Raw genomic sequence first — 55,576 nt, forward strand, 5'->3', positions numbered from 1 at the left:
CCACCGCGGCGAGCGCGCCGCCCCTGTCACTGCTGCCGCCCACGGCCGCGGCGCCGCAGGCCGTGCCGCCCCGGCCGGTCCCCGCGCCGGCCCCGGCAGCCAGGGCGGTCGCGCCGGCCGCGGCCGCCGCCGGACGGACGGTGTGGGTGCTGAGCGAGGTGTGGGCACGGGCCGCGCCGCGGCGCGGTGCGGCGGTCGTCGCCACGCTGGAGGGCCGCGAGGCGGCGCAGGCCCTGCCGGGCGACACCCCCGGGTGGACCCGTGGGGGGCGCGGCGGCCGCCCCCTGGGCTACGTCGCCAGCGTCTTCCTGGCCGACCACCCGCCGGACCGCCCGGCCGCCGCGCCGGTCGACACGGGTGGTGCCGTCGTCGTCGGCGGTCGTGGCGGTGGCGGCGACGGTGGCGACGGTGGCGGTGGCGGCGCGGCGTGCCAGGTGCCCGACGGCATCCCGCCGGCGCCCGGCAGCCTGGTCCCGCCGGGCACCGCGGTGCGGGCCTTGACCGACGCCTACATCCGTGCGGCGCCGTCGTGCGGTGGCCGCATCCTCGACGTGCTGGAAACGGGGGACACCGTCACGGTGACCGGCGGCGGGGCCGACGGCTGGTACCGCATCCGCGGCCAGGGCTGGGAGCACGGCTACATCGGCGCCCGGCTGCTCGCCCGGGCGCGCCGGCCCTGACGCACCGCCCCCCCGACCGACCGCCCCCCGACCGGGGGGCGGCGCGCCAGGGCGGGGACGGTCAGCCCGCCATTTCCGGGCGGCGCGCCGGGCGGCCCTGGCCGGCGCGGGGCTGGCGGCGGTGCTGCGCCTGGGGCTGCGGCCGCCCCTGGGCCGGCTTGGCGGCGGTCCCCGGAGCGCCCTTGACGCCCTGGCCCGGCCGGCCGCCACCACCCTGGGGCTTCTTGCGCGGCGGGGCGTTGCCGGCCTGGGCGGCGGCGCGGTGCACCTGGGCGACCGCCTCGTCGTGGAAGCCGTGGCCGTCGTGGACCGGCACCGCGGACCGGATCGTCTTCTCGATGGCGCGGAGGTAGGCCACCTCGTCGGCGTCGCACATCGACAGCGCGATGCCGGTCGCGCCGGCCCGGGCGGTGCGGCCGATGCGGTGGACGTAGCTCTCCGGCTCGTTGGGCAGGTCGAAGTTGATGACGTGGGTGATGCCGTCCACGTCGATGCCGCGCGCCGCGATGTCGGTGGCGACCAGCGCCCGCACCCGGCCCTCGCGGAACTCCAGCAGGGCGCGCTGGCGGGCGGTCTGCGACTTGTTGCCGTGGATCGCCTCGGCCCCCAGGCCGGCCTTGCGCAGATGCTCGGCGACGCGGTCGGCGCCGTGCTTGGTGCGGGCGAAGACGATGGCCCGCTCCACCGCCGGATCGTTCAGCAGCTCGACCAGCAGCGGCCGCTTGTCGGCGCGGTCGACGAACAGCACCCGCTGCTCCACCCGCTCCGCGGTGGTGGCCGGGGGCGTCACCTCGATGCGCGCGTGGTCGGCCTTGAGCAGGCCGCGGGCCAGCCCGGCGACCTCGTCCGGCATGGTGGCGGAGAACAGCAGGGTGTGGCGGTCGGCCGGCACCTGGGCGACGATCTTCCGGATCGCCGGGGCGAAGCCCATGTCGAGCATGCGGTCGGCCTCGTCCAGCACCAGCACCTCGACCGTGTCGAGGCGGACGTGGCCCTGGGCGATGAGGTCGAGCAGACGGCCCGGCGTGGCCACCAGCACGTCGACGCCGCGGGCCACCGCGGCGATCTGCGGGGTCTGGCCGACCCCGCCGAAGATGACGGTGCGGCGCAGCGGCAGGTGGCGCCCGTAGGTGCCGAAGCCGTCGGAGACCTGCACCGCCAGCTCGCGCGTCGGCACCAGCACCAGCGCCCGGGTGGTGCCGCGGGCGGTGCGCTTGCGCGCCGCCATCAGGCGGTCGAGGATCGGCAGGGCGAAGGCCGCGGTCTTGCCGGTGCCGGTCTGGGCCAGGCCCAGCACGTCCCGGCCCTGCAGCAGAAGGGGGATGGCCTGCGCCTGGATCGGCGTGGCGATGGTGTATCCTTCCTCGGCGACGGCGTTCAGCAGCGGCTCGCTCAGGCCGAGGGTCGCGAATTCGGTCATGCTCTCGTTTCCTTGGCGCCCGCGGGGCGGGCGGAGGGTGACCGAAGCGCGGCGGGCGCACGGCGGCGCCGACGAGGATCGGTCTCGCGCCGGACGGCGCAACAGGTCTGCGGGTTGCGGGGACGGGTTCTGGGTCCGCCGTGTGCACCGCAGCGGGTCGCGCACACATAAGCGACCCCGCACCGATTCGCAAGCGACTACGAACAGGACCGGCCGGAACGGCGCCGCCCGGGATGGCGCCGGCTCGACGCCGGGCGCCGGCGCGGCGTAGGATGCCGCCACCCCCTGGGAGGCCGCCGCCATGACCTTCGACTATCTGCTGACCTGCCTGATCGTCGCGCTCGCCCCCGGGACCGGGGTGCTGTTCACCCTGGCCGCCGGCCTGGCGGGCGGGGCGCGCGCCGGCACCGTCGCGGCGCTGGGCTGCACGCTGGGCATCGTCCCCCACCTCGCGGCGGCGGCGCTCGGGCTGGCCGCCCTGCTGCACGCCAGCGCGCTGGCCTTCCACGCCCTGAAGATCGTCGGGGTCGCCTATCTGCTCCACCTCGCCTGGGCGACGCTGAGGGACCGCGGGGCGCTGCGGGTCGAGCCGGGGATGGCACCGCGCTCCGCCGGGCGGACCATCGCCGCCGCCGTGCTGGTCAACGCCCTCAACCCCAAGCTGTCGGTGTTCTTCCTGGCCTTCCTGCCGCAGTTCGTCGCCCCCGGCGACCCGCAGCCGCTGGTGCGGATGGTCGAGCTGGGCCTCGTGTTCATGGCGATGACCTTCGCCGTGTTCGTCGTCTACGCCGTGGCGGCGGCGGCGGCGCGGCGCCACGTGCTGGCGCGGCCGCGGGTGCTGGCCTGGCTGCGCCGCGGCTGTGCCGGCGCCTTCGCCATGCTGGGCGTGAAGCTGGCGCTGGCCGAGCGCTGACGCCGCAGCCCCGTCCCCCTCGCCCCGGAGTCCCCGTCATGAGCCACACCGCCCCGAATCATCCGGCCCCGACTCACCCGGCCATCGTTCCCGGCGCCGTCGCCGTCGTCACCGGCGGGGCCGCCGGCATCGGCCTGGCCGCGGCCACCCGCTTCGCCGCCCGCGGCCTGCGGGTCTGCGTCGCCGACCGCGACGCGGAGCGCCTGGAGGCGGCGGCGCAGGGCCTCGCCGCCGTCGCCCCGGGGGGCGCCGGGGCCATCATGAGCGCGCCGGTCGACGTCGCCGATCCCGCCGCGCTGGCGGCGCTGGAGGCCGCCGTGCGCGCGCGGTTCGGCGGCACCGACGTGCTGATGGCCAACGCCGGCGTGCAGCCCGGCAGCGACGTGTTCGGCCCGGCCGAGGCGTGGGCGCGGGTGATCGCCGTCAACCTGTGGGGGGTGATCCACACCGTCCAGGCGTTCGTGCCGGGGATGCTCGCCGGCGGCCGGCCGGGCGCGGTGATCGCCACCGGCTCCAAGCAGGGGATCACCACGCCGCCCGGCGACCCCGCCTACAACGTCGCCAAGGCCGGGGTGAAGGCGTTCACCGAGGCGCTGCAGCACACCCTGCGCACCACCCCCGGCTGCCGCGTCGCCGCCCATCTGCTGATCCCCGGCTTCGTCTTCACCGCGCTCGCCGCCCGCGGCCGCACCGAGAAGCCCGCCGGCGCCTGGACGCCGGAGCAGACGGCCGCCTTCATGATGGACCGGCTGGACGCCGGCGATTTCTACATCCTGTGCCCCGACAACGATGTGCCGCGGTCGCTGGACGAGAAGCGCATCCTGTGGGCGGCCGGCGACATCGTGGAGAACCGCCCGCCCCTGTCGCGCTGGCATCCCGACCACGCCGACGCGTTTGCCGCGTTCGTCGCCGGCACCGGCCCGGCCGGCCGCGGCTGAGGGGGCGGCCCGCCATGTGGCAGCCCAGCGAGCGCTATCCCGATCCGGCGGTGCAGGAGCTCGACCCCCGCTTCGCCCGCCACCGCATCGTCAACGCCGCCGTGGAGCGGCTGGCGACCGGCACCCGCCACGGCGAGGGGCCGGTCTGGTTCGGCGACCAGCGCTGCCTGCTGTGGAGCGACGTCCCCAACAACCGCATCCTGCGCTGGGACGACGAGACCGGCGCGGTGACGGTCTTCCGCAAGCCCGCCAACTTCGCCAACGGCAACACCCGGGACCGCCGGGGCCGGCTGGTCACCTGCGAGCACGCCGGCCGCCGGGTCACCCGCACCGAGTACGACGGCACCGTGACGGTGCTGGCCGACCGCTTCGCCGGCAAGCGGCTGAACTCCCCCAACGACGTGGTGGTGGCGCGCGACGGCGCGGTGTGGTTCACCGACCCGACCTTCGGCATCGACAGCGACTACGAGGGCGTCGCCGCCGAGCCGGAGCTGCCCACCCATCTCTACCGCCTCGATCCCGCCAGCGGGGACCTCGCGGTGATGGCCGACGACATCGCCAACCCCAACGGCCTCGCCTTCTCCCCCGCCGAGGACCGGCTGTACGTCGCGGAGTCGGGGTCGCGGCCCAGGCGCATCCGCGTCTACGACGTGGCCGGCGGACCCCGCCTGGTGAACGGCCGCGTCTTCGTGGACGGCGGCGCGGCGGGGGCGCCCGACGGCTTCCGCTGCGACCGCGACGGCAACCTGTGGGCCGGCTGGGGCACCGGGCCGGAGCACGACGGCGTCCGGATCTTCGCCCCCGACGGCGCGGCCATCGGCCGCATCGCCCTGCCGGAACGCTGCGCCAACCTGTGCTTCGGCGGCGCCGCGCACAACCGGCTGTTCATGGCGGCGGGCCAGTCCCTCTACGCCCTCTACGTCAACGCCAAGCCGGCCACCCTCGCCTAGCGCCGGACCCGGCCGTGGCCCCCTGCGGCCGGTCGTCTGCCGCGGCGTCCCTGTAGTCCTGGAACACAGGCACCGGCCGCCCCCGGGCGCACCAGTAAAATTGTTGAAAAAGCGCGGCGACCCGGCGATAACCATGGAACTTCGACAGACGACGCCGCGCCGCCGTCTTTGTGACGATTAAATTACACTTCCCTGCAGCGCCTCGACCCGGGGCAGCGGGACGCACGGGGTGACCAGACGATGGAATTCCAGACACGCACCACGACCGACGGGATCGACGTGGCGTTGCGCGGCCGGTTCGAGTTCACCGACCACGAGCGTCTGCGCGACATCGTGGCGCTGCTCGAGGGGCCGGGGCCGGGGGCGCTGGTGCTCGACCTTGCGGAGCTGACCTTCATCGATTCGGCGGGTCTGGGCATGCTGCTGATCCTCCAGGAGGAGGCGGAGCGGCAGAACAAGGCGCTCAGCGTGCGCCAGCCGCGCGGCGAGGTGCGCCGCGCCATCGAGCTGGCCAAGCTGGACGAGATCGTCAGCGTTGCCTACTGAGGCGGCCAAGGCGCCGCCACCCGGCCCCGCAGCCGCCGGCCCGGCCCCCGACCTGGACCCGGCGCCGGCCCTGCTGCCCCACGGCTGCGCCGCCGCCGACATCGCCGCGGCGCTGGCCGGGGGGGCCGCGCTGGTGGCGGAACGCGACGCCGACGGCGCTCCGCCGGCGACCACGCCCGCGGCCCCGCCGCTTGACGCCGGGCTGAGCCTGTCGCTGACCACGGGGACCGCCTTCGGCGTGCGGGTCGCGGTGCTGGTGTGCGACGCCCTGACCCGGCGCGGCGTGCTGGCGATCGACCGCCGCGCCCCGGTGGAGCTGTGCCTGCACGAGGCCGTGGCCAACGCGGTGGTGCACGGCAACCTGGGCATCCCCAGCGACGCCCGCGGCCACGCCGAGGGGCTGCGCCACTACAGCGCGCTGCTGACCGCCCGCCTCGGCGACGCCGCCCTGCGCCGGCGCCGCACCGACGTGCGGGTGCGCTGGGACGCCGCCTGGCTGGAGATCGCCGTGACCGACCAGGGCCACGGCTTCGACAGCGCCGGCGTGCTCGCCGCGGCCGAGGAGGGGCGGGCCCCGGCGCGGGCCCCGGCGCGGGCCCCGGCGCAGGACGGCGACGCCGGGGGGGAGCGGGACGAGGCGGGGCGGGAGGAGGCCACCGCGGCCAGCGGGCGGGGCTTCGTCTTCATGCGATCCCTGGCCGACCGGGTGACGGTGAGCGACGGCGGCCGCCGCACCACCCTGCGCTTCGCGCGCTAGGCCGGGGGCGCCGCGTGGACCCGTGCCTGGCCGACGGCCGCGTCCTCATCGTCGACGCCGACGCCGAGCGGCGCGAGGCGCTGGCGGCGGTGCTGCGCGGCGCCGGGGTCGGCGCCGTGGAGTTCGCCGGCGACGGCGACGACGGGCTGCGCAAGGTCTTCCGCTTCCGCCCCGGCCTGGTGCTGGTGGACGCCGACGCGCCGGACGGCGAGGGGCTGGCGCTGTGCCGCCGGCTGCGCCAGGAGTTCGGGCCGGCCGAGCTGCCGGTGCTGTTCCAGACCGCCCACCCCGGCGACGACCTGCCGGTGCGGTGCTTCGAGGCCGGCGGCAACGACGTGCTGGCCAGGCCGGTGCGGCCCGGGGAGTGCGTGGCGCGGGTGCGCCACCAGCTGGAGAAGCGCCGTCTGTTCGAGGAGCTGGCCGCCTACCGCGCCCGGGTGCAGGGGGAGCTGGCCCACGCCCAGGCCATGCAGCTCTCGCTGCTGCCCGAGCCGGTGCTGGTGGAGGCCATCGGCCTGCGCTACGGGCTGGGCATCGCCGCCCATTTCGAGACCTCGTCGGAGCTGGGCGGCGACCTGTGGATGGTGCGCTCCCTGGACCAGCGCCGCGTCGCCTTCCTGATCGCCGACTTCACCGGCCACGGCATCACCGCGGCCATCAACACCTTCCGCCTGCACACCCTGATGGAGCGCATCCCGATGCCGGTGACCGACCCGGCGCGCTGGATGGTGCGCCTCAACGCCGCGTTGAAGGAGGTGCTGCCGGTCGGCCAGTTCGCCACCGCCTTCTTCGCCATCCTGGACGTGGCGGCGGGCACCCTGACCTATGTCGGGGCCGGCTCCCCCAACCCGGCGCTGGGGCTGCCCGACGGCTCGGTGCGGCTGCTCGACTCGGCGGGGCTGCTGCTGGGCGCCTCGCGCAAGGCCCATTACACCACGCGCACCGTGGCCATGCCGCCGGGCTCGTTCCTGTTCCTCTACAGCGACGCCCTGATCGAGAGCCGCGACGCCGCCGGCCGCTCGCTCGGCCAGGCCGCGGTGCCCGACCTGGTGCGCGCGGCCGCCGCAGCGCGCGAGCGCCCGCTGGACCACCTGCTGGCCCGCGTCTTCGCCGCCGTCGCCCGCCCCTTGCGCGACGACCTCACCGCGGTGTGGATCGCCCGCAACGCCCTTCCGGGCTGAGGCGCGGCGGCGGGCGGCCTCAGGGCAGCGTCAGCCGCCGCACCGCGCACGTCCGCCTTTCACCGTCCAACAAGGCCCGGGGCATGTCTGCCCGGGAAGACGACGCCGTTCATCACCAACGCCGCCCGGCTGTCCCAGGGGATTCAAGGAGGCCCGGGCATTTCTGCCCGGGAAGACATTGCCGAGATGGAGGCGGCCGACGTCGAGCTGCGGTTTCAATGAGGCCCGGGCATTTCTGCCCGGGAAGACCCGTTACGACCGCAACATCGAAAGCGAGCTGCGTTTCCCGTTTCAATGAGGCCCGGGCATTTCTGCCCGGGAAGACTTGGAGTTCGTCGAGACGGGCCGCCAGTCTCTCGTTTGTTTCAATGAGGCCCGGGCATTTCTGCCCGGGAAGACATGCGCGCCTCAGGGCTGGAAGCGTGGAAGACATTGCCACGTTTCAATGAGGCCCGGGCATTTCTGCCCGGGAAGACGATTATCATCATGAGCAAAGAAGTCATCGAAGTCACCGTTTCAATGAGGCCCGGGCATTTCTGCCCGGGAAGACGATGGTCACCCGCCGAGACGACCTGCCGCCATACACCGTTTCAATGAGGCCCGGGCATTTCTGCCCGGGAAGACGCCGACGAAATGCCGGAAACACGCCACGGGGTCGCGGTTTCAATGAGGCCCGGGCATTTCTGCCCGGGAAGACGAACCTAACGATCATCTAGCAAGGCTGTTCAAGCTAGAGGTTTCAATGAGGCCCGGGCATTTCTGCCCGGGAAGACTATGGAGCGAGAAGTCAAGAAGCTCGAGGAACAGGATGTTTCAATGAGGCCCGGGCATTTCTGCCCGGGAAGACCCCCAGGGTTAAGTGAGGAAAAAATGTACAGGTTTTCGGTTTCAATGAGGCCCGGGCATTTCTGCCCGGGAAGACGGGTACCTTACAGCGCTTTGGCGGGGAACGCAAATCCCGGCCGGATTCGAGGGGTCCGCGCCACCACCCCCGGCGCCGGCCCCCGCCGATCCCGTTTCGTTCTGAACGATGTCAAAGAACCCTTGTGAATCAAGGTGTCACGCCGGTGCGAGGGGTGCCGGGGTTTTCGCGTCCACCGGACCCCTCGCAACGGCAGGAACGAACCGGGACCAAGCGCAGCACCGGCGCGGCGCGCCGTCACTCACACGATGATCGCCTCGCGACGGATCGCCTCCAGGGGGCGCCCAAGGCTTTCGATGCGCAGGTCGACGCCGTCGGCCGGCCCGACGTCGACGATCAGCACGTGGTCCTCGGAGGGTTTGATCAGGCCGTCCAGACGGGCGCCCAGCGCGGCGCGGCGGCGCGGCGTGAGGCGGCACTGGAAGACCGAGAGCTGAAGCCAGCGCCCATACCCCGCCATGGCGCGGAAGACGCGCCGGCCGCGCTTGGGGTCGGCGATGTCGTAGGTGACGAGGTAGAGGCGCTCGGTGTCGGCCATGGCGGCGCCTCCCTCAACGCGGGCAATAGTGGGGATAGGGGTCGACCTCCCCCAGGAGATGGCGGGCCAGCAGGCGAGCCTGGACGTGCAGCATGCGGCGCATCGCGATCTGGTAACCGAACACCGGATGGCTCGCCTCCTGGTCGAGACGCCGCTCGAAGGCCCGTATGAGGGTGCGGCGGCCGGTCGGCGTCAGGTTGCAGCCCGGCCCCACCGTCACGAAGTCGCCCGGCCCCAGCTCGCCGTTGTTGAGCACCATGAGAACCGTGGAATCCGCCAGCACCGGCCGCAGCGGCTCCATGACGTCGAGGGCCAGCGCCGGCCGCCCCGGCCGGTCGGCGTGGTAGAGGCCGGCCCAGGGGTCCAGACCGGCGATCTCCAGCGCCGCCGCGCAGGTGCGGGTCAGCAGCGCGTAGGCCAGGGACAGGCAGGCGTTGACCGGGTCGGCGGGGGGCCGGCGGCTGCGGCGGTCGAAGGCGAAGGCGGGCAGCCCGCCCACCGACGCCGTGAAGAGGGCGGGCAGGGCGCGGAAATACACCGCCGCCCCCTCGCCCTCCAGTCCCAGCAGTTCGGGCAGGCCGGCCGCGGTGGCGGTGCGCGCCGCCAGCCGCTTCAGGGCGTCGGCCGCGGCGTCGCGCTCCGCCGCCGGCCCGCGCCAGTTGCGGCGCAGGACGGTGCGCTGGTTGCGCAGCTTCGCGTTCACCAGGTCGCACGCGAAGCGCAGGCGGCGCAGGGGGTCGCCGCGCCCGGTGTACTGCGCCTCCCGGACATGGGCGCTGCGGGGTCCCCGTCCCCCGGTCGTCGCCAGGAACCAGAATCCGCTGCTCATCCAGGCGATCGGCACCTCGGCGCGCACCAGGGCGTGCAGCGCCGGCGTCGACAGCGACACCGGCCCGGCGAGCACCAGCTCCGACACCTCGCCCAGCGCCACCGTGCGCTCCGCCTCGCCTTCGACGGTGATGGTCAGGGTGTCCCCCTTCTTGCCGACCCGGGCGCCGGGTTGTTGGACATAGAGCGGCAGGGCGGCGTCGGCCGCGGGTGGCGGCGTCCGCGGCGCGGCCCCGCTGCGCAGCAGGTTGACCTCGTCGGGCAGGCACACCGGCAGCAGCGAACACCGCGTGCATTTGCGGCTGTTGTCGAGGGGCGGCGGGATGCGCCGCGCCGCCGCGGCCAGCCGCAACCCCGCGGCGGCCTCCCGGGTGCGGGCGCGCAACGCCTCGTCGAACACCACGGGCACCCGCTCCCGGCTTGCGGCGAACCACAGGAACCCGTCCCCGACACGGTATCCGTTGTCCTCCAGCACCAACGCCTGAACACACAGTTGGACCCGTTCCGGCTCGTGGGCGCCACCGTCGACGTGCGGTCGACGCCCCTTCTTGTAGTCCACCGGCGACACCACGCCGTCGTCGCCCTCCACCACATCCAGCTTGGCGACCAGGCCCAGGGTGTGGGACGCCAGTTCCAGGGCGCGGACGGTGAAGGGATCGGCGAGCGCGGCATCCTCCGGCGCCGGCAGCGCACCGGCGGGCGCCTCGATTCGCGCGTGCGCCCGCCGCCCCTCCTCCGTGTCGGCGTTGTCCGCCCACACCCCCTCGACCCATTCCAGATAGGCCAGCCGCGGACAGTAGACCCATTCGTTGACCATGCGCGCCGGCACCAGAAGATCGGGGTCGGCCTCCGGCGGGGCCGGCAGCGGCAAGGAATACTGGTCGGACATGGCGGACTCCTCGGGGGCGGTGGTCCTTCGGGGCATTGGGGGATCGGGTGCGGGTCGGACGGATCGGCCGTGTCGGGCACGGACTGCCCCAGGCCGGAATGGCCGGCGTAGCCCGGGGCCAGTTCGCCGCCGGGATGGTGAGGCAAAACAGGGTTTCAATAAGGCCCGGGCAGTTCTGCCCGGGAAGACGCGCGCGAGAAAATGCGTGTGCTTGAAGAGAGCATGAAGGAGTTTCAATAAGGCCCGGGCAGTTCTGCCCGGGAAGAGTGCGCACGGCCGACCTCATCGTCGTGGCTGACCTCTTTGTTTCAATAAGGCCCGGGCAGTTCTGCCCGGGAAGACCCTCGGTGGCGGTGGCCACGGGGCCGGCGACCTGGACGCGTTTCAATAAGGCCCGGGCAGTTCTGCCCGGGAAGACTAGCACTGCGACGGAGACGCGCACGCGTCGTGTCGCTACGTTTCAATAAGGCCCGGGCAGTTCTGCCCGGGAAGACGCCCGCCGTCCTGTTCTTCAGGGGCGCGGGTAAGGAGTTTCAATAAGGCCCGGGCAGTTCTGCCCGGGAAGACGCGGCGGCCCCGCTCGTCCGGTCCAAGGTGAACGAAGTTTCAATAAGGCCCGGGCAGTTCTGCCCGGGAAGACCGTGCGAGCCGTATCTGACCGCGACCCGCGGCGCCCCGTTTCAATAAGGCCCGGGCAGTTCTGCCCGGGAAGACCCGGCTCGCGCCGGTAGTGGTGGCGACCAACCCTGTTGTTTCAATAAGGCCCGGGCAGTTCTGCCCGGGAAGACATCTGTTCAGAGACGAACCCTGGACCGATGAGGTGAAGGCTTCAATAAGGCCCGGGCAGTTCTGCCCGGGAAGACGTCGACGCCACCGACACACCCGCCGTCAGAATAGCGGTTTCAATAAGGCCCGGGCAGTTCTGCCCGGGAAGACGGGCGGGGGGTGCCTTTTCATCTGATGAGGACGCCATGTTTCAATAAGGCCCGGGCAGTTCTGCCCGGGAAGACGCGGTCCTCCCGGACTGAAGCTGAAGGGTCTATTTAGTTTCAATAAGGCCCGGGCAGTTCTGCCCGGGAAGACACGACTGCCTGGGCTGGCTCGACCTCGACGTCATCAAGGTTTCAATAAGGCCCGGGCAGTTCTGCCCGGGAAGACCCCGGTTCTCCAGGATGATGGTGATGGCGCGCGCCATGTTTCAATAAGGCCCGGGCAGTTCTGCCCGGGAAGACCGGGAGGAACTCGGACGGTGTCGACAGGTTGATCGGGGCGTTTCAATAAGGCCCGGGCAGTTCTGCCCGGGAAGACGAGGCCCATGCGACGGGTGAAGTCGGCAGGAATGTGGTTTCAATAAGGCCCGGGCAGTTCTGCCCGGGAAGACGAGCCCCAAACAGCTGCGGCTGGCCCTGGAGAAGCTGTTTCAATAAGGCCCGGGCAGTTCTGCCCGGGAAGACCTACTCCCCTGCCGTGACTCCCGGCGGAACCTATTCAGTTTCAATAAGGCCCGGGCAGTTCTGCCCGGGAAGACTGTTGTCCTTTGCCGGCTCGGCGAGAGCCTTGGATCGCATGTTTCAATAAGGCCCGGGCAGTTCTGCCCGGGAAGACAATCCGGACTTCAAAATCATCGCCGAACTCTTTGCCAAGGTTTCAATAAGGCCCGGGCAGTTCTGCCCGGGAAGACCGTTGGGGTGGACCCGAGGGTGGACAGAATCGCCCAGGTTTCAATAAGGCCCGGGCAGTTCTGCCCGGGAAGACCCGCGAATGCCAGAGCCAACCCGCACCAGCATGCCAGCGTTTCAATAAGGCCCGGGCAGTTCTGCCCGGGAAGACGTGCGGCTTCAACAGTCTGCCCGACGCCAAGCTCGCGTTTCAATAAGGCCCGGGCAGTTCTGCCCGGGAAGACCCAGCGTGTTGTAATACGCGCCCCAGCCCCCCTGCCCGTTTCAATAAGGCCCGGGCAGTTCTGCCCGGGAAGACCGCGACACGCTCGGCATGCGCAACAACAACCCCGGGTTTCAATAAGGCCCGGGCAGTTCTGCCCGGGAAGACGGGTACCTTACAACACCCTGGTCGGGAAGGCAAATTCCGGGTGGATTCGAGGGGTCCGCGGAGGACCCTGCGAAACCGGCTCCGGGCCGGTCCCGTTTCGTTCTTTTCATGTCCAAGAACCCATGAGAATCAATGGTCTCGGCCGATGCGAGGGGTGCCGGGGTTTTGGCGTCCACCGGACCCCTCGCGGCGGCAGGAACGAACCGTGGCCAGAGTAGCACCGGCGGTCGGCCCCGTCACCCGTTGCTCTGCCCCCGCGAAGCGGGAATGGGCGTCACGCCACGGTCGCCTCGCGGCGGATCACGCGGCGGATCGTCTCGAAGGGGCGGGCCGGGCGCGGAACCACGCCGCCGCCCCCTCGCCCTCCGGGCCCAGCGGCCGGGTCCCTCAGGGCAAGGGTGGAACGGGAAGCGGGGCGGACGGGGCGGCCGTCTCCGGCACGAACAGGCCCAGGCCGAAATGGCAGGCGTAGCCCAGGGCCAGCGGGCCGTCGTGCGGCCGCGGCAGGACGATGCGCAGGAAGGCGCCGGCCCCGTCGGGCCGCGGCACGCCGCCCGGGCGCAGCCGCTGGAAATCCACCGGCCGGCGGGCGCGTCCCCCCACCGCGACCGTGGCCACGGCGTCCACGGCGACGGCGGCGGCCTCCTCCGGCGCGACGATGCCGCGGCGCACCAGCAGGCGCCGCACCTCGGCCGGGTGGCCGCCCCGCTTGAGGTGCCCGGCGGCCAGAAAGGGGGTGGCGCTGGTCCAGACGGCGGCGGTGGCCAGGACCGGCACGGCGGCGGCGACGTCGGCCCGGGCGCCGAACCCCTCCAGGGCTAGCCGCCACTCCTGGCCCGCCGCGGCCGGCCCCCCGCCCGGCGGCCGGGGGTCGGGGCGCACCCACAGCCGGGTGACCGCGTCGAGGGCGGCGCGCGCCGCGCCATCGAAGCCGGCGGCGGCGCACACCAGGATGTGGTCGATGAAGCCGTCGCCGTCGGCGTCCTCGGGCAGCCAGAAGGCGTGCCCGTGGGCGGGGTCGCCGGTCAGCGGCCGGCCGTCGGCGTCCTTGCCGGAGAACACCTCGGGCACCGCGCGGCCCTGGAATTGGGCCATCACGGCCAGCCGCATCAGGGCGCCGATGCGCACCGCGTCCTCGACCCGCGGCCGCGGCCGCCCGGCCAGCACGAAGCGCGCCACGGTCGGCGGCTGCGCGCCGGGCACCGGCCCGCCCCCGCCCGTCAGCTCTTCCGCCCCTCCCCGTCCACGGTCTGGATCACCTCGAAGCCCTCGAACTGGGGGCCGCCGAGGTAGAGGGGCTTGCGCTCGCCGGCGCCGCGGTGGGCGTTGCGGAACGCCTCCGACTTGGTCCAGCCGACGAACGCCTCCTGGGAGGCCCACACGGTGTGGGAGGCGTAGAGGCGGTGGTCGTCGTACCGCGGCCCGCGCAGCATGTGGAACTCGACGAAGCCGGGCACGGTGTGGAGATGCACCTCGCGCTCCAGCCACACCGCCTCGAACTCCGCCTCGGCGTCGAGGCGCACCTTGAAGCGGTTCATCGCGATGAACATGGGGGTCGTCCTCCCTTGGGGTTGCGGCGCCATGCTACCCCAGCGGCGGGCACCGCGTCACGGGCGGGGACCCGGCGCGCCGGTGGACGCCGCCCCTCCGGCTCTGCCATCCTGCCGGCCATGGCACCCCCCCGCGACACCCTCTCCGCCGCCGAGGCGCGGCGCATCGCCCTGGCCGCCCAGGGCCTGGCCGGCCCGCGCCGCCACACCGCCGAGCGGCCGCCCGACGCCCGCCACCTCAAGGCGCTGGCGGCGCGGCTCGGCGTGGTCCAGATCGATTCGGTCAACGTGCTGGCGCGCGCCCACCGCATGCCCTTCTTCAGCCGCCTCGGCCCCTACGCCGACGCCCACCTGGAGCGGCTGGCCTATGGCGGGCGGCGCCGCGCCTGGTTCGAGTACTGGGGCCACGAGGCCTCGCTGCTGCCGGTCGACCTGCACCCCCTGATGCGCTGGCGCATGGCCCGGGCCGAACGCGGCGAGGGCGTCTACCGGCCGATCGCCCGTTTCGCCCGCGAGCGCCGCGCCTTCGTCGACGCCGTGCTGGCGGAGGTGGCGGCGCGCGGCCCCCTCGGCACCTCCGAGCTGTCGGGGGGCGGCCGCGGCAAGGGTTCCTGGTGGGGCTGGAGCGACGGCAAGCGGGCGCTGGAATGGCTGTTCTGGACCGGCCGCCTGACCACGGCGACGCGGCGCCGCTTCGAGCGGGTCTACGACCTGACCGAGCGGGTGCTGCCCGCCGCCGTCCTCGACACCCCGACCCCCGGCGAGGAGGAGGCCCAGCGCGCCCTGCTGCGGATCGCCGCGGCGGCGCTGGGCGTGGCCACCGAGGCCGACCTGCGCGACTACTACCGGCTCGACGCCGGCGACGCCCGCGCCCGGCTGGCGGAGCTGGTGGAGGACGGGGCGCTGACCCCGGTGACGGTCGAGGGCTGGGACCGCCCGGCCTATCTCGACCCGGCGGCGCGGCGGCCGCGGCGCGCCGCCGGCGCCGCCATCCTCTCGCCCTTCGACCCGCTGGTGTGGGAGCGCGCCCGCACCGAGCGCCTGTTCGGCTTCCGCTACCGCATCGAGATCTACACCCCGGCGGCACGCCGCGAATACGGCTACTACGTCCTGCCCTTCCTGCTGGGCGACCGGCTGGCGGCCCGCCTCGACCTCAAGGCCGACCGCGCCGGCGGCCGCCTGCTGGTGCCCGCCGCCCACGCCGAACCCGGCGAGGCCCACGGCGCCGTCGCCGAGGCCCTGGCCGGCGAGCTGGCGCTGCTGGCCGGCTGGCTCGGCCTGGAGCGCGTCGTCGTGGAGGGGCGCGGCGATCTCGCCCCGGCCCTGGCCGCCGCCCTGGCCGCCACCCTGGACGCCGCCCTTCCCGGCGGTGGCACCGCCCCGTCCCCGCCCCTCCCCACCACCACGGACCCCGGCCCCATGCCCGAACCGATCCACCCCGGCGCCACCCTGGACGCCCTCACCGCCGCCGATCCCGGCGCGCTGGGCCGCCTCGCCGCCGTCCATCCCGTGTTCGCCGACCCCGCCGCCCTGCCCGGCGCCGCCACCCTGGGCGAGGTGGCCGCGGCCCTCGACCTGCCGGTGGCGGTGCTGCTGGCCGCCGCCGGCAACGCGATCCACGTCACCGTCACCGAGGGCCGGAGCTGCGGCTGCTCGTGCGGAAGCAAGGACCGCCCGTCCCATTGAGCGGCCGGCACCCGCCCGCGTCCCCCGTTCCCACCGCCGAAGGCCCCGCCATGCTCCGCGCCGCCCTGATCGCCGTCCTCCTCGCCCTCGCCCTGCCGCTCGCCGGCTGCCAGAGCCAGGCGGAACCACCGGCCGCCACCGCCCCGGCCCCGGCCGCCGGCACCGCTCCCGCCAGCTCCCCCATCGCGTCGTCGGTGGGGCCGGAGCGGCCGCAGACGCAGGAGGCCTGCACCGCCGCCGGCGGGCGCTGGGAGAAGGGCGGGCTGGCCGGGGTGGTGCAGTGCTTCCTGGAGCATCCCGACGCCGGCACGGCGTGCAGCGGCGCCACCGACTGCCAGGGCCTGTGCCTGGCCCCGGCCGACGGGCCGCCGCGCTGCCAGGGCACCTACCCGCTGTTCGGCTGCGTGCGCTTCCTCGACGCCGCGGGCCAGCGCGTCGGCATCTGCATCGACTGAGGCCGGATCAGCCGACCCGGTCGAAGCCGATCTGGTTGGCGTCGTAGCGCGCCACCACCCGCACCACGTCGCCCGGCGCCACCGCCACCGGTTCGGGGAAGAAGGCCATGGCCTGCTTCCAGTGGTTGGTGCGGGACCGGCTGCCGGAGTGGTAGACCACCTCCTCGTCCATCTGCAGGTCGAACCAGAAGGCGACGCCGTGGCAGGTGCCGGCGGCGGTCACCGGGACCTCGATCACCCGGCGGCCCTCCTCGGGCATGTTGCGGGTGAAGTCGAACTCCAGCGCCGTCACCGCCTCCGACAGCGGGCTGTGGGCGTCGGCGGCCAGATCGATCTGGGCGTAGCCGGGGGAGCGGAAGACGTCCATCTCGCCCATGTCGAAGCCGTCGATGGCCGCCACCGGGTTGATGCGCGCCAGCTCCGGCGTCTCCACCAGCATGGCGAAGACGGTGGAGGCCCGCGGGATCACCGCCCCGCCGGGCTTCACCAGATGGGTGCGGGCGTGCTGCAGCACCGACAGCATGCGCGGCGCCAGCATGCCGATGTTGATCAGCTCCGACACGAAGACGTCGGCCTTCTCCGGCAAATCGCCGTCGGGCCCGACGGTGAGCCGGGTCGACAGCTTGGGCACCACGCTCACCCGGTCGTCGTAGCCGTTGCGCGCCACCGTCGCCGCGGCGACCCGGGCCAGCACCGGGTTGACCTCGCAGGTCACCACCCGGCGCGCCCCGGCGCGCGCCGCCATCATGGCGACGATGCCCGACCCCGTGCCGATCTCCAGCACCACCGTGTCCGGGCCGACCGCGCGCTCGACGGCGCGGCGGTAGGCGTCGTTGCGCTCGCCGTCGTTGATCATCGGCAGGTGCCAGCCGGGCACCGCGTTGGAGAAGATGAGGCGGCGGGTGAAGGCGACCAGCGGGTGGTCGGGGGCGACCGCGCGGGCCGCCTCGATCGCCTCGATCGCCTCGTCGGCGCGGTCCAGGCTGTGCAGGGTGTGGGCCAGGCCGATGTGGGCCTGGACGAAGGTCGGCGCCCGGTCCAGCGCGGCCTGGAAGGACTCCGCCGCCTCTTCCAGCCGGCCGCCGGTGACCAGGGTTTCGGCCAGCCCGTAATGGGCCTCCAGGTAATCGGGCTGGCGCTCCAGCGCGGCGCGGAAGCTGGCCTCGGCCTCGTCGAGGCGGCCGAGGTCGCGCAGCGCCCCGCCCAGGAAGGCGTGCATCTCCGGCGCCTCGGGCCGCAGCGCCAGGGCGCGGCGGTAGCACGCCTCGGCCTCGGCCGGGCGGCCCAGGACCTTCAGCACGTTGCCCAGGTTGCCGTGGGCCTCCACCAGGTCCTCGTGCAGCGCCAGGACGCGGCGGAAGGCGTCCTCCGCCTCGGCGTAGCGCTCGGTCTGGTAGAGCAGGCTGCCCAGGCTGTTGAAGCCGGAGGGATCGTCGGGAGCGGCGTCCACCGCCTGGCGCAGCAGGTCCAGCGCCGCGTCGGCGTGCCCCCCGGTGGCCGCGATCAGGCCCAGCACGTGCAGCGCCTGGCCGTTGCGCCCGTCGGCCGCCAGGATCGCCCGGCAGGCCGCCTCGGCCGCCGCCAAGTCGCCGCCGCGAAAAGCGCGGATCGCGTCGGAGATGGTGGGCACGGCGTCGGTCATCGCGGGGCTCCCCTGGGGCGCTGGGCGTGGAATCCCAGCACCATAGCCCGAAAGGGACAGGCGCTGTAGCCCCGATCGCGGGGCGGCCGCGGGGGTGGAGCCGGTTGAATTTGCCGCTCAGCGATGAGAATGGCGGCATAGGATCGGCGATAGCCGGACAGCGTGCCAAGTGAAGTGATGGGGCGGGTGAGCGATGACATCACGCAGCGAAAAGTGATGACCGCGCCCGTTAGGGCTCACAGAGGCCGGGATTGCCGATGACCTCGATGGCGACGATCTCGCTCAAGGGCAGGATGAGAACGTTGGGGCGCTGGCCTTGTAGGCTCGTGTAGCCCGGGTAGGCGTAGAGGTTGCGGCGGTCCATGAACACCTTGCGCAGGCAGGTGCTGGTGCCGAGCTGGCCCCGTTCGGAAAGGAAGCCGGCCAGGCTGGAGCCCGCTTTCGCCACCACGATGATCCGCGGGAAGTTGTGGTAGCCGTCGGCGAGCAGCGCCGGCACCTGGCGGGATGCCCGGTCCGACCCGAGCGTCGCGGCAAGGACCAACCCACCCGCGGCCAGCACCGTCAGCAGGAGGGGCATCTCCAGTCTTCGGAGCGCCACGGGCCGTCTTGCCGCCACTGCGAGGACGCCAGCGAGCGCGAGGACGACGGCCAGGACCAGCAGCAGGAGCCACTCGTCCCGGACCACCCAGTAGGCGAAGCCGAGGACGCTCCTGGCATCGAGGCCGTCCAACGCCGACAGGTTGAGGCCGAACCCGGCGAAGAAGCGGTCGGCGTAGGACCAGCCGGCAAGGAAGACCGCGGCGCCGACATAGGCGGTGAACAGGCCGGTCTCGACCAGCAGCTTCACCGCGTCGAAGCCGGACGGCCGGGGAGTCCAGTTCGGGCTTGAAGACCCGTAGTCGGGTGTTGCCGTGCCTGTAGCCCCAGGTGTGCCGGTCATTGCCCAGGCACCGTGTCGGGGATGCGGGGAAGATCGTCCAGTTTCCCCTTAACCGGCGGGTCGCAGGGGTTGCAGGCGCCGTGTCCCGCCTCGACGCGCACGAACATGTCGACCTGATCGACCAGCGCCCGGTCCAGGCTGGTGTCATCTCCACGGCATTTGGTCCGCACGGTGGTGCGGTTCGGAATGACGTTGGCGGCGCATCCGAAGCGGGCGATCTGCCCGGTGACCGGATTTGCCAGGCAGAAGCACTGGTCCGCCGCACCGGCGGCGGTCGGCGCAGCCAGCATCATAGCGAGGACGGTCATGGCCCATAGCGGCCCGATCCTCATCATATTGCATCGCTCGACGTTGCCCATGTACAAACTATACGGGAGAGACTCTGGGCGGCAAATGGGAAAAGGCGGTGTCGATGCGTCTCCTTACTCGCGTTCTCTGTGTGCTTTCGCTGATGGCAGCGGTTCCGGCAATTGCGGCTGAAGGAACCGCGCCAGGGGCGGCGGATGCAATTGCGCGCCGGAACGCAACCGTGGAGGCTGCCTACACGGCCGGGCACTACAGCGAAGCGCTGCGCTTGGCCAGGGACACGTTGACGGAGGCGGAGGCGTCACTCGGTCCTGACCACCCCGAAACGCTGACCACGGTCAACAACCTGGGTCTCTTGCAGCAAACACAGGGGCAATACGACGAGGCGGAACGGTTGTTCCGCCGCTCTCTGGGAGCCTTCGAGCGCGTTCTCGGGCCCAACCATCCCGACACGCTCGCAAGCGTCAACAACTTGGGCTTCCTCTACTACAGCCAGGGCCGCTATGACGAGGTGGAACCGTTGTACCGCCGGGCTCTGGATGCCTTCGAGCGCGTCTTCGGACCCGACCACCCCGATACCCTCACAAGCGTCAACAACTTGGCCGGGCTGTACACTAGCCTGGGCCGCTATCAAGAGGCGGAATCTCTGTTCCGCCGTGCCGTCGAGGCCCTTGAGCGCGTCCTCGGGCCCGACCACCCCGACACCCTTACAAGCGTCAACAACTTGGGCTTCCTTTACTACAGCCAGGGCCGCTATGACGAGGTGGAACCGTTGTACCGCCGGGCTCTGGACGCCTTCGAGCGCGTCTTCGGGTCCGACCACCCCTCCACCCTCACGAGCGTCAACAACCTAGCAGGGCTGTATAAGAGCCAGGGCAACTACGGCGAATCAGAACGTTTGTACCGCCGATCCCTGGAGGCCTTCGCGCGCGTCTTCGGGCCCGACCACCCCTCCACGCTTACGAGCGCCAACAACCTTGGCTTGCTGCACCTGCGTCAAGGCCGCTACGACGAGGCGGAGATTTTATTGCATCAGACCCTGGAGGGCGTCAGGCGTGTCTACGGACCCGATCATCCCGCCACAATCACAAGCGTGAACAATTTGGCCGGACTGTACGAAAATCAGGGTCACTATGCCAAGGCGGAACCGTTGTACCGTCAGTCCCTGGAGGCCTTCGAGCGCGTTTTCGGACCCGACCACCCCGACACGCTCACGAGCGTCAGCAATTTGGCCGGGGCTTATCACAGGCTGGGGCGTTACAATGAGGCGGAACTCATGTACCGGCGGGCCCTGGAGACCCGCGAGCGCGTCCTCGGTCCTAACCACCCCGACATACTAACCAGTGTCAGCAACTTGGCCGGGTTGTACGAGAGCCAGGGACACTATGATCAGGCGGAGTCCTTACACGCCCGTACTCTAGCATCCTACGAGCGTGCCCTCGGTCCGGACCACCCCGATACACTCACAAGCGTCAACAATTTGGCGGGGGCGTACTACAGGCTGGGGCGCTACAAAGAGGCGGAACGCATGTACCTAAGGGCCCTGGAGGCCAGCGAGCGCGTCTCCGGCCCTGACCACCCTGACACGCTCACCAGCGTCAACAACCTTGGCTTCTTGTACTTGAGGCAGGGCCGCTACGGCGAGGCCGAACAATTGTTCCGCCGAGCCCTGGAAACCAAAGAGCGCTCCCTCGGGCGCGACCATCCCGCCACGATCACAAGCGTCAACAACCTGGCCGGGCTGTACGAGAGCCAGGGGCGCTACGGCGAGGCGGAGTCACTTTTTAACCGAGCCTTGCATGATCGCGAGCGTCTCCTCAAGTCCAACCATCCTGACACGCTCGCAAGCGCCAACAACCTCGCTAGCCTTTACACGAAGCAGGAAAATTTCAAAGACGCTGAACCGCTGTTACACCGGGTCCTCAAGGAACGCGAGGGTTTCTTGGGAGTAAATCACCCAGATACGCTACAAAGCGTTAACAACTTAGGCTTCTTGTACTTCCGCCAGGGGCGCTACGACGAGGCTGAACCGTTGTTCCAAAGGGCCCTGGAGACCAGCGAGCGTATCCTCGGCTCTGATCACCCCTCGACGCTCACCAGCGCCAGCAACCTAGCGGGACTGCATGAGAACCAGGGCCGCTACGACAAAGCAGAGACTCTGTACCGCCGAACCCTGGAGGCCCGTGAACACGTTCTCGGACCCGAACATCCGGACAGTATCAGCAGCCGCGGGAACCTCGCTGTACTGCTCGTACGGATGAGACGCGAGGATGAGGCGCTGAGAACGTTTCGAACACTTGACCTGCACTTGTCACAGTGGCTCGACACCGAGGTGCGCTCCACCCGTGCCGCCGCCGTCCGCCGGCGGGCCCTGGCGCTCAACAGCAGGTATCAAGACGTGACGTTCAGCTTTGTGCTGGGTCATCCCGGTCCCCGTCCGGCAGAACTCGCTGCCGACCTAGTCTTGCGTTGGAAGAAACGCCTAGCCCAGGAGGACGCAGTGCTGAGCAATTTGCTTCGGGAGAGTCGCGACCCTTCCCTTCTCGACGCCATCACAGCGGTCCGCAATGGTCGAGGCGCCCTCTCCAACGTCGCCTTTAACGTCGACGTCCCTGGGGCGGAGAAGGTTCGCCTGCGTGAAGCAGTGGAGGCGGCCGAGCATCGATTGAGAGCAGAGTCATCGGAATTTAATCGTAAAAAAATTCGGCATTTTGCAACAACAGGCGATGTAAGAGATGTTTTGCCAAAATCCAGCGCTCTGATCGAGTATCGAATGTTCCGGCCATTTGATTTTCAAACAGGTACTTTCGGAACAAGGAGGGTTCTAGCGATCGTTTTGACATCAAAGACACACCCGCTTGTTGTCGATCTCGGCGAAGCTAGCGCCATCATTACAATGGCTGGCGATATGAACCGTATAGGAGAATCTGCAGAAATTAACTTCGAATTCGATCCTCTGGCACAGGTTGGCTATGAGCGGCTGATTGCGCCGTTGGTCTCACATCTGGCCGATATCCACACTTTGTATATCGTGCCAGACGGGGTGTTACAGGCATTGCCATTCGAAGCGTTAGTTATGGACAATGGAAAACGACTGATCGAGCAATGGCCGATACACATGCTGCACACCGGGCGTGACTTGGTGGCGCGGAACCAGTCGGTCACCGGAGAGGGCTTGGTTGCCCTGGGCGGCATTGATTTCGGACCGGAGAACCCGCCTATCTCCGCTGCAGCGTCGGCAGTGCCGACCGCCCCATCGGTCAAAACGTCCGAACTCACACAGGCGGCGGTAAATGAGACGCTGGCTCAGATCCGTAATTTTCCCGAGATTCCCAAGAGTGGCGAAGAGGCAAAGGTGGTCGCCGAGGCCTACATGGCTTACCGGCCAGATGAGCCGCAGCCGATCCTGCTCTCAGGCGACGCGGCAACCGAGAAGGCACTCAAGGCGCTGGCCGCCCCGCCGCGGGTGCTGCATCTCGCCACCCACGGCTACTACCTAGCCGCCGGCAGTGTCGACGGGCAGCCGCTGCTGCAGTCCGGGGTGGCGCTGGCTGGCGCTAACCGGGGCTTGCTCGCCGAGGCCGGGGCCGATGGCGAGAACGGCATCCTGCACGCCGTGGAGGCGCAAGCTCTGAACCTTTACGGTACGGAATTGGTGGTGCTTTCCGCTTGCAACACCGGAAAGGGGACTATTGATTACTCCGAGGGGCTGGAGGGGCTGCCAAGCGCACTCTATGTTGCGGGAGCTAGAAACGTTCTGATGGCGCTGTGGCCGGTGGGTGACGACGCGGCGTACAACTTCATGGAACGCTTCTACGAAACATGGCTGGCGCAGCCGGTCAGCGATCCAGTCTTGGCGCTTCGCCAGACCAAACTGGAGTATATCACCAGCGCCGATCCGGCACGGCGGGACCCCAGGGTCTGGGCACCCTTCGTTCTCTTCGAAGGATGAATCCCTGAGCGGGTCAGAGTGCTGAAACCGCCCGCCGCCGCCTCGACGCCGGCCGCCCGGGGCGGCTAGGTTACCGACTCATAAAGCGCATCCATATCTTTGCTGAAGCGAGCTTGACGAGAGCGAGGTAATTGGCGTCGTGCTTTTCGAAGCGGGTGGCGACGGCTCTGAAATGCTTGAGCTTGTTGAAGAAGCGTTCGACGAGGTTCTGAGCTGGTCCCCATCGCCCGGACAGTCGGATAAGCTTGGTTCGCCCAGAGAGAGGACGGACCCGAGGATGACGGGGAAACGGAAGCGGTATTCGGCAGAGTTCAAGGCGAAGGTGGCGCTGGAGGCGATCCGCGGCGAGTTGACGGTCGCGCAGCTTGTCGCCAAGCACGGGGTGCACCAGACGCTGATCAACGCCTGGAAGAAGCAGGCGGTGGAAGGCATGGCCGGTGTGTTCTCCGGCAAGGCGGAGGCGGCCGAGTCGGCGCGCGAGGGCGAGGTGGAGAAGCTGCACGCCATGATTGGGCAACTGGTCGTGGAACGCGATTTTTTGCGCAAGGCCTCCGGTCGATGACGGTCGAGCGGAGGCGGGACATGGTCGAGCCGGAGCATCCACGGCTTTCCGTCGTGCGGCAGTGCGCGTTGCTGTCCATCAGCCGCTCCGGCTACTACGCCCCCGGGGCGGGTGAGCCGGCCGGGAATCTGGCGTTGATGCGCGTGATCGACGCGCAGTTCCTGGAGACGCCGTGGTACGGCAGCCGGCAGATGACGGCGCACCTTCGCCGCCAGGGGCATGCCGTCAACCGCAAGCGGGTTCGCCGCCTGATGGCGGTGATGGGCCTGAAGGCCGTCTACCAGCGTCCGAAAACGACCGTTCCGCACCCGGATCACAAGGTGTGGCCGTATCTGCTGCGCGATCTCACCATCGACCGCGCCGACCAGGTCTGGTGCGCCGATATCACCTATATTCCGATGCGGCGGGGCTTTCTGTACTTGGTCGCGGTGATGGACTGGGCGTCGCGCCGGGTGCTGTCCTGGCGGTTGTCGAACACCATGGACGTGGAGTTCTGCATCGAGGCCTTGGAGGACGCGATGGCCCGGTTCGGGCGTCCGGAGATCTTCAACACCGATCAGGGCAGCCACAGTTCACCAGCCCGCGCTTCACCCGGCTGTTGACGGACGCCGGCATCAAGGTGTCCATGGATGGCCGCGGGCGCTGGATGGACAACGTGTTCATCGAGCGGCTGTGGCGGTCGTTGAAGTACGAGTGCGTGTACCTCAACGCTTTCGAGACGGGCAGTGAGGCCCGAGCCGGGATCGGCCGGTGGGTCAAGTACTACAACGCTGACCGCCCGCACTCGGCGCTCGGCGGCAGAACCCCGGCCGAGACCCATCAGGGCATTCCGGACGGCATCAGACTGGCGGCGTGACGGAGACCAGGACCAAGCTTATTCCAGCCGCCAAACTGTCCGGGCGATGGGGACCAGCTCAGTTGTAGCAGGTCATCGAAGGCCCGTAGCGCTCCGGAATGTCGGCCCAGGGCGAGCCCGTCCGCAGCCGCCAGTATATCCCATTCAAGACTCGGCGGTCGTCAACCCGAGGAACGCCGCGAGGCTTGTTCGGCAGCAGCGGCTCGATCACCGACCACTCGAAATCCGTCAGCTCGTATCGTCTCTGGCTCATCAAGGCTCCTCCTCGGAACCTTGAATCACGTCTCCGCCAAAACCGATAGTCCATTTATGAGTTTATGACCTAGAGTGGCGGCCGGACACGATGCGGCGACCGGAGCACCATGGCGGGCACCCCCCACGACGTGCGCGGCCGCGGGTTCTCCACCCGCGCCGCACTGGACACCGCCCAGGCCTGGGTGGACGCCCACACCGCGGCGCTGCCCGCGATCCCGGACGCGCCGCGGCCCGGGCGGGTGCTGGCCGACGCGCTGGCCGCCCCCGCCGACCGGCCGGCGCAGCCCCTGGCGCGCTGGGACGGCTTTGCCGTGGCCGCCGCCGACACCCTCGGCGCCAGCACCTACAACCCGGTGCCGCTGGCGCTGGCCGCGGCAATCGCCGAGGGCGAGCCGCTGCCGTCCGGCACCGACGCGGTGCTGCCGGTGGGCGCGGCGGAGACGACGCCGGTGGGCGTGGCGCTGGGTGTGACGGTGACCGAGGCGGTGGCCCCGGGCAGCGGCGTGCTGGGCCGCGGCGAGGAGGCGGCGGCGGGCAGCCCGCTGCTGCCGGCCGGCCGCGTCCTGCGGCCCCAGGACGTGGCCCTGCTGGCGGCGCTGGGGGTCGACCGGGTGGCGCTGGTGCCACGGCCGCGGGTGCGCCTGATCGTGGCGGGCGGCCCGCGCGGCGGTGCCCCGGACACCACCGCGGCGCTGCTGGCGGCCCTGGTCGCCCGCGACGGCGGCGACGCCGCGGTGGAAGGGCCTGTGGCGGCGGACATAGACGCCCTGGCGGCGGCGCTGGGCCGGCCCGGCGCCGACCTCGTCCTGGTGTGCGGGCGCAGCGGCCTGGGCGCCGACGACGTGGCGCCGCTGGCCCTGGCGGCGGCGGGGGAGCTGGCGCTGCACGGGGTGGCGCTGCGCCCCGGCGACACGGCGGGGCTGGGCCACGCCGGCGGGGTGCCGGCGGTGCTGCTGCCCGGCGAGCCGGCGGCGGCCTGGGCGGCCTACGAGGCGCTGGGCGGCCGGGCGGTGCGGCGGCTGGGCGGCCGGCCGGGCGCCCTGCCCCACCGCACGGTGGCGCGGCCGCTGCGGCGCAAGCTGGTGTCGGAGATCGGCGTGACCGAGCTGCACCGGGTGCGCCGGGCCGGCGACGGGGTCGAGCCGCTGGCCTCTCCCGCGGTGCCGGGGCTGGCGGCGCTGGCCCGCGCCGACGGCTTCGTCGTCGTGCCGGCGGACAGCGAGGGCATGGCGCCCGGCGACACCGCCACCGTCCTGCTGTATGACGACGACGACGCCGGTCTATGGTGAGGGCCCGGCGCGCCACAGGAGACTCCGCACCGTGTCCAACGACGACGTCCGCCGGTTCGTGTCCCGCGCCGCCCGGCAGGAGCAGTTCCTCACCGTCCTCGACAAGGACGAGGCGTGGCGGCGCTTCGCCGCCCACCTGGTGCTGGCGCCGCTGGGGGCGGAGACGGTCGCGCTGGACGCCGCCCTGGGCCGCGTCCTGGCCGAGGACGTGGTGGCCGGGGTCGACGTGCCGGGCTTCGACCGCTCCTCGGTCGACGGCATCGCCGTGCGCGCCGCCGACACCGTCGGCGCCGCCGAGGACCGGCCGGTCACCCTCACCCTCAACGCCGAGGTGCTGGCCGCCGGCGCGGTGCCTGCCTTGGCCGTGGCGGCCGGCACCGCGACGGTGATCGCCACCGGCGGCGTGGTGCCGCGCGGCGCCGACGCCGTGGTGATGGTGGAGCAGACCGAGCTGGCCGGCGACGACGGGGGCGAGCTGCGGGTCGAGATCCGCAAGCCCGCGGTGCCGGGCCAGTTCATCGCCGCCGCCGGGTCCGACATCGGGCGCGGCGAGACGGTGCTGCGCAAGGGGCAGGCGCTGACCTCGCGGGAGATCGGCGTGCTCGCCGCCATCGGCGCGGGAACCGTTCGGGCGTGGCGGCGGCCGCGCGTCGCCATCCTGTCCACCGGCGACGAGATCGTGCCGCCCGGCGAGCCGATCCGGCCGGGCGCGGTCTACGACAGCAACGGCGCCATCCTCGCCGCCGCGGTGCGCGAGCTGGGCGGCGAGCCGGTGCGCCTGGGCGTCGCCCCCGACGACGAGGCGACGCTGTCGCGGCTGGTCGCCATCGGGCTGGAGCAGGACATGCTGCTGCTGTCGGGCGGCACCTCCAAGGGGGCGGGCGACCTGTCCCACCGCATCCTCGGCGGCCTCGCCGCCCCCGGCGTGCTGGTCCACGGGGTGGCGCTGAAGCCGGGCAAGCCGCTGTGCCTGGCGGTCAGCGGCGGCACCCCGGTGGCCGTCCTGCCGGGCTTTCCCACCTCCGCCACCTTCACCTTCCACGAGTTCGTGGCCCCGGTGATCCGCGCCTTCGCCGGGCTGGCCGAGGCGGCGCGCGAGACGGTGGCGGCGACCCTGCCGGTGCGCGTGGCCTCGGAGCGGGGGCGGCGGGAGTACGTCATGGTCTCCCTGGTGCGCGGCGCCGCGGGCACGCTGGCCGCCTACCCCTTGAGCAAGGGGTCGGGGTCGGTGACCGCCTTCAGCCACGCCGACGGCTTCGTCGCCGTCGACGCCCAGGCCGAGGCGGTCGAGGCCGGCAGCCCGGTGGCGGTCCAGCTCATCGGCCGCAGCGCCGGACCGGCCGACCTCATCGTCATCGGCAGCCACTGCCTGGGGCTGGACGCCGTGCTGGGTCGGCTGATCCAGGGCGGGCTCACCGTCAAGGCGCTGAACGTCGGGTCCATGGGCGGGCTCGGCGCGGCCCGGCGCGGCGAATGCGACGTCGCCCCGGTGCACCTGATGGACCCCGCCAGCGGCGCCTACAACCGTCCCTTCCTGAGCGACGGGCTGGAGCTGGTGCCCGGTTACCGCCGCATGCAGGGCATCGTCTTCCAGGCCGGCGACGCCCGCTTCGCCGGCCGCGCGGCCGGGGAGGCGGCGGCCGACGCCGCGGCCGACCCCGCCTGCATCATGATCAACCGCAACGCCGGCAGCGGCACCCGCATCCTCGCCGACCGGGTGCTCGGCGCCGCCCGCCCCACCGGCTACTGGACCCAGGCCAAGTCCCACAACGCCGTCGCCGCGGCGGTGGCCCAGGGGCGCGCCGACTGGGGCGTCGCCATCGACGGCGTCGCCCGCCTCTATGGCCTGGGATTCCTGCCGCTGCAGGACGAGCACTACGACTTCGTCGTGCCGCGCGACCGCCTGGAGCGGCCGGCGGTGCAGCGTTTCCTCGCCGCCCTCGAAGACCCGGAGGTCGGCACCGTGCTGGCCGGCCTGGGCTTCCGGCGCTGACACGGGAGCCCGCCCGCGTGATCCCCCCCGACCGCCGCGCCGTCGCCGCCTGGTGCCTCTATGACTGGGCGATGTCCGCCTTCAACACGGTCATCTCCACCTTCATCTTCAGCGTCTACTTCATGCGCGCGGTGGCCGCCGACGAGGTGGCGGGCACCGCGGCGTGGAGCCGGGCCATGGCGGTGGCCGGGGTGACCATCGCCGTGCTGAGCCCGGTGCTGGGCGCCATCGCCGACCGGGCCGGCCGGCGCAAGCCCTGGCTGGCCGTGCTGACCGCGCTCTGCGTCGCCTGCACCACGGCGCTGTGGTGGGTGCGCCCCGACCCGTCCTGGACCGTCACCGCCCTGGTCCTGGTGGCGGCGGCGACCATCGCCTTCGAGCTGGCCAACGTCTTCTACAACGCCATGCTCCCGGCGATCGCGCCGCCCGCCATGCTGGGCCGGGTGTCCGGCTGGGGCTGGGGCACCGGCTATTTCGGCGGCCTGGCCTGCCTGGTGGTGGCGCTGTTCGCCTTCGTCCAGGCCGAGGCACCGCTGTTCGGGCTGGTCTCCAGCGAGGACCAGGCCAATGTGCGGGCCACGGCGCTGCTGGTGGCGGTGTGGTACGGGGTGTTCGCGCTGCCCCTGTTCGTGTGGGTGCCCGACACCCCGCCCACCGGCCGGCGCCTCGGGGCGGCGGTGCGCGAGGGGCTGGCGACCCTGCGCCGCACCGTGGCGGAGGTCCGCAAATACACGCAGATCCTGCGCTTCCTGATCGCCAGCGCGTTCTACCGCGACGGCATCAACACCATCACCGCGTTCGGCGGCCTCTACGCCGCCGGCACCTTCGGCATGACCTTCGAGGAGATCGTCGTCTTCGCCATCGCCCTCAACGTGGTGGCCGGCGGCGGGGCGATCGGCTTCGCCTGGATCGACGACTGGATCGGCTCCAAGAAGACCATCGTCATCAGCGTCGCCGGGCTGATGGTCGCCGGCGTGCCGCTGCTGCTGGCCACCGAGAAGGCCTGGTTCTGGGTGCTGGCGCTGGGCATCGGCTTCTTCTTCGGCCCGGCCCAGGCGGCGGGACGGTCGATGATGGCCCGCCTCGCCCCGCCGGCGATGCAGGCGGAAATGTTCGGCCTGTACAATCTGTCCGGCCGGGTCGTCGGCTTCTTCGGGCCGCTGGCGCTGGGCCTCGCCACCGAGGCGTTCGCCAGCCAGCGGGCCGGGATGGCCTCCATTCTGGTCTTTTTTGCCTTGGGGCTGGTCTTGATGCTCACCGTTCGCGAGCCCGCGCGATAAAATGTAACAGTTGCGCGGTAGAGAGGAGTGTGAATTCCCCCTGGAAATCTCCTTTGCTGCGGTGCACAATGAAACATCTCCGGCACGGGCACGCTCCCGCACGGCACCTCAGCCAGGACCACCGGCTCATGCTTCACATCAAGGACATCGAGGCGTTCGCGCGAATCAACGAAGCGCTCGCCCGCACCGCGGGGCCGGGGCACCGCGACGGATTCGGCGGCGACGGGCACGGCACCGACGGTGCGTCGCGCACGCGCCACCCCGCCGTCCTGTTTGCCCGGCTGGCCACGGGGATGATGCTGCCGCGCCGCGCCGGCGAGGCGCCGTCCGATCCGGGCGCCACCATCGCGGGGGCCCTCGCGGTGGCGGTGCCCGGCGGGGCGCCCACCACGCTGCCCGCCAACGACGCGCCGATCATCGGCACGATGCCGCTGCCCGCCGCGCTCCCCGCCAACGACCCTGGTGCGGCGGGCGGCGGGCGCGGCGCCGATCGGGACGCCCCGGCGCTGGCGGCCGACGGCGAGCCGGCCGAGGATGACGACGACACGGTCGCCTCGGTCGACGCGATCCCCCTGGCCTGCGCGGAGGTGCTGACGTTCCCGCTGCGCGCGCGCGACCGCGCGGCCCACGACCGCGGCGCCGATTCGATCGGCGGCATGGCCTATGATTTCGACCTGGTTCCGAGCCGCCCCGTCACCATGGTCGCCATGCTCACCCGCATGTTTCTGAAGCGGCGGTGAGGCGGACGGCCCTGGCGGTGGCGCCGGCGGGGCTGGAAGCGCGGCGGCTCCCGGCCGTTCAGGCGTATTGGACGGCGGCGGCTTCGGCCGGCGCGAAGGCGAGCAGCATCTCCAGCTCAATGGCGACCAGAACGGACGGCATCTCCGGGCGCAGCCGCTGGAGCATGTCGGAGGCCAGCGCGAACGCCTCCTCGTGGGTGTCGCTGGCGACGGCGCTGTCGTAGGCCTGAACGATGGCGGCGCCCTCGTCGGCGGTCAGGTCGTCCACGCGCTGCATGCGATCGTGCGTCATGTCGGTCATCATCCAGGTCCCCTGCGGGATGAAACGGTGAGTGTACAGGGCGGTGCTTAACGGGTCGTTGCGGCGACGGCCCGGTCCCGGCCTCCGCTCGGCAAAATAGGATAAGTCCTTCGCGCAAGTCCATCGGACTTTTTGGCAGGGGCGGCAATTTTCGCACGTTGGCGCGCGCTGATTGATAACAATATTGCTGCATTGCGGCACAAGACGACGCATTGCGTCGGCCCGGCGCGACGCCCGCGCGCCGGCGGCCAAGCCCCTTCAGGACAGGTCGATCACCGGGACGCGCAGGGTCAGGGTCTCCCCGTCGCGCCACACCGTGAGTTCGGCCTCGTTGCCGATGCCGGCGGCCTCGAGCGCGCGGCTCATCTCGGCCAGGGTTTCGGTGCGCCGGCCGCCCACGTGGGTGACGACGTCGCCGGGGCGCCGGCCGGCCGGTCCGATGCCGCGCAGCCCGGCGCGGGCGGCGGCCGAGCCCGGCGGCACCGAAGCCACCATCACGCCCACCACGCCGAGCCGAGCCGCGATTTCCGGCGGCGCCACCGCGACGCCCAGCCCGGCCAGCGGCAGCCGGCCGTCGCGGATCAGGCGCGGCACCGCCGCGTTGACAAGGTCCACCGGCACGGCGAAGCCGACGCCCGCGAACGCCCCGGACCCGGACAGGATGGCGGTGTTGACGCCGACCAGCCGGCCGGCGGAATCGAGCAGCGGACCGCCGGAGTTGCCGGGGTTGATGGCGGCGTCGGTCTGGATGACACCGGCCACCTCCCGCCCGGGCAGGGTCGGCAGGGTGCGGTCCACCGCGCTGACGATCCCGGTGGTCATGCTGCGGCTGAGGCCGAACGGATTGCCGATGGCGAACACCGCCTGCCCCACCGCCAGATCCTCCGCGGTGCCCACCGGGATCGGCCGCAGCGGCTCGGGCACCTCGGGCAGGCGGAGGACGGCGAGGTCGAGCTGGGGGGCGGTGCCGACGACACGCGCCGGCACCGCCGCGCCGGTGTCGAGGCGCACGGCGACCTGGCCGGCTCCCTCGACCACGTGGAAGTTGGTGACGACGTGGCCGGCGGCGTCCCAGACGAAACCCGAGCCCGCCCCCTCGCCCACCACCCCCGCCGGGCCGTCGCGCCGGGCGTAGACGTAGACCACCGACGGCGCCACCCGCTCGAACACGGCCCGCCCCAGCTGCTCGAACGCGGCCAGATCGCCACGCGCCGTCACCGGGCGCGGATCGTCGGCCACCACCACGGAGAGGCGGACGATCCGCTCGCCGACGAACGCGGTGGCCAGCATCAGTGCCCAGATGAGCAGTGCGGTGCCGAGTCGTCGGCCCATGGCGGGTCTCCCTGGTGTTGCGGCGCTCCCACCCATCCAACGGCCGAGCGGCGGAAGGGTTCACGGCGCGCCCCGCCGGGCCGCGCGGGCGCCTATGCCACCGCCAGGCCGTCGCGGAACACCACCGTATCGCCCGGCCCCATCACGGTCCAGCGTTCGTCCCGGGTGAGCGGCCGGGTGGCGACGACGGTGACCACGTCGTCCGGTGTGGTCTCGCGTTCGAAGTCGACGGTCATGTCCTCGTCCAGCAGGGTGGCCGGACCGAAGGGCGCCCTGCGGGTCAGCCAGGCCAGGTTGGTGGCGCAATGGCACCACAGGTGCCGGCCGTCGGCGAGCAGCATGTTGAAGACGCCGAGCCCGCCCAGCTCCGCCGCGAGCTCGCGCACCGCCGCGGTGACGGCGGCGGCGCGGCGCGGCGGCTCGGGCCAGCGGGCGCGCACCTGGTCGAGCAGCCAGCAGAAGGCGTGCTCGCTGTCGGTGGTGCCGACCGGACGGTAGAAGGCGAGCGGCCGCTGCTTGATCCCCTTGAGCTGGCCGTTGTGGGCGAAGGTCCAGACCCGCCCCCACAGCTCGCGGGTGAAGGGGTGGGTGTTCTCCAGGGTCACCCGGCCGCGGTTGGCGCGGCGGATGTGCGAGACCACCACCCGCGACTTGATCGGGTACTCGCGCACCAGCCGGGCGATCTCCGAGTCGCAGCTCGGGTGCGGGTCGTGGAAGGTGCGGCAGCCCTTGCCCTCGTAGAAGGCGATGCCCCAGCCGTCGCGGTGCGGGCCGGTGCGCCCGCCGCGGTTCATCAGCCCGGCGAAGCTGAAGCAGATGTCGGTGGGCACGTTGGCGCTCATGCCCAGCAGTTCGCACATGGTCCGCGTCCCTCCCCCAGCCGGCGCCGCCGCGCCAGGCAGCACCTACCGGAGATGGGCCGGCGAGTCCAGGCGCCCGGAGCGCGGCGCGGTGCGGTCAGCCCCCCGGGTCCCCGCCACCGTCGCCGCCTGGCGCGGTGCGGTCGGGCGGTGCCGGGCACGGCGGCAGGCCGGGGCGGGCGCAGCCCTCCAGCGGGCCGGCGGGGCGCCCGGCCAGCCCGATCCAGGCGTCGACGGCGGCGGCGTCGAAGCCGCAGCGCCGCTCCCCGCCCACCCGCATCAGCGGGCGGCGGATCAGCAGCGGGTCGGCCAGCATCAGGTCGAGGGCGGCGGCGGCGTCGAGCCGGTCGGGATCGACCCGGCCGGCCTTCACCGCCGGCGCCGCTCGGTTGAACCACTCCGATACCGGCCGCTGTCCGAAATAGGGGCGCAGGCGCTCGCGCGTCCACGGTGCGGCCAGCAGGTCGCGCACCTCCAGCCGGTGGCCGGCCTCCTCCAGCAGGCGGCGCTGGCGCGCGTTGCCGGTGCAGCCCGGCTTCTCGTAGAACACCACCTCAGCCATGGCCGCCTCCGCCGCGGACGTGCGGCGCGCGGGCCAGCAGGCCGTCCACCTGGGCACGGATCTCGGCCTGCACCCCGGGGTCGAGCTTGCGCAGCCAGCGCCCGGGGATGCTGGCCACCCCGTAGGTGGCGCCGGCCAGCATGCCGGCGAGCGCGCCCGTGGTATCGGCGTCGCCGCCCTGGTTCACCGTCCCGACCACGCAGGATTCGACGTCGTCGGACTGGAAGTAGTGGTGCAGCACCGTTTGCACGGTGTCGACGACGTAGGCGGTGGAGAGGTTGCGGTACGGCTCGAACCGGAAGGCGCGGTGCTCGGCCACCAGGGCGTTGGCGAGGTCGCGCACCGCCTTCACCCCGCCGCCCAGGAGCAGGGCCTGGACCATGGCGGCGAAGGACACCGTCGCCGCGTCGGCCAGGGGGTGGTTGTGGGTGATGTGGGCCTGCTCCAGGCTCCACGTGCGCATCGCCGCCGCATCGCCGAGGGTGGCCAGGGCCACCGGCAGGTTGCGCATGAGGGCGCCGTTGCCGCCGAGGTACTCGCCCGGCGCCTCCTCCAGCGTGCCGTGCATGATGAAGCGGCGGATGCCGCGCCGCGTGGTGTCCCCGACATCCACCGGCACGCCCTTCAGCCAGGCCGCGAACTCCCCGGCGGCACGGCGCACGTCCCAGTCCGGGCCGGCCAGGATGGCGCGGCCGAGGTGGAGCGACATCTCCGTGTCGTCGGTCACCTGTCCCGGCTGGAGGCGCAGCCACCCGCCGCCCTTGAGGTGTTTGTGGACACCGAACTGGTGCGCGATCTCGCCCCTTGTCAGGAACTCGACAGTGGCGCCCAGGGCGTCGCCGCAGGCAAAGCCGAGATAGGCGCCGAGCGCACGGGAATGGAGCAGCGGATCGATCATGCCCGCCACTGTGCAAGGATCGCGCCGCAATGCGGCGCGGCGTCAGAACAGCGACACCGTGACGCGGTAGTCGCCGCCGACCACCAGATACTCGCCCTCCCCCTGGAAGGGGTAGCGGGGCAGCAGCTCGCGGAAGAACAGGATCTTCACCGTCGGCACCCAGGCCTCCAGGATGTGGTCGCCGAACTGGCTGGCGATGTCCCGGTCGACCGAAAAGGAGGACAGGTTGTTGAGGCGCAGCACGGCGCTGCTCCGGTCCGGCCGCTCCAGGACGACATGCTCGGCGAAGTCGTTCACGCCACGGTAGAGGCGCATGGCCTGGGTGGCGGCGGGCATCGGCGCGCCGGGCCAGCCCCGCCGCATCCACCACTGGGCGTACTCGTACAGCAGGTCGAGCTGCAGGTGGATGTTGTTGTTGTGGAAACGGCTGGTGACCTTCTGCTCGGCGTAGCGCTGCCAGGCCGGCGAGGAAAACCGGCGGAGCGGCGCGCCGTGGTGGGTGGGAAGCAGGCCGAAGCGGCTTTCCACCCATCCCTTCAGCACCGCCCCTTCGGCCCCGTTGGAATCGAACATCCACCCCTTGAGCAGCCGCAGGTAGCTGGCGCGGTAGCGGCGCCGCCCGTCGCGCCCCTCCGCCCCGGAAAAATCGGGGTTCAGGCCGAAGGTCTCGGCGAGGTGGCGCTGGAACACCGCCGCCGCGACGGTTTCGTCGGGCGCCTCGTCCAGCATCTCGAACAGGGCGGCGTGGGCGCCGCGGGTGCCGTGAATGCGCAGGCTGCGCGGCTGCGCGTTGAAGGCGACGGAGGCGAGCACCTCGCTCGGCACGCCGACCCGGTTGGTGCGATGCCCGCGCAGGGCCAGCGGCGAGTCCGCCTCGGCGGGGCGTCCCCGGACATCCCGCACCACCCCGCCACCGGCCCCCCGCCCCGCCCCATCGGCCATGCCCATTCCCCCATTCGGAATAAGGAATAACGGCAAACGCCGGCCGGCGCCAGACCGTGCGCACGCCGCCTCCGGCGCCCGCCCGCGCGGCGGGCGTTGCGGCGGACGCGGCGGCGTGTTCATCATCGGGCATGACCACGCCATCCTCCCCACCGGCGACCGGCGGCGCCGGCGGCGGGCCGCCGCCGCCGGGCGGATCCCGCCCGCGGCCGGGCGGCCGGCGGGTGCGCGCCGTTCACGAGGTGCGCGACGCCATCCGCGCCGCCGCCCTGCTGCGCCCCCCGCTGGACGCGGCGCAGGGCCGGGCGCTGCTCGCCGTGCTCGCGCCCTACCGCCGGCGCATCGTCGAACGCGGGCGGCCCGCGGTGCAGCCGGTGCTGGACGGGCTGCCCCAGGACCGCGTCGCCGAGGTCGTGGTGCGCCACGCCGCCCCGGTGCTGCTGGACGTCCTGCTGCCGGCCTGCCGCCGCCACCTGCTGGACCGCCTGGTCGGCCGCGGCGCCGAGGAGGACGCCGAGGAGTGGGTGGCCGCGACCACCGACGGGCTGCCGGTGACCATGGAGGTCGTCACCGCCATGCGCGCCCTGTCCGACGCCCTGCGCGGCGCCGGCCGCCTGCATCTGGAGGACGTGGTGGATGCGGTCGCCCTGGAATGCCGGGGGCTGGTCGCCCCGCTGGCCCGCATGACCCTGGACCCCGACGAGGCGGCCGCCCAGCCCGGGCTGGTCGGCGCGCTGTCGCGCACCCTGATGCGCCTGGAGGCGCTGCGGATGGTCATCGAGTCGGCGGGGCTGCGCCACAGCGCCACCGAGGAGGCGGCGTTCCAGTCGCGGCGCAGCGCCCGCCTGGCGCTCCGCCACGCCGCCACCGTGCTGCGCGGCCTGCTGGCCACCGACGAGGCGGAGATCCTGCGCATCGGCCTGCCGGAGATCGCCGGCGTCGACAGCGTGATCGTGGTGTCCCTGCGCATCCTCGACGCCCTGGCCGGGGAGGAGGAGGAGCGCACCCATTTCGTGCCGCTGATGGACGAGACCGCCCTGGAGGAGTTCGTCGAGGCGGGCACCCGCCTGGCCCACGCCATCCTGGAGCTGCTGCGGCGCATGCTGACCGAGCCGGATTTCGACGACGCCGTGTTCGCCACCATGGCCGGCAAGATGCGCTGGCTGCACCAGTTCTGCGCCCGTCTCGGCCACGAGGCCCGGCCGCCGGCGCTCGACGAGCTGGAGGCCCTGATCGTCCTGCAGAGCACCATGCTGGCGCGCCGGCTGTCCGACGCGGTGGTCGAGGCGCTGCCGGTGCGCCCCGGCACCCACGCCGCCGTGCGCTCGCTGGTGGTCCGGGGCGACGCCCTGGCCGAGCTGGTGGCCGGGATGAACCGCCGCCATGTCCACGCCGCCCTGGCCGAACGGCTGGAGGCGGCGCGCCAGGCGCTGGGCGAGGATCAGGCGTAGACGAACCAGCCGTCCTGCACGGCGTGCCGCGCGACCCCCTCCAGGGTGACGCGATCGCCGCCGCCCAGGTCGACCACCGCGTCGGTGGCCGAGCCGTCGACCACCCGATGGGTCTGACCGGCGGCGAGCTGGATGCGGTCCCCGTCGGCCGCGCGGAAATCGGTGATGACGTCGTGGCCGCTGCCGGGGGTGTACGTGAACCAGTCCGCGCCCTCCCCGCCGCTCAGCGTGTCGTCGCCCGGGCTGCCCCACAAGATGTCGTCGCCGGAGTCGCCGTGGATCCGGTCGGCGCCGGCCCCGCCGTGCATGCTGTCGTCGCCGGCCCCGCCATGAAGGGTGTCGCGCCCGCCCTCGCCCTTCAGGGTGTCGTCGCCGGCCAGTCCCCACAGCCCGTCGTCGCCGCCATAGCCGCGCACGCTGTCGTCGCCGCTGCCGGCGCTCAGCGTGTCCGCCCCGCCGCCGCCCGCCACGAAGCGGCCAGGCTCTGGCTGCGGCTCCGGTTGCGGCGGGGCGGCGACACTGGCGGCGTCGATCACCGTCAGCGTGCGCCCGTACAGGGCTTCCGCGAAGTGGTCGACCGACCAGAAATAGCCCTCCGTCACCGTGGGCGTCAGGTCCGACATCAGCGTGCCCGTGGTGGTGACGCCGTGGTAGGTGGCGCCGCCGGCGTACTCGTCGAACATGCCGACCATGTGACCGAACTCGTGTGCCGCCAACGCGTCCTGGTAGGACGCCCCCCAGGCGGTGTCGGTGTACCAGTTGTGCAGATCGTCGCGGCCCAGGCGGTCGTGGACGGTGACGGTGTGGTGGGCGCCGGCCTCGACGAACTGGACGTCGACGGCGATGGGGAAGACGTCCACACCGTCGGTGAGGCCCATCTTGCCGCTCCAGATGTCCTCGATGCCCGTCTCCCAGGTGTCCGCGAGCCCGCCGGGATCGTCGCCGTCCAGGTCGATCCGGGTGGTCACCAGGAAGGCCGCCCCGTCGAATCCCAGGTCGTAGCTCACACCCCAGACGAAGCCGCCGTCGGCGCGGGTCTCGAGGTAGTCGGCGGTGGTGGAGAGACCGGTTGCGAGGGCCATGGGACGCGCTCCGCTGCTGTTGATGCCCGCGGAGTGTGCCTTAACGCATCGTTAACCCTCTGTGACCTGAGGCGGTGTCTGACCAAAATCCGGCCCGGCCGTACGTTCGGTGAGGGCGCGTCGCCGACCGGCTAGCCTCCCTCTCCCAAAAAGGCGAGCAGCGCCGCCGCGGTGGCGTCCGGACTCTCCTCCGCCAGGAAATGCCCGCCGGGCAGCGCGCCCCCCTCGGCGCTCGGCGCGTACGCCCGCCACAGGGCCAGTGGGTCGGCATAGCCCCGCCCGACGACGCTGTCGGCCCCCCACAGCGCCAGGGTCGGGCAGGCGACGCGCCGCCCCGCCGCACGGTCGGCGCGGTCGTGCTCCAGGTCGATGGTGGCGGCGGCGCGGTAGTCCTCGCACATCGCGTGCACGGTGGCGGGATCGCCGAAGGCCTGGCGGTAGGCGGCGACGGCCTCGGGCGCGAACGCCCCGGCGCCGCCACCCCAGGAGCCCAGGGTGCGGTCCAGGTAGGCATCCGGATCACCGCCGATCAGGCGCTCGGGCAGGCCGCCGGGCTGGATCAGGAAGAACCAGTGGTAGTAGGCGGTCGCCATCGCCTGGTCGATCCGCTCGAAGACCTCCAGCGTCGGCACGATGTCGAGCAGGGCGAGGCGGACGACGCGGTCGGGATGGTCGAGCGCCATCCGGTGCGCGACCCGGGCACCGCGGTCGTGGCCGACCACCGCGAACCGCGCGAACCCCAGCGCCGCCATCACCGCCACCTGGTCCAGGGCCATGGCGCGCTTGGCGTAGGCGGCGTGGGTGGCGTCCCCGGGCGGCTTGTCCGACGCCCCATAGCCGCGCAGGTCGGCCGCCACCACGGTGAAGCGGCGGGCCAGCGCCGGCGCCACCCGGTGCCACATGACATGGCTCTGGGGAAAGCCGTGCAGCAGCAGCAGCGGCGGCCCGGCGCCGCCCACCACGGCATGGATCGCCGGCCCGCCGGTGGCGATGCGGCGCGCCGCGAATCCCGGCATCAGGTCCTGCGTCATGGTCGGCCTCCCGCGACGGGCCGGCGTCAGCCCTTCAGGCGCTTGATGGTGTTGGTCGTGCTCTGGCCGGCCACCAGGTCGGCCAGCAGCACCCGGCCGCCGTAGCTCTGCACGAACCCGGCGCCGACCACCTGGTCGACCCGGTAGTCCGCCCCCTTCACCAGGACGTCGGGACGCAGGGTGCGGATGAGCTGTTCGGGGGTGTCCTCGTCGAAGATCACCACCAGATCGACCGAGCTCAGCGACGCCAGCACCGTGGCGCGCGCGGATTCGGCCTGCACCGGCCGGGTCTCCCCCTTCAGGCGGCGCACCGAATCGTCGCTGTTCAGGCCGACCACCAGCAGGTCGCAGCCGGCCTTGGCCTGGGCCAGCAGCGACACGTGGCCGGGGTGCAGCAGGTCGAAGCAGCCGTTGGTGAAGCCCACCCGCTTGCCGCGCATCTTCCAGCGGGCAAGGCGTTCGACCGCCTCCTCGCGGGTCACCACCTTGCACTCGCCGTGGCGCCATTCCTGCGCGTGCAGGGCGCCCAGCAGCTCCGGCGCCCGCACGACGGCGGTGCCGACCTTGCCGACGACGATGCCGGCGGCCAGGTTGGCGACGCGGGCGGCGTCCTCCAGCGCCACCCCGGCGGCCAGCGCCGCGGTCAGGGTGGCCACCACCGTGTCGCCGGCGCCGGACACGTCGTAGACCTCGCGCGCCTCGGCGGCGAGATGGGCGACGGCGCCGTCGCGGGTGACCACGGTCATGCCCCGCTCCGAGCGGGTGGCGACGACGGCGTCGACGCCGCAGGTCGCGATCAGGTGGGCGCAGGCGGCCGCCACCTCGCCGTCGCTGTCGGACGGCATGCCCGTCGCCTGGGTCAGTTCCTTGCGGTTGGGGGTGAGCACGGAGGCGCCGCGGTAGCGCCGGTAGTCGGCGCCCTTGGGGTCGACCACCACCGGCAGCCCGGCGCGGCGCGCCGCGGCGATAGCCTCGGCCACCAGGGCGTCCGACAGCACGCCCTTGCCGTAGTCGGAGAGCACCACCGCGCCGACATCGGCCAGCCCCTCGCGCACCGCGCCGTGCAGGCTGTCGCACCACAACGGGTTCACCGCCACCACGGCCTCGGCGTCGGCGCGCAGCAGCTGCTGGCGCCCGGCGATGAAGCGGGTCTTGACGGTGGTCTGGCGCCCCGGCTCGGCCACGATCCCGGCGTTGTCCCCGGTCTCCATGGCCACCAGGTGCCGCACCTCGCTGCCCGCCGCGTCGTCGCCGACCACCGAGACGAACCGGCACAGCGCGCCCAGCGCGGTGAGGTTGGCGGCGACGTTGCCGGCGCCGCCCAGCATCGCGCTTTCCCGCTCGATGCGCAGCACCGGGATCGGCGCTTCCGGCGACACCCGGTCGACGGCGCCATAGATGAAACGGTCGAGCATGACGTCGCCGACGCACAGCACGCGCGCCGACGACAACGCCTCGATGTGGCGGGCAAGGTCGCTCATGCCGCTTCTTATCAACAGTCCCGACTCGGCACAACGGCCGTTCTCGGGCCGCAGCAATGCAGCCCCGGCGGGCCTCGGAGCGCGCCCGCCCGCCGCCCGCCCGCCGCCCCCTTCACGGCAAGGTGACTGGCGGGTGAGCGGGGGCGCGGACTACCTGTTGGGGGATTGCAAACGCCCCCCGCCGAGGAGCCCGCCATGGCCATGGCCGACCGCGCCCCCGCCGACCCGCCGCCGGCGCCGTGGAAGCGCCTGGCGCCGGTGGCCGTGCTGGCCGCCGGTTTCGCCGCGTTCTTCGCGCTGGGCCTCAACGAGGTGGTCAGCCTCGACGCGCTGGCCCGCTCGCGCGGCGCGCTGACCGCCTTCGTCGCCGCCAACGGGGCGCTGGCCGTCGTCGCGTACGTGGCGGCGTACGCGCTGGCGGTGGCGTTCTCCGTGCCCGGGGCCACGGTGCTGACCCTGGCGGGCGGGTTCCTGTTCGGCACGGCGCTGGCCGCGGCGGCCGCGGTCGCCGGGGCGACGCTCGGCGCCGTCGCCGTGTTCCTGGCCGCCCGCACGGCGCTGGGCGGCCTGCTGCGCCGCCGCGCGGCGCCGTGGATCGGCCGGCTGGAGGCGGGCTTCCGCGACCACGCGTTCAGCTACACCCTGTTCCTGCGCCTGGTGCCGCTGTTCCCCTTCTGGCTGGTCAATCTGGTGCCGGCCTTCCTGGGCGTGCCGCTGGGCACCTACGCCCTGGCCACCCTGGTCGGCATCATCCCCGGGGCGGTGGTGTACGCGTCCGTCGGCAACGGGCTGGGCGCCGTTCTCGACGCCGGCGGCACCCCGGACCTCGGCATGATCTTCGCGCCGGAGGTGCTGCTGCCGCTGCTCGGGCTGGCGGCGCTGGCGCTGGTGCCGGTGGCCGCGCGCCGCCTGCGGAGGGTGCCGTGACGGACCTCCACTGCGACCTCTGCATCATCGGCGCCGGGCCCGGCGGCCTGTCGGTGGCGGCCACCGCGGCGCGCCTGGGGGTCGACACCGTGCTGATCGAGCGCGGCGCCATGGGCGGCGACTGCCTCAACACCGGCTGCGTGCCGTCGAAGGCGCTGTTGGCCGCCGCCAAGGCGGCCCACACCGTGCGCACCGCCGGCCGCTTCGGCGTCGTCGCGCCGCCACCGACGGTGGACGCCGCCGCGGTCCACGGCCATGTCCGCGGCGCCATCGACGCCATCGCCCCCCACGACAGCCGGGACCGGTTCGAGGGGCTGGGGGTGCGGGTGATCGCCGGCCACGCCCGCTTCACCGGCCAGGACGCGGTGGAGGCGGACGGGGTGCGGGTGCGCGCCCGGCGCTTCGTGCTGGCCACCGGGTCGCACCCCCTGGCGCCGCCGATCCCCGGTCTGGACGGCGTCCCCTTCCTGACCAACGAGACCCTGTTCGCGGCCCCCCTGGCGCCCACCCACCTGATCGTGCTGGGCGGCGGCCCGGTCGGCGCCGAGATGGCCCAGGCCCACCGCCGCCTGGGCGCCCGGGTCACCCTGGTGGAGAGGGAGAGCCTGCTGCCCCGCGACGACCCGGAGCTGGTGGCGGTGGTGCGCCGCAGCCTGGCGGCGGACGGCGTGACCCTGGTGGAGGGCCACGGCGTGGCGCGGGTCGAGTCCGGCGCCGGCGGCGGCGTGGTCTGCGTCCTCGACGACGGGCGGCGGCTGGAAGGCTCCCATCTGCTGGTCGCCGCGGGGCGCCGCGCCGCCGTCGACGGCCTGGGGCTGGAGGCGGCGGGGATCGCCATCGGGCCGCGCGGCGTGGTGGTCGACCGCCGCCTGCGCACCGCCAACCGCCGGGTCTACGCGATCGGCGACGTCACCGGCGGCCCCGCCTTCACCCATGTGGCCGGCCACCAGGCGGGCATCGTCGTGCGCAACGCCCTGTTCCGCTGGCCGGCCCTGGCCGACACGCCGGCGCTGCCCTGGGTCACCTACACCGACCCCGAGCTGGCCCAGGTCGGCCTGACCGAAGCGGCGGCGCGGGCCGCCCACGGCGACGCCGTGACCGCGCTGCGCTGGCCCTTCGCCGACAACGACCGGGCCCGCGCCGAGGGCACCCCGGAGGGGCTGGTCAAGCTGGTGGTGGGGCGCCGCGGCCGGCTGCTGGGCGTCTCCATCGCCGGCGCCCACGCCGGCGAGCAGGCCGCCCTGTGGTGCCTCGCCGTGGGCAAGGGAATGCGGGTGCACGACGTGGCCCAGCTCCTGCTGCCCTACCCGACCCTGGCCGAGGCCGGCAAACGGGCCGCCGGCGGCTGGTTCGAGGCGGCCCTGTTCGGTGAGCGCACGCGGCGCCTGGTGCGCTTCCTCCGGCGCTTCGGGTAGCCTAGACTGCGCCCGACAGCCCCCAACCCCGGAGCGGCGCCCACCATGACCCTGCCGCCGCTGACCCGCAGCCTTTCGGCCAAGCTCCTGGTGCTGACGGTGCTGTTCGTCATGCTGGCCGAGGTGCTGATCTACACCCCCTCGATCGCCCGCTTCCGCCTCACCTACCTGCAGGAGCGCCTGGCCGCCGCGCATCTCGCCGCGCTGGCGGTGGAGGCGGCGCCGGACCGCATGGTGACGGCGCCGCTGGAGGCCAAGCTGCTGGCCCATGTCGGGGCCCATGCCATCGACCTGGTGCAGCCGGACAGCCGGGTCTACATGCTGTCCACCACCATGCCGCCGATGGTGGACGCGGTGGTCGACCTGCGCGAGGCCACCACCGTGTCGCTGGTCGCCGACGCCTTCGCCGCGATGGCCCGGCCGGGCAACCGCGTGATCAAGGTGATCGACCGCTCGCCCAAGGACCCGGCGCTGACGGTCGAGGTCACCCTGGACGAGCGGCCGCTGATCATGGCCATGCACGAGTTCTCCGGGCGCATCCTCGCCCTCTCCGTGGTCATTTCGCTGATCACGGCGGGGCTGGTCTACCTGTCGCTCACCGGGCTTCTGGTGCGGCCGATGCGCCGGCTGACCGCCAGCATGGTGGGCTTTCGCCGCGATCCGGAGCGCGCCGTCCCGGCCTTCGCCTCCGACGGGCGCACCGACGAGATCGGCGTCGCCCAGCGCGAGCTGGTGGAGATGCAGGTGGCCCTGCGCGGCGCCCTGCACCAGCGCGAGCGGCTGGCCGCGCTGGGCACCGCGGTGACCAAGATCAACCACGACCTGCGCGGCATCCTCGCCACCGCCTCGCTGCTGTCGGAGCATCTGGCGGAAAGCTCCGATCCCGAGGTGCGCCGGGTGACGCCGCGCCTCGTCGCGGCGCTCGACCGTGCCGTCGCCCTGTGCGGGCAGACCCTGTCCTACACCCGCGACGGCGTGCTGGCGGTGCACCCCGCCCCCGTCGACCTGCACGCCCTGGTCGACGAGGTGGGCCAGGAGGTGCTGGACACGCTGCGCGCCGACGGCGCGCCGGCGGACGGCAGCACGCCGGGGGCGCGCTGGATCAACCGGGTGCCGACCGGGTTGCGGGCGCTGGCCGACCGGGACCAGCTGGCCCGGGCCCTGGTCAACCTGGGGCGCAACGCGGTGCAGGCCGGGGCCGGGGCGGTCACCGTGGTCGCCGAGACCGGGGGTCCCCGAGTCGCGATCCTGATGACCGACACCGGGCCCGGCCTGCCGCCGCGGGCGCGGGAGAACCTGTTCCAGCCGTTCTCCGGCTCGGCCCGCGCCGGCGGAACCGGCCTCGGTCTGTCGATCGCCCGGGAGATCGCACGGGCCCACGGCGGCGATTTGTCGCTGGTCGAAAGCACCGCCGCTGGCACCACATTTGCCCTTGACCTTCCGGCCGGAGCCGCGAACGCCGCGCATTGATTCCCGCCGGGGCTTCCCCCACACTCGGCGCCGCCCGGGCCCCCGGACGGGGCGGCCCGACGGAGTCACAGGAAAGGAACGGGACGTGCAAGGTGTCGGTTCGTGGATCACCGCGGGGGTGGTCGTGCTGCTCGCGCTCTTCGGCTTGTTTGCGGCCGCCAACGCGGCGGACGAGGCCTTCTACTACGGCGGCTGGCTGGTGACGTTGCTGTGCGTCGGCTACCTGTTCCTGGCGATCCACCGCCACTACAACGCGGTCGACGCCGCGAACGCCCGCAAGCGCCAGGCCGCGGCGGACACGAGCGGCACACCCACCCACTAATGCGGCCGGACGGGGGCGCGGCGGTGACCTGGGATCCCGATCAGTACGGCCGGTTCGAGGCGCTGCGCCGCCGGCCGGCGCACGACCTGGTGAACGCCCTGCCGCCGCTGCGGCCCCGCCGCGTCGTCGACCTCGGCTGCGGCGCCGGGCAGCTGGCGCGGGCGCTGGCGGAGCGCTGGCCGGACGCGGCGGTGACCGGCGTCGACGGGTCGCCGGAGATGCTGGCGCGCGCCGCCGCGACCCGCTCGCCGGTGGCCTGGGTCGAGGCCGACCTGCGCGACTGGCGGCCGGACGCGCCGGTCGACCTTCTGATCTCCAACGCCGCGCTGCACTGGCTGGACGACCACGCCCGCCTGTTCCCCCGGCTGATGGCCGGGGTGGCGCCGGGCGGCGCACTGGCGGTGCAGATGCCGCGCAACTTCGACGCGCCGTCCCACACCCTGCTCCACGACACGGCGTGCCACGGCCCCTGGGCCGACCGGCTGGCGCCCGTGCTGCGCCCCGCCCCGGTGCACCCGCCGGCCGTCTACTTCGACCTGCTGGGCCGGCTCGCCCGGCGCGTCGACGTGTGGGAGACCGAGTACCTGCAGCCCCTGGAGGGCGAGCGGCCGGTGCTGGAATGGACCCGGGGCACCGCGCTGCTGCCCGTGATGGACGCCCTGGCCGACGAGGCCGAGCGGGCCGCCTTCCTCGCGGCCTATCAGGCGCGGCTGGCGCAGGCCTACCCGCGGCGCGGCGACGGCATCACCCTGTTCCCGTTCCGCCGCCTGTTCATCGTCGCCCAACCCTGACCGCCCCCGGGGGCGCGATCACAACGGCCGGCGCGCCCGCAGCGCCGCCGTCAGCGTGCCGTCGTCGAGGTAGTCCAGTTCGCCGCCCACCGGCACGCCGTGGGCGAGGCGCGACACCGCCACGTCGGCGCCGGCCAGGCGGTCGATGACGACATGGGCGGTGGTCTGGCCGTCGACGGTGGCGTTCAGGGCCAGGATCACCTCGCGCACCTCGGGCCGGGAGGCGCGCTCGGCCAGGCCGGCGATGGCCAGGTCGTCCGGCCCGACGCCCTGCAGCGCCGACAGGGTGCCGCCCAGCACGTGGTAGACGCCGGAGAAGGCGCGCGAGCGTTCGAGCGCCCAGAGGTCGCCCGGGTCCTCGACGACGCAGATGATCGAGCGGTCGCGCTGCGGATCGGCGCACACGGTGCAGGGGTCGCGGGTGTCCAGGTTGCCGCAGACGCTGCAGGTGCACACCGCCTCGGCCGCCACCGCCATCGCCTCGGACAGCGGGATCAGCAGCCCGTCGCGGCGTTTCAGGAGCAGCAGCGCCGCGCGCCGCGCCGACCGCGGCCCCAGCCCCGGCAGCCGTGCCAGGAGCTGGATCAGCCGCTCGATTTCGGGTCCGACCATGGGTGGGATGTTCTCGGAGGGACGGTGCCCCCTCGCCCGCGCCGGACGAGGGGGCCGGCGGTCAGAACGGCAGCTTCATGCCGGGCGGCAGCTTCAACCCGCCCATCAGCTTGTTGGTCTCCTCCGCCGCCATGGCCTCGGCCTTGGTCTTGGCGTCGTTGAAGGCCGCAACGATCAGGTCTTCCAGCATCTCCGTGTCCTCCGGATCGACGATGGTCTTGTCGAGCTTGACCTTCTTCATGTCGCCCTTGCCGTTGACGGTGACGCTGACCATGCCGGCCCCGGCCTGCCCGGACACCTCGATGTCGGCCAGCTTCTGCTGCATTTCCTGCATCTTGGCCTGCATCTGCTGGGCCTGCTTCATCATCTGGCCGATGTTCTTCATGGCTTAGTACTCTCCTTCGTCATCGAGCGGGTAGAAGACCGCCTCGTCGTCCTGGGTGAGATCGTCATCGCCGCCGGCTTCCGCAACCGCGGGCACGACGGCCTCCGCCGCGGCCTCCGCCGCGACCGTCGCGGCGAGGTCGCGGATGTCGGCGATGCGGGCGCCGGGAAAGGCGTCGAGCACGGCGCGGACCAGCGGGTTGGCCTCGGCCTCGGCCTGGGCGCGCTGGCGGGATTCCTGATCCTGGTCGGCCAGCGTCGGCTGGCCGGCGGCGTCGCTGACCACCACGACCCAGCGCGCCCCCGTCCATTCGCTGAGCAGCTGCCCGACCCGGTTGGCGAGGTTCGCCGGGGCCGCCGGGCGCGGGCGCAGAACCAGTCGCCCCGGCTCCATCCGCACCACATGGACGGCGCCGTAGAGGTGGCCGTAGAGCGTGCCCTCGCGGTGATCGGCGAAGAGCTGGACCAGGGCGCGGAAGTCGCGCGGCATCGCCGCGCGCCCGTCGTTGGGAACCGGCTCGGGGGCGCGCGCCGCGGGCTCCGGCGCGCGCGACACGGCGTGGGCCGCCGCCCCGGCCACCCCCCCGGATGCGGAGCCGGATGCGGGGCCGGCGACAGCCGCCATCGTGCGGGCACCACCGCCCAGCGCGACGGGGCCACCGCCGCCCGCCGGCCCGCTCTGCGGTGCCCCGGACGGGCCAGCCGGCCCACCTCTGGACCCGCCACCGCCGCCGGGCCCACCACCGGGGCCGCCGGACGCGGCCGCGTTCTGCATCTGCCGCACCAGTTCGCCCGGGGTCGGCAGATCGGCGGCGTAGGCGAGGCGGACGATCACCATCTCCAGCGCCTGCTGCGGCACCGGGGCCATCTGCACCTCGCCCAATCCCTTGAGCAGGAGCTGCCAGGCGCGGGTCAGCGCCGGCATGCCGAGCCGCCCGGCCAGCGCGCCGCCACGGGTGCGCTCGGCCTCGGGCAAGGACGGATCGGCGGCGGTGGCCGGGACCACCTTCAGCCGGGTCAGGCTGTGGACGAGGTCGAGCAGGTCCTGCAGGATCACCACGGGGTCCGCGCCGACCCGGTGCAGGTCGGCCAGGATGTCCAGCGCGTCGGCCGGCCGGCCGGTCAGGGCGGTCTCGAACAGGTCGATGATCCGCTCGCGGTCGGCCAGGCCCAGCATGTCGCGGACCTGCACCATGGTGACGGCGCCGCTGCCCAGGGCGATCGCCTGGTCCAGCAGCGACAGCCCGTCGCGCACCGACCCGTCGGCGGCCCGCGCGATCAGGGCCGCGGCGTCGGGCTCGATGGTGGCGCCCTCGGCGGCGGTGACGCGGGTGAAATGGTCCTTCAGCACCTGCCCGTCGACGCGGCGCAGGTCGAAGCGCTGGCACCGCGACAGCACCGTCACCGGGACCTTGCGGATCTCGGTGGTGGCGAAGACGAACTTCACGTGGCTCGGCGGCTCCTCCAGCGTCTTCAGGAGCGCGTTGAACGCGCTCTTGGAGAGCATGTGGACCTCGTCGACGATGTAGAGCTTGTAGCGCGCGGCCACCGGGGCGTAGCGCACGCCGTCGATGATCTCGCGCATGTCGTCGACGCCGGTGTGGGAGGCCGCGTCCATTTCGATGACGTCGACGTGGCGGTCCTCGGCGATGGCGCGGCAGCTGTCGCACACGCCGCACGGCTCCACCGTCGGCCCGCCGGTGCCGTCGGGGCCGGTGCAGTTCAGGGCGCGGGCGATGATGCGCGCCGTGGTCGTCTTGCCGACCCCGCGCACGCCGGTCAGCATGAAGGCCTGGGCGATGCGCCCGGACGCCACCGCGTTGGTCAGGGTGCGCACCAGCGCGTCCTGGCCGATCAGCTCCTTGAACGAGGTCGGACGGTACTTGCGGGCCAGCACCCGGTAGTCCATGCCCGCGCCGCGCCGGCGACCGGCGGCGGTGTCCTGCGGGCTGGCCTCGGGCGGCGGGGCGACGCTGTCGGCGACGGTCTGGTCGGTCACGCGGGCATATCCGGAACTGCGGCGGGTCGACGGCGCGCAGCATAGCGGCACCGGTCGGCGCTGTCGCGTGTTCCGTCGGGCGGAAGGGACTGGCGGGGAGAGGATGGGGTGGGTGGCTGGACGAACGACCCGAGCCTGAACTCGTTGCGGCTGCTTCCTTCCGGACCTGACCGGGTTGGCGAGGGACCCGTCCGTCGCCAACCACCCGACCCCAATATCGACACCCCGGCCGGGCATTGCAAGGCGAAACGTCCGTCCGGCGTCGCCCCGGGCCTAGCGGATGGTGTCGTTGTGCAGCACCATCTCGACGGCGAGCTGGGCGGCGGCGAGGTCTTCCAGCGCCGTGCCGACCGACTTGAAGAGGGTGATCTGATCGTAGAAGCGCCGTCCCGCCCGTTCGCCGCGGGTCAGGTCGAACAGGTCGCCGGCGATGTCGTCGGGGCGCAGCACCCCGGATTTGAGGGGCTGGGCGATGTCGCCGGCCTCCGTGCAGGCGCCCTCGCGGGTGTCGACGAAGATGCGGGCCCGGCGGATGCAGTCGTCGTCGGCCTCCCGCATCTCCGGGGTGAAGCCGCCGACCAGGTCCAGGTGCTGGCCCGGCTGCAGCCAGTCGCCCTTGATCAGCGGCTCCCGGGCCAGGGTGGCGCAGGACACCACATGGGCGCCCCGCACCGCCCCCTCCAGGTCGTCGGTCGCCTCGACCCGGAACTTGGGCCGATGGAAGCGGGCGACCACGCGCCGGGCCTTGTCGGGGTCGCGGCCCCACACCAGCACGTGGCGCAGCGGCAGGACCTTGGCGTGGGCCTCGATCAGCTCCGGGGCCAGGGCGCCGGTGCCGACCACCAGCAGGCGGTCGGAATCCGGCCGCGCGAGGTAGGACGCGGCCAGCGCCGAGGCGGCGGCGGTGCGCCGCTTGGTCAGGGCGGCGCCGTCGATCAGCGCCTGCGGCACGCCGGTCTTGCCGTCCATCAGAAGGTAGACGCCCTGCACCGCGGGCAGGTCCTGGGCGGCGTTGTCGGGAAACACGGTGACCACCTTGATGCCGATGTTGCGGCCGGTCTGCCAGGCCGGCATCAGCAGCAGGGTCGCGTCGCGCTCGCCGTAGGTCGGCACCGTGTGGTGATGGCGCAGCGGCACCTCGACACCGGCGCGGAAGGTCTGCCGGAGCCGTTCGATGAGCATGCGGATGTCGAGCACGGTGCGCAGTTCGGCGCCGGTCACGGTGCGCATGGGACCCCTCCCTGGTCGGCGCCGGCCCGTCGCGGACCGGCCGCCGGTCGGTGGGGCGCCGGGACGGCCAGCCGGCCGGGCGCCCTCACAGCGGCGTCACATCAGTGGACGGTGGGCTGCGCCGCGGTGGCCGGCGCCGGCAGGGCGGCGGCGCCCGGCGCCGTGGCGGTGGCCGTGGCGGTGGCCGTGCGCGGCTGGCCCGACACGGGCTGCGTCAGTTCGGCGACCCGCTTCTCCGCCGCGGCCAGACGGGCCTGGGCCTCCCGCAGGTCACGCTCGAGATAGTGCGCCCGATCGGTCTGGACGCGCGCCTTGCGGCGATTGCGCCCCTGTCCCGCCCAGGCGATGGCGCCGCCGGCCAGGAAGCCGACCACCAGAGCCACCAGGGTCGCCAGGTACAGCGGCGCCTCCAGCGAGAAGGGGGTCGGCCACAGGGTGAAGACGACCGTCTCCCGGTTGGAGACGGCGAACAGCACGGCGATGATGGCGATCGGAACGGTGACGATCCAGGTGAGATGGCGCACGGGGGTGTCCTTGCCAGTTCGTCCGGGCCGGCCGCGGCCGCGCGGTCGGCCGGTGTGCGGTCGGTCGGTGCGGTCAGTCGGTGCGGTCAGTCGGTGTTGAGTCGCTCGCGCAGCTGCTTGCCGGTCTTGAAGAAGGGCACGTATTTCTCGCCCACATCGACGGACTCGCCGGTGCGCGGGTTGCGCCCGGTGCGGGCGTCGCGCCGCTTTACGGAAAACGCGCCGAAGCCGCGAAGTTCCACCCGGTCGCCACGGGACAGCGCATCGCCGATCTCGTCGAAGATGGTGCCCACGATCTTTTCGATGTCACGCTGGTAGAGGTGCGGATTGCGTTCCGCGAGCCTCTGGATCAACTCGGACTTGGTCATGGCGGCCGGGATCCCCCCTCGAGTCGGCACGGGTTGCATCCGTGCGCTTGGCGGAATCGTGCCAAAAAGCGGCGGCCGCCGTCAAGTCGGCCATGCGTTAACCCGTTCAGCAGAAACCGCTTTCCCGCCACGCCCCGGAGCGGGCGGGCGGGATGGCGGCCCGTGGCGTCACTGGGGCAGCGGCGGCGGGTTGTCGTTCAGGGAACGCAGGTAGGCGATGACGTTCGCCCGGTCCTGGTCCTTCTTGATGCCGGCGAAGGTCATCTTGGTGCCCGGCGCGAACGCCTTCGGGCTGTAGAGGAAGTGGTTCAGCGCCTCGTAGTCCCACGTGCCGCCATGGCCGGCCAGCGCGTCGGAGTAGCTGAAGCCGGCGGCGTGGTGGCCGATCTCGGTGCCGACGACGCCGTAGAGGTTCGGGCCGACCTTGTTGGCGCCGCCGCTCTCGAAGCTGTGGCAGGCGGCGCAGGCCTTGACGCCCTTCTCGCCGGCGGCCGGATCGGCGGCGGCGAGCAGCGGCGCGATCGGCGCCGGGCCGGCGGGCTCCTCGGCGGCGGCCGGTGCGTCACCGCCATCGATGGGTGCCACGGCGAAGGCCGGCTCCTCCAGTTCGTGCGGGTGCACGAGGACTCGCGACACGAAGCCGGTCAGCATGGCGATGAGCCCGGCCAGCAGCACCGCGCCGAAAATCTTGTTGAACTCCATCCCCGTCATCTCAGCCTCTATCCCTTCAGATTTTTTGTCACGGTCCCTCGACGGTGCGGCACATTAGCCCGCCGCGCCGGGCTTGTCATCCGCCGACGGAACCGCTTCCACCACGCGGATGAGGGTGCCGCCGCGAGGGTTGACGTACGGCGGCGTTCCGTGGTTCACCCCGGCCCGCACTCCCGGCCACGATGGACGCGTTCCGCCATGAGCACCGAGTTCCCGCCGGCCTCCGCCCCGACCCATCCGCCCGCCCCCGCGGCCCCGCCCGCCAACCCCATCGTGGTGATCCCCGCGCGCATGGCATCGACCCGCCTGCCCGGCAAGCCGCTGGCGGACATCTGCGGCGAGCCGATGATCGTCCATGTCTGGCGGCGCGCCATGGAGGCCGAGATCGGGCCGGTGATCGTGGCGGCCGGCGAGCCGGAGATCGCCCGTGCGATCGAGGCGGCGGGCGGCCGCGCCGTGCTGACCCGGACCGACCATCCCTCCGGCTCCGACCGCATCTTCGAGGCGGTGTCGCTGATCGACCCCGACGGCCGGTACGACGCGGTGGTCAACGTCCAGGGCGATCTGCCGACGATCGAGCCGGCGGTGGTCCGCGCCGCCTTCGCCGCGCTGTCCGACCCCGGGGTCGACATCGCCACCCTGGCGGTGGCCATCACCCGCCAGGAGGAGCGCACCGACCCCAACGTGGTGAAGGCGGTGATCGAGCTGCCGGACTTCTCCAGCCGCGGCCGCGCCGTCTACTTCACCCGCGCCACCGCGCCGTGGGGGGACGGGCCGCTGTACCACCACATCGGCCTCTACGCCTACCGCCGCAGCGCGCTCGACCGCTTCGTGGCGCTGCCGCCGTCGGCGCTGGAGCAGCGCGAGAAGCTGGAGCAGCTGCGGGCGCTGGCCTTCGGCATGCGCATCGACGTGGCGGTCGTTGACGCCCTTCCGCTGGGTGTCGATACTCCCGACGACCTGGACCGCGCCCGCGCGCTCCTCGCCCGCCGCGCCCAGTCCTAGGGCCGGTCCCCAAGAGGTTCACCGCCGTGACGCCCAACGCCAACGTGATCGCCTTCCAGGGCCAGCCCGGGGCCTATTCCGACCTGTCCTGCCGCTCCGTCCACCCGGAGATGGCGACCCTGCCCTGCCCGACCTTCGAGGACGCCTTCGCGGCGGTGCGGGACGGGCGGGCGCGGCTGGCGATGATCCCGGTGGAGAATTCGGTCGCCGGCCGCGTCGCCGACAACCACTATCTCCTGCCCCAGGGCGGCCTGCACATCATCGGCGAGCATTTCCAGCGGGTGAACCACCAGCTTCTGGCCCCGCCCGGCGCCACGCTGGAGACGGTCCGGACGGTGCGCAGCCACATCCAGGCCCTGTCCCAGTGCCGCACCCTGACCCGCAGCCTCGGGCTGAGCGAGATCCAGCACGCCGACACCGCCGGGGCGGCGGCCGAGGTGGCCAAGCTGGGCGACCCGCGCCACGCCGCCATCGCCTCGGAGCTGGCGGCGGAAACCTACGGCCTCAGCATCCTCAAGAGCGGCATCGAGGACGCCGAGCACAACACCACCCGCTTCCTGGTGATGGCGCGCGAGCCGGTGGTCCCGCCGGTCGACGCCGGGCCGACCGTGACCACCTTCGTGTTCCGCGTGCGCAGCGTTCCCGCCGCGCTCTACAAGGCGTTGGGCGGTTTCGCCACCAACGGGGTCAACATGACCAAGCTGGAGAGCTACATGGTCGGCGGGCGCTTCACCGCCGCCCAGTTCTACGCCGACGTCGAGGGCCACCCCGAGGAGCGGCCGCTGCGCCTCGCGCTGGAGGAGCTGAATTTCTTCGCCCGTGAGGTGAAGATCCTCGGCGTCTACCCGGCGAACCCCTTCCGCTACCAGGAAAGCCAAAGAACCGGCGACGACTGACGCCGCGCAACACCGCGCGTCTGGCCGCGGCAAAGGGTCGCGCCGCCGTCGAATCAAGAGTTTGTCAACAGCGGACGGCGGCAGTCCGCGGTGGATTCATGCTATCCTCTGGAGACTCCCGAAGAGCCTGGCGTCAAGGGCCCGTTTCCCATTGGATGGAGGTTGCGATGCTGACCTACGAGGACTGCATCGGTCTCTCCGACCTCGCGAAGGACGAAGTCGCCGAGATCGCGGCGCACGAACGGCTCCCCTACATGACGGCGCTGGAAAAGGGGGCGGCGCTGATGCAACAGCCCTGGGGCGACGCCGCCGTCCGGCAGATGGTGTGGGACAACCTGTGCCTGGCCACCCGGCACCAGAACCTGGACCGCGCCCGGGATCTCACCCTGGTCTACCGGATGACCTGCCAACGCCACCCCAGCCCGTGCGACCGCCGCCAGTCGCCGGTGCGCGCGACGCACCCGATCTGGCGCCGCTGACGGTCCCGGCCGGCCCCCGTCACTCGGTCCCCGTCACTCGGCGCCGGCCACCCAGTCGTCGATCAGGCGGCGGGCGATGGAATCGGTGCGCGGGGGCCGGAAGGCGGGGTCGTCGGGCGGGGTGTCGCGCAGCCGCGCCCGGTCGACCCACAGGGCCTCCTCGATCTCGTCCTCCTGAACCACGAGGGCGTCGTCCACCGCCCGTGCGGTGAACCCGATCATGAGCTGGGAGGGGAACGGCCAGGGCTGGGACGAGTGGTAGCGGACATCGGTCACGGTGAGGCCGACCTCCTCCAGGACCTCGCGCGCCACCGCCTCCTCCAGGCTCTCGCCCGGTTCGACGAAGCCGGCCAGCACCGAATACATGCCCGGCGCGAAGCGCGCGGAGCGGTGTAGCACGCAGCGGTCGGCGCCGTCGTGCACCAGCATGATCACCGCGGGGTCGGTGCGGGGGAAATGGCTGGTGGCGCAGGCGCCGTCGCTGCACACCCGGACGTGGCCGGCCTCGCCGCCGGCCGCCGGCGCGCCGCACACCCCGCAGAACCGGTGGCGCGCGTTCCACCAGACGAGCCCGCGGGCGTAGGCGGCGAGGGCGGCATTCCCCGACGCCATCACCGGACCGACCGACCGCAGGTCGACGAAGCGCGCGCCCTCGGCCACGGCGGCGGCCACCGCGGGGTGGCGCTCCGGCTCGTCCAGCGCGGACAGGTCGACGGCGAACAGGGCGGCGCCGTCGGCCGCCAGCCCCAGCAGCACCGGGTCCGCCGCGACGTCCCACAGCGCCGCCGCCGGCAGCGTCACCGTGTGGGGTGCCTCCTCCGGTCCGCCGGCCAGGGTGCGGGCACGCCACACCGGCACCACGCGCGTCGCGGGTGCCGCCCGGGCGTCGGCCAGCCAGGCCGGATCCTTGCGCCGGTGGGCCGCGCGGTCCAGGGGAACGCCGGCGTAGATGTTGGGCGGGGCGAGTGTGGGCACGTCGGCGCGGGGGCGGGTCTGCATGGCATCCTTGGTGCCACACTCGCGGCCGCCGGGCAAACGCCCGCCGCGCCGGGCTGCCTTGCCGGCGCGCCGCGGCGCGGCGAACCGCCCGTCTTTCCCGTTTGCGCCGGCGCCGGCCCCGTCTAGGATGCGCCGTCGCCCCCCGGACGGCGGAGCCGCCCCATGACCGAGACCTGTCCTGCCCACCTCGTGGCCCTGGCCCAGCGCCTCGCCGATTCCAGCGCGGCGGTGGTGCGCCGCTATTTCCGCACCCCCGTGACGGTGGACGACAAGGACGACCGCTCGCCGGTCACCGTCGCCGACCGCGAGGCGGAGCGGATCGTCCGCGCCATCCTGGAGGCCCAGCGCCCCGGCGACGGCATCGTCGGCGAGGAGCACGGCACCCGCAACGCGGACGCCGAGTATGTCTGGGTCATCGACCCGATCGACGGCACCAAATCGTTCATCGTCGGGCGGCCCATCTTCGGCACGCTGATCGCCCTGCTGCGCAACGGCGTGCCGATCCTGGGCATCATCGACCAGCCGATCGTCGGCGACCGCTGGGTCGGTGTCGCCGGGCGGCCGACCACCCTCAACGGCCAGCCGGCCCGGGCGCGGCCCTGCGCCGGCGGCCTGGCGGCGGCCATGCTGGGCACCACCGGCCCCGACCTGTTCCCCGGCGGCGCGGCGGCCGGGTTCCGGCGCGTGGCCGACGCCGCGAAGGCCGCGGTCTACGGTGGCGACTGCTACACCTACGGCCTGCTGGCCTCGGGCTACTACGACCTGGTCGTCGAGGCCGGGCTGAAACTCTACGACTTCGCGGCGCTGGTGCCGGTGGTGGTCGGCGCCGGCGGGCTGATGACCGATTGGGAGGGCCGCCCGCTCGACCACCACTCCGACGGCCGCGTGGTCGCCGCCGGCGACCCGCGCACCCACCGCGAGGCGCTGGCCGCGCTCGCCGGCTGAGCCGGCGCCTGCGCGAGGCCGGCCCCGCGGTCGCGACACGTCCCGGTCCCGAAACGAGATGGCCCACCCCATGCCCAGCGTTCCCCTGACGCCGCCCGCCCATCCCATCCTCGACACCCTGTCGCCCAAGCTGCGCCAGCTCCTGGGCGCGATGGCCGGGCAGGTGTCGGCCGGCGCCAACTGGATGGTGCGCAAGAAGACGCTGTGCGATCTGCTGCTGGGCCTCGACGCCTTCTTCGCCATGTCGCCCGATGAGCGCCGCGCCGCGACCGGCCGGCCCGGGGCGGAGGGCGATCTCGCGGCGGACGGGGCGGAGGATCCGATGGCGGACGGCACCGCCGCCGCCCCGGCCGAGCCGTTCGCCGGCCTGCTGCCGACCTATGTCGGCGCCATCCTCGAGGCGCTGGCCGAACAACGGGTTGCCAGCGCCGAACAGGCG

At 72.7% G+C, this 55,576-nt stretch carries 48 protein-coding genes, 1 other RNA gene, 5 pseudogenes and 2 CRISPR repeat arrays (1 of these 56 cut by a window edge); of the genes and pseudogenes, 26 read left to right on the top strand and 28 right to left on the bottom strand.

Annotated features, from left to right (window positions below):
* The coding region (locus AC6H2I_RS12305; protein ID WP_497500934.1) for an SH3 domain-containing protein at window positions 1–680 on the top strand (680 nt) is incomplete at its 5' end.
* A 61-nt stretch (window positions 681–741) separates the two neighbouring features.
* Here the strand turns inward: AC6H2I_RS12305 and AC6H2I_RS12310 are convergent.
* Window positions 742–2,100 carry a DEAD/DEAH box helicase gene (locus AC6H2I_RS12310; RefSeq protein WP_497500935.1) on the bottom strand — a complete coding sequence of 453 codons (1,359 nt, stop codon included), beginning with the start codon at window positions 2,098–2,100 and terminating at the stop codon, window positions 742–744.
* 301 nt (window positions 2,101–2,401) lie between these two features.
* Here AC6H2I_RS12310 and AC6H2I_RS12315 point away from each other — a divergent pair, with 301 nt between their 5' ends.
* The 6 genes from AC6H2I_RS12315 to AC6H2I_RS12340 all read left to right on the top strand — a co-directional run bounded on the left by AC6H2I_RS12315 (window position 2,402) and on the right by AC6H2I_RS12340 (window position 7,385).
* Window positions 2,402–3,013, top strand: coding sequence for a LysE family translocator (locus AC6H2I_RS12315; protein WP_497500936.1), 612 nt, complete (start codon window positions 2,402–2,404; stop codon window positions 3,011–3,013).
* 38 nt (window positions 3,014–3,051) lie between these two features.
* The gene (locus AC6H2I_RS12320; protein ID WP_497500937.1) at window positions 3,052–3,951 is read left to right on the top strand and encodes an SDR family NAD(P)-dependent oxidoreductase; all 900 of its coding nucleotides are present in this window, start codon (window positions 3,052–3,054) and stop codon (window positions 3,949–3,951) included.
* A gap of 14 nt (window positions 3,952–3,965) precedes the next feature.
* Window positions 3,966–4,901, top strand: a complete 936-nt coding sequence (locus AC6H2I_RS12325; protein ID WP_497500938.1) for an SMP-30/gluconolactonase/LRE family protein — start codon at window positions 3,966–3,968, stop codon at window positions 4,899–4,901.
* A gap of 240 nt (window positions 4,902–5,141) precedes the next feature.
* Window positions 5,142–5,447, top strand: coding sequence for an STAS domain-containing protein (locus AC6H2I_RS12330; protein WP_497500939.1), 306 nt, complete (start codon window positions 5,142–5,144; stop codon window positions 5,445–5,447).
* Window positions 5,437–6,204 carry an ATP-binding protein gene (locus tag AC6H2I_RS12335; protein ID WP_497500940.1) on the top strand — a complete coding sequence of 256 codons (768 nt, stop codon included), beginning with the start codon at window positions 5,437–5,439 and terminating at the stop codon, window positions 6,202–6,204. Before AC6H2I_RS12330 ends, AC6H2I_RS12335 begins: the two co-directional genes overlap by 11 nt.
* A 14-nt stretch (window positions 6,205–6,218) precedes the next feature.
* Complete coding sequence (locus tag AC6H2I_RS12340; protein WP_497500941.1) at window positions 6,219–7,385, top strand: PP2C family protein-serine/threonine phosphatase; 1,167 nt, start codon at window positions 6,219–6,221, stop codon at window positions 7,383–7,385.
* 140 nt (window positions 7,386–7,525) lie between these two features.
* Window positions 7,526–8,307: a CRISPR direct-repeat array (repeat unit 37 nt; unit sequence GTTTCAATGAGGCCCGGGCATTTCTGCCCGGGAAGAC).
* A gap of 241 nt (window positions 8,308–8,548) precedes the next feature.
* On the opposite strand, the gene cas2 is transcribed toward AC6H2I_RS12340, so the two are convergent.
* The 4 genes and pseudogenes from cas2 to hmuQ all read right to left on the bottom strand — a co-directional run bounded on the left by cas2 (window position 8,549) and on the right by hmuQ (window position 14,161).
* Entirely contained in the window at window positions 8,549–8,845 is a 297-nt protein-coding gene (gene cas2, locus AC6H2I_RS12345; protein WP_497500942.1) for a CRISPR-associated endonuclease Cas2, read from the bottom strand.
* A gap of 13 nt (window positions 8,846–8,858) precedes the next feature.
* Window positions 8,859–10,598, bottom strand: coding sequence for a CRISPR-associated endonuclease Cas4g/Cas1g (cas4g/cas1g, locus tag AC6H2I_RS12350; RefSeq protein WP_497500943.1), 1,740 nt, complete (start codon window positions 10,596–10,598; stop codon window positions 8,859–8,861).
* Between the two features lie 116 nt (window positions 10,599–10,714).
* Window positions 10,715–12,611: a CRISPR direct-repeat array (repeat unit 37 nt; unit sequence GTTTCAATAAGGCCCGGGCAGTTCTGCCCGGGAAGAC).
* 387 nt (window positions 12,612–12,998) lie between these two features.
* Window positions 12,999–13,880 (bottom strand): annotated as a pseudogene (csb2, locus tag AC6H2I_RS12355) (type I-G CRISPR-associated protein Csb2); the annotation flags it as partial.
* Window positions 13,832–14,161, bottom strand: a complete 330-nt coding sequence (gene hmuQ / locus AC6H2I_RS12360; protein WP_497500944.1) for a heme-degrading protein HmuQ — start codon at window positions 14,159–14,161, stop codon at window positions 13,832–13,834. The gene hmuQ and the pseudogene csb2, both read right to left, overlap by 49 nt.
* A 120-nt stretch (window positions 14,162–14,281) precedes the next feature.
* Here hmuQ and AC6H2I_RS12365 point away from each other — a divergent pair, with 120 nt between their 5' ends.
* The gene (locus AC6H2I_RS12365; protein ID WP_497500945.1) at window positions 14,282–15,847 is read left to right on the top strand and encodes a winged helix-turn-helix domain-containing protein; all 1,566 of its coding nucleotides are present in this window, start codon (window positions 14,282–14,284) and stop codon (window positions 15,845–15,847) included.
* Window positions 15,848–15,897: 50 nt separating this feature from the next.
* Window positions 15,898–16,302, top strand: coding sequence for a hypothetical protein (locus AC6H2I_RS12370; protein WP_497500946.1), 405 nt, complete (start codon window positions 15,898–15,900; stop codon window positions 16,300–16,302).
* Window positions 16,303–16,309: 7 nt separating this feature from the next.
* Here the strand turns inward: AC6H2I_RS12370 and AC6H2I_RS12375 are convergent, their stop codons facing one another.
* The 3 genes from AC6H2I_RS12375 to AC6H2I_RS12385 all read right to left on the bottom strand — a co-directional run bounded on the left by AC6H2I_RS12375 (window position 16,310) and on the right by AC6H2I_RS12385 (window position 19,246).
* Window positions 16,310–17,944, bottom strand: coding sequence for a tetratricopeptide repeat protein (locus AC6H2I_RS12375; RefSeq protein ID WP_497500947.1), 1,635 nt, complete (start codon window positions 17,942–17,944; stop codon window positions 16,310–16,312).
* A gap of 229 nt (window positions 17,945–18,173) precedes the next feature.
* Window positions 18,174–18,887 (bottom strand): hypothetical protein, encoded by a 714-nt coding sequence (locus AC6H2I_RS12380; RefSeq protein ID WP_497500948.1) that lies wholly within the window; start codon window positions 18,885–18,887, stop codon window positions 18,174–18,176.
* A complete protein-coding gene (locus AC6H2I_RS12385; protein WP_497500949.1) occupies window positions 18,884–19,246 on the bottom strand; it encodes a hypothetical protein in 363 nt (120 codons plus the stop codon). The genes AC6H2I_RS12380 and AC6H2I_RS12385 overlap by 4 nt, the downstream gene beginning before the upstream one ends.
* 170 nt (window positions 19,247–19,416) lie before the next feature.
* Here AC6H2I_RS12385 and AC6H2I_RS12390 point away from each other — a divergent pair, with 170 nt between their 5' ends.
* The gene (locus AC6H2I_RS12390; protein ID WP_497500950.1) at window positions 19,417–23,145 is read left to right on the top strand and encodes a CHAT domain-containing tetratricopeptide repeat protein; all 3,729 of its coding nucleotides are present in this window, start codon (window positions 19,417–19,419) and stop codon (window positions 23,143–23,145) included.
* Between the two features lie 70 nt (window positions 23,146–23,215).
* On the opposite strand, the pseudogene AC6H2I_RS12395 reads toward AC6H2I_RS12390, so the two are convergent.
* Window positions 23,216–23,356 (bottom strand): annotated as a pseudogene (locus tag AC6H2I_RS12395) (IS5/IS1182 family transposase); the annotation flags it as partial.
* Window positions 23,357–23,422: 66 nt separating this feature from the next.
* Here AC6H2I_RS12395 and AC6H2I_RS12400 point away from each other — a divergent pair.
* Window positions 23,423–24,563, top strand: a pseudogene (locus tag AC6H2I_RS12400) (IS3 family transposase).
* A gap of 61 nt (window positions 24,564–24,624) precedes the next feature.
* Here AC6H2I_RS12400 and AC6H2I_RS12405 read toward each other — a convergent pair.
* A pseudogene (locus AC6H2I_RS12405) lies at window positions 24,625–24,816 on the bottom strand (transposase); the annotation flags it as partial.
* Between the two features lie 109 nt (window positions 24,817–24,925).
* Between AC6H2I_RS12405 and AC6H2I_RS12410 the strand changes: the two are divergent.
* The 4 genes and pseudogenes from AC6H2I_RS12410 to AC6H2I_RS12425 all read left to right on the top strand — a co-directional run bounded on the left by AC6H2I_RS12410 (window position 24,926) and on the right by AC6H2I_RS12425 (window position 30,120).
* A complete protein-coding gene (locus AC6H2I_RS12410; protein WP_497500951.1) occupies window positions 24,926–26,107 on the top strand; it encodes a molybdopterin-binding protein in 1,182 nt (393 codons plus the stop codon).
* Between the two features lie 31 nt (window positions 26,108–26,138).
* Entirely contained in the window at window positions 26,139–28,100 is a 1,962-nt protein-coding gene (locus tag AC6H2I_RS12415) for a molybdopterin biosynthesis protein (protein WP_497500952.1), read from the top strand.
* Window positions 28,094–29,380 (top strand): annotated as a pseudogene (locus AC6H2I_RS12420) (MFS transporter); the annotation flags it as partial. The gene AC6H2I_RS12415 and the pseudogene AC6H2I_RS12420, both read left to right, overlap by 7 nt.
* A gap of 128 nt (window positions 29,381–29,508) precedes the next feature.
* Window positions 29,509–30,120, top strand: a complete 612-nt coding sequence (locus tag AC6H2I_RS12425) for a hypothetical protein (protein WP_497500953.1) — start codon at window positions 29,509–29,511, stop codon at window positions 30,118–30,120.
* Between the two features lie 58 nt (window positions 30,121–30,178).
* Here AC6H2I_RS12425 and AC6H2I_RS12430 read toward each other — a convergent pair whose 3' ends face one another.
* The 6 genes from AC6H2I_RS12430 to AC6H2I_RS12455 form a co-directional block, all read right to left on the bottom strand.
* Window positions 30,179–30,421: a hypothetical protein gene (locus AC6H2I_RS12430; RefSeq protein ID WP_497500954.1), complete on the bottom strand. Its 243-nt coding sequence runs from the start codon at window positions 30,419–30,421 to the stop codon at window positions 30,179–30,181.
* Between the two features lie 258 nt (window positions 30,422–30,679).
* Window positions 30,680–31,753 (bottom strand): S1C family serine protease, encoded by a 1,074-nt coding sequence (locus AC6H2I_RS12435; RefSeq protein WP_497500955.1) that lies wholly within the window; start codon window positions 31,751–31,753, stop codon window positions 30,680–30,682.
* 92 nt (window positions 31,754–31,845) lie between these two features.
* Window positions 31,846–32,613, bottom strand: coding sequence for a class II glutamine amidotransferase (locus AC6H2I_RS12440; protein WP_497500956.1), 768 nt, complete (start codon window positions 32,611–32,613; stop codon window positions 31,846–31,848).
* Window positions 32,614–32,710: 97 nt separating this feature from the next.
* Complete coding sequence (locus AC6H2I_RS12445) at window positions 32,711–33,175, bottom strand: ArsC/Spx/MgsR family protein (RefSeq protein ID WP_497500957.1); 465 nt, start codon at window positions 33,173–33,175, stop codon at window positions 32,711–32,713.
* Window positions 33,168–34,073, bottom strand: a complete 906-nt coding sequence (gene draG / locus AC6H2I_RS12450) for an ADP-ribosyl-[dinitrogen reductase] hydrolase (protein WP_497500958.1) — start codon at window positions 34,071–34,073, stop codon at window positions 33,168–33,170. Before draG ends, AC6H2I_RS12445 begins: the two co-directional genes overlap by 8 nt.
* Before the next feature lie 42 nt (window positions 34,074–34,115).
* Window positions 34,116–35,015, bottom strand: coding sequence for an NAD(+)--dinitrogen-reductase ADP-D-ribosyltransferase (locus AC6H2I_RS12455; RefSeq protein ID WP_497500959.1), 900 nt, complete (start codon window positions 35,013–35,015; stop codon window positions 34,116–34,118).
* Window positions 35,016–35,239: 224 nt separating this feature from the next.
* Here AC6H2I_RS12455 and AC6H2I_RS12460 point away from each other — a divergent pair, with 224 nt between their 5' ends.
* Window positions 35,240–36,466 carry a hypothetical protein gene (locus AC6H2I_RS12460; protein ID WP_497500960.1) on the top strand — a complete coding sequence of 409 codons (1,227 nt, stop codon included), beginning with the start codon at window positions 35,240–35,242 and terminating at the stop codon, window positions 36,464–36,466.
* On the opposite strand, the gene AC6H2I_RS12465 is transcribed toward AC6H2I_RS12460, so the two are convergent.
* The 3 genes from AC6H2I_RS12465 to rfaE1 form a co-directional block, all read right to left on the bottom strand.
* On the bottom strand, window positions 36,457–37,548 hold the full coding sequence (locus AC6H2I_RS12465) for a calcium-binding protein (protein WP_497500961.1): 1,092 nt from the start codon (window positions 37,546–37,548) through the stop codon (window positions 36,457–36,459). The two genes, AC6H2I_RS12460 and AC6H2I_RS12465, sit on opposite strands and share 10 nt — an antisense overlap.
* 131 nt (window positions 37,549–37,679) lie before the next feature.
* Entirely contained in the window at window positions 37,680–38,579 is a 900-nt protein-coding gene (locus AC6H2I_RS12470; RefSeq protein ID WP_497500962.1) for an alpha/beta fold hydrolase, read from the bottom strand.
* A 26-nt stretch (window positions 38,580–38,605) separates the two neighbouring features.
* Window positions 38,606–40,060, bottom strand: coding sequence for a D-glycero-beta-D-manno-heptose-7-phosphate kinase (gene rfaE1 / locus AC6H2I_RS12475; RefSeq protein WP_497500963.1), 1,455 nt, complete (start codon window positions 40,058–40,060; stop codon window positions 38,606–38,608).
* Between the two features lie 195 nt (window positions 40,061–40,255).
* Between rfaE1 and AC6H2I_RS12480 the strand changes: the two genes are divergently transcribed.
* The 5 genes from AC6H2I_RS12480 (at window position 40,256) to AC6H2I_RS12500 (ending at window position 44,985) form a co-directional block, all read left to right on the top strand.
* The gene (locus AC6H2I_RS12480) at window positions 40,256–40,987 is read left to right on the top strand and encodes a TVP38/TMEM64 family protein (protein WP_497500964.1); all 732 of its coding nucleotides are present in this window, start codon (window positions 40,256–40,258) and stop codon (window positions 40,985–40,987) included.
* Window positions 40,984–42,402: a dihydrolipoyl dehydrogenase family protein gene (locus tag AC6H2I_RS12485; protein ID WP_497500965.1), complete on the top strand. Its 1,419-nt coding sequence runs from the start codon at window positions 40,984–40,986 to the stop codon at window positions 42,400–42,402. Before AC6H2I_RS12480 ends, AC6H2I_RS12485 begins: the two co-directional genes overlap by 4 nt.
* 45 nt (window positions 42,403–42,447) lie before the next feature.
* Window positions 42,448–43,872 carry a sensor histidine kinase gene (locus tag AC6H2I_RS12490; protein ID WP_497500966.1) on the top strand — a complete coding sequence of 475 codons (1,425 nt, stop codon included), beginning with the start codon at window positions 42,448–42,450 and terminating at the stop codon, window positions 43,870–43,872.
* Between the two features lie 85 nt (window positions 43,873–43,957).
* Window positions 43,958–44,194, top strand: a complete 237-nt coding sequence (locus AC6H2I_RS12495) for a hypothetical protein (protein ID WP_497500967.1) — start codon at window positions 43,958–43,960, stop codon at window positions 44,192–44,194.
* Between the two features lie 23 nt (window positions 44,195–44,217).
* The gene (locus AC6H2I_RS12500) at window positions 44,218–44,985 is read left to right on the top strand and encodes a methyltransferase domain-containing protein (protein ID WP_497500968.1); all 768 of its coding nucleotides are present in this window, start codon (window positions 44,218–44,220) and stop codon (window positions 44,983–44,985) included.
* 18 nt (window positions 44,986–45,003) lie between these two features.
* Here AC6H2I_RS12500 and recR read toward each other — a convergent pair whose 3' ends face one another.
* From recR to AC6H2I_RS12540, 8 genes are all read right to left on the bottom strand, one after another.
* Window positions 45,004–45,597: a recombination mediator RecR gene (recR, locus tag AC6H2I_RS12505; protein ID WP_497500969.1), complete on the bottom strand. Its 594-nt coding sequence runs from the start codon at window positions 45,595–45,597 to the stop codon at window positions 45,004–45,006.
* A 61-nt stretch (window positions 45,598–45,658) separates the two neighbouring features.
* Window positions 45,659–45,982, bottom strand: a complete 324-nt coding sequence (locus AC6H2I_RS12510; RefSeq protein ID WP_497500970.1) for a YbaB/EbfC family nucleoid-associated protein — start codon at window positions 45,980–45,982, stop codon at window positions 45,659–45,661.
* A gap of 3 nt (window positions 45,983–45,985) precedes the next feature.
* Window positions 45,986–47,980 (bottom strand): DNA polymerase III subunit gamma/tau, encoded by a 1,995-nt coding sequence (locus AC6H2I_RS12515; RefSeq protein ID WP_497500971.1) that lies wholly within the window; start codon window positions 47,978–47,980, stop codon window positions 45,986–45,988.
* Window positions 47,981–48,088: 108 nt separating this feature from the next.
* Window positions 48,089–48,186, bottom strand: an RNA gene (ffs, locus tag AC6H2I_RS12520) — signal recognition particle sRNA small type.
* Window positions 48,187–48,253: 67 nt separating this feature from the next.
* On the bottom strand, window positions 48,254–49,210 hold the full coding sequence (lhpI, locus tag AC6H2I_RS12525) for a bifunctional Delta(1)-pyrroline-2-carboxylate/Delta(1)-piperideine-2-carboxylate reductase (RefSeq protein WP_497500972.1): 957 nt from the start codon (window positions 49,208–49,210) through the stop codon (window positions 48,254–48,256).
* A 101-nt stretch (window positions 49,211–49,311) separates the two neighbouring features.
* Window positions 49,312–49,734 carry a lipopolysaccharide assembly protein LapA domain-containing protein gene (locus AC6H2I_RS12530; protein WP_497500973.1) on the bottom strand — a complete coding sequence of 141 codons (423 nt, stop codon included), beginning with the start codon at window positions 49,732–49,734 and terminating at the stop codon, window positions 49,312–49,314.
* An 86-nt stretch (window positions 49,735–49,820) separates the two neighbouring features.
* The gene (gene ihfB / locus AC6H2I_RS12535; RefSeq protein ID WP_497500974.1) at window positions 49,821–50,102 is read right to left on the bottom strand and encodes an integration host factor subunit beta; all 282 of its coding nucleotides are present in this window, start codon (window positions 50,100–50,102) and stop codon (window positions 49,821–49,823) included.
* A 168-nt stretch (window positions 50,103–50,270) separates the two neighbouring features.
* Window positions 50,271–50,813: a c-type cytochrome gene (locus AC6H2I_RS12540; RefSeq protein WP_497500975.1), complete on the bottom strand. Its 543-nt coding sequence runs from the start codon at window positions 50,811–50,813 to the stop codon at window positions 50,271–50,273.
* Between the two features lie 198 nt (window positions 50,814–51,011).
* On the opposite strand from AC6H2I_RS12540, the gene AC6H2I_RS12545 reads away from it, so the two are divergent.
* From AC6H2I_RS12545 to AC6H2I_RS12555, 3 genes are all read left to right on the top strand, one after another.
* Window positions 51,012–51,818, top strand: coding sequence for a 3-deoxy-manno-octulosonate cytidylyltransferase (locus AC6H2I_RS12545; protein ID WP_497500976.1), 807 nt, complete (start codon window positions 51,012–51,014; stop codon window positions 51,816–51,818).
* Window positions 51,819–51,844: 26 nt separating this feature from the next.
* Complete coding sequence (locus AC6H2I_RS12550; protein WP_497500977.1) at window positions 51,845–52,714, top strand: prephenate dehydratase; 870 nt, start codon at window positions 51,845–51,847, stop codon at window positions 52,712–52,714.
* A gap of 167 nt (window positions 52,715–52,881) precedes the next feature.
* Window positions 52,882–53,193, top strand: a complete 312-nt coding sequence (locus tag AC6H2I_RS12555) for a hypothetical protein (RefSeq protein WP_497500978.1) — start codon at window positions 52,882–52,884, stop codon at window positions 53,191–53,193.
* 33 nt (window positions 53,194–53,226) lie between these two features.
* On the opposite strand, the gene nudC is transcribed toward AC6H2I_RS12555, so the two are convergent.
* Window positions 53,227–54,192: an NAD(+) diphosphatase gene (gene nudC / locus AC6H2I_RS12560; protein ID WP_497500980.1), complete on the bottom strand. Its 966-nt coding sequence runs from the start codon at window positions 54,190–54,192 to the stop codon at window positions 53,227–53,229.
* A gap of 162 nt (window positions 54,193–54,354) precedes the next feature.
* Here nudC and hisN point away from each other — a divergent pair, with 162 nt between their 5' ends.
* Complete coding sequence (gene hisN / locus AC6H2I_RS12565; protein WP_497500981.1) at window positions 54,355–55,137, top strand: histidinol-phosphatase; 783 nt, start codon at window positions 54,355–54,357, stop codon at window positions 55,135–55,137.
* Window positions 55,138–55,207: 70 nt separating this feature from the next.
* Window positions 55,208–55,576 carry the 5' portion of a hypothetical protein gene (locus AC6H2I_RS12570; RefSeq protein ID WP_497500982.1) on the top strand. It continues 201 nt past the right edge of the window, so the window shows 369 of its 570 coding nt (coding positions 1–369); its start codon is at window positions 55,208–55,210; its stop codon lies beyond the right edge, outside the window.

The sequence above is a fragment of the Azospirillum sp. NS33 genome (assembly GCF_059703765.1).

Bases quoted from the DNA above. Each gene is read 5' to 3' on its own strand.
- AC6H2I_RS12310 (WP_497500935.1), bottom strand. From the start codon at position 2,100: ATGACCGAATTCGCGACCCTCGGCCTGAGCGAGCCGCTGCTGAACGCC.
- AC6H2I_RS12315 (WP_497500936.1), top strand. From the start codon at position 2,402: ATGACCTTCGACTATCTGCTGACCTGCCTGATCGTCGCGCTCGCCCCC.
- AC6H2I_RS12320 (WP_497500937.1), top strand. From the start codon at position 3,052: ATGAGCCACACCGCCCCGAATCATCCGGCCCCGACTCACCCGGCCATC.
- AC6H2I_RS12325 (WP_497500938.1), top strand. From the start codon at position 3,966: ATGTGGCAGCCCAGCGAGCGCTATCCCGATCCGGCGGTGCAGGAGCTC.
- AC6H2I_RS12330 (WP_497500939.1), top strand. From the start codon at position 5,142: ATGGAATTCCAGACACGCACCACGACCGACGGGATCGACGTGGCGTTG.
- cas2 (WP_497500942.1), bottom strand. From the start codon at position 8,845: ATGGCCGACACCGAGCGCCTCTACCTCGTCACCTACGACATCGCCGAC.
- cas4g/cas1g (WP_497500943.1), bottom strand. From the start codon at position 10,598: ATGCCCCGAAGGACCACCGCCCCCGAGGAGTCCGCCATGTCCGACCAG.
- hmuQ (WP_497500944.1), bottom strand. From the start codon at position 14,161: ATGTTCATCGCGATGAACCGCTTCAAGGTGCGCCTCGACGCCGAGGCG.
- AC6H2I_RS12365 (WP_497500945.1), top strand. From the start codon at position 14,282: ATGGCACCCCCCCGCGACACCCTCTCCGCCGCCGAGGCGCGGCGCATC.
- AC6H2I_RS12370 (WP_497500946.1), top strand. From the start codon at position 15,898: ATGCTCCGCGCCGCCCTGATCGCCGTCCTCCTCGCCCTCGCCCTGCCG.
- AC6H2I_RS12375 (WP_497500947.1), bottom strand. From the start codon at position 17,944: ATGACCGACGCCGTGCCCACCATCTCCGACGCGATCCGCGCTTTTCGC.
- AC6H2I_RS12380 (WP_497500948.1), bottom strand. From the start codon at position 18,887: ATGACCGGCACACCTGGGGCTACAGGCACGGCAACACCCGACTACGGG.
- AC6H2I_RS12385 (WP_497500949.1), bottom strand. From the start codon at position 19,246: ATGGGCAACGTCGAGCGATGCAATATGATGAGGATCGGGCCGCTATGG.
- AC6H2I_RS12410 (WP_497500951.1), top strand. From the start codon at position 24,926: ATGGCGGGCACCCCCCACGACGTGCGCGGCCGCGGGTTCTCCACCCGC.
- AC6H2I_RS12425 (WP_497500953.1), top strand. From the start codon at position 29,509: ATGCTTCACATCAAGGACATCGAGGCGTTCGCGCGAATCAACGAAGCG.
- AC6H2I_RS12430 (WP_497500954.1), bottom strand. From the start codon at position 30,421: ATGACCGACATGACGCACGATCGCATGCAGCGCGTGGACGACCTGACC.
- AC6H2I_RS12435 (WP_497500955.1), bottom strand. From the start codon at position 31,753: ATGGGCCGACGACTCGGCACCGCACTGCTCATCTGGGCACTGATGCTG.
- AC6H2I_RS12440 (WP_497500956.1), bottom strand. From the start codon at position 32,613: ATGTGCGAACTGCTGGGCATGAGCGCCAACGTGCCCACCGACATCTGC.
- AC6H2I_RS12445 (WP_497500957.1), bottom strand. From the start codon at position 33,175: ATGGCTGAGGTGGTGTTCTACGAGAAGCCGGGCTGCACCGGCAACGCG.
- draG (WP_497500958.1), bottom strand. From the start codon at position 34,073: ATGATCGATCCGCTGCTCCATTCCCGTGCGCTCGGCGCCTATCTCGGC.
- AC6H2I_RS12455 (WP_497500959.1), bottom strand. From the start codon at position 35,015: ATGGCCGATGGGGCGGGGCGGGGGGCCGGTGGCGGGGTGGTGCGGGAT.
- AC6H2I_RS12465 (WP_497500961.1), bottom strand. From the start codon at position 37,548: ATGGCCCTCGCAACCGGTCTCTCCACCACCGCCGACTACCTCGAGACC.
- AC6H2I_RS12470 (WP_497500962.1), bottom strand. From the start codon at position 38,579: ATGACGCAGGACCTGATGCCGGGATTCGCGGCGCGCCGCATCGCCACC.
- rfaE1 (WP_497500963.1), bottom strand. From the start codon at position 40,060: ATGAGCGACCTTGCCCGCCACATCGAGGCGTTGTCGTCGGCGCGCGTG.
- AC6H2I_RS12480 (WP_497500964.1), top strand. From the start codon at position 40,256: ATGGCCATGGCCGACCGCGCCCCCGCCGACCCGCCGCCGGCGCCGTGG.
- AC6H2I_RS12490 (WP_497500966.1), top strand. From the start codon at position 42,448: ATGACCCTGCCGCCGCTGACCCGCAGCCTTTCGGCCAAGCTCCTGGTG.
- recR (WP_497500969.1), bottom strand. From the start codon at position 45,597: ATGGTCGGACCCGAAATCGAGCGGCTGATCCAGCTCCTGGCACGGCTG.
- AC6H2I_RS12510 (WP_497500970.1), bottom strand. From the start codon at position 45,982: ATGAAGAACATCGGCCAGATGATGAAGCAGGCCCAGCAGATGCAGGCC.
- lhpI (WP_497500972.1), bottom strand. From the start codon at position 49,210: ATGCGCACCGTGACCGGCGCCGAACTGCGCACCGTGCTCGACATCCGC.
- ihfB (WP_497500974.1), bottom strand. From the start codon at position 50,102: ATGACCAAGTCCGAGTTGATCCAGAGGCTCGCGGAACGCAATCCGCAC.
- AC6H2I_RS12540 (WP_497500975.1), bottom strand. From the start codon at position 50,813: ATGACGGGGATGGAGTTCAACAAGATTTTCGGCGCGGTGCTGCTGGCC.
- AC6H2I_RS12545 (WP_497500976.1), top strand. From the start codon at position 51,012: ATGAGCACCGAGTTCCCGCCGGCCTCCGCCCCGACCCATCCGCCCGCC.
- AC6H2I_RS12555 (WP_497500978.1), top strand. From the start codon at position 52,882: ATGCTGACCTACGAGGACTGCATCGGTCTCTCCGACCTCGCGAAGGAC.
- nudC (WP_497500980.1), bottom strand. From the start codon at position 54,192: ATGCAGACCCGCCCCCGCGCCGACGTGCCCACACTCGCCCCGCCCAAC.
- hisN (WP_497500981.1), top strand. From the start codon at position 54,355: ATGACCGAGACCTGTCCTGCCCACCTCGTGGCCCTGGCCCAGCGCCTC.